At 72.4% G+C, this 57,671-nt stretch carries 44 protein-coding genes (2 of these 44 cut by a window edge); 28 read left to right on the top strand and 16 right to left on the bottom strand.

The genetic code is table 11. The annotated features are described in order from the left end of the window. The 3 genes from rsmG to FY030_RS16180 all read left to right on the top strand — a co-directional run. On the top strand, positions 1-345 hold the end of the coding sequence (rsmG, locus tag FY030_RS16190; protein WP_158062537.1) for a 16S rRNA (guanine(527)-N(7))-methyltransferase RsmG. It extends 432 nt beyond the left edge of the window; the window shows 345 of its 777 coding nt (coding positions 433-777); the start codon falls outside the window, past its left edge; its stop codon occupies positions 343-345. Positions 346-629: 284 nt separating this feature from the next. Continuing rightward, positions 630-1,460: a ParA family protein gene (locus FY030_RS16185; RefSeq protein ID WP_238348470.1), complete on the top strand. Its 831-nt coding sequence runs from the start codon at positions 630-632 to the stop codon at positions 1,458-1,460. A gap of 1 nt (position 1,461) precedes the next feature. After that, positions 1,462-2,598, top strand: a complete 1,137-nt coding sequence (locus FY030_RS16180; RefSeq protein WP_158062536.1) for a ParB/RepB/Spo0J family partition protein — start codon at positions 1,462-1,464, stop codon at positions 2,596-2,598. A 139-nt stretch (positions 2,599-2,737) separates the two neighbouring features. Here the strand turns inward: FY030_RS16180 and trxA are convergent, their stop codons facing one another. The 7 genes from trxA to FY030_RS16145 all read right to left on the bottom strand — a co-directional run bounded on the left by trxA (position 2,738) and on the right by FY030_RS16145 (position 12,821). Further along, the gene (gene trxA, locus FY030_RS16175; RefSeq protein WP_158062535.1) at positions 2,738-3,061 is read right to left on the bottom strand and encodes a thioredoxin; all 324 of its coding nucleotides are present in this window, start codon (positions 3,059-3,061) and stop codon (positions 2,738-2,740) included. 56 nt (positions 3,062-3,117) lie between these two features. Then, complete coding sequence (gene trxB / locus FY030_RS16170; RefSeq protein ID WP_158062534.1) at positions 3,118-4,149, bottom strand: thioredoxin-disulfide reductase; 1,032 nt, start codon at positions 4,147-4,149, stop codon at positions 3,118-3,120. Positions 4,150-4,265: 116 nt separating this feature from the next. Next, positions 4,266-5,207 (bottom strand): hypothetical protein, encoded by a 942-nt coding sequence (locus tag FY030_RS16165; protein ID WP_158062533.1) that lies wholly within the window; start codon positions 5,205-5,207, stop codon positions 4,266-4,268. Between the two features lie 144 nt (positions 5,208-5,351). Then, positions 5,352-5,903, bottom strand: a complete 552-nt coding sequence (sigM, locus tag FY030_RS16160) for an RNA polymerase sigma factor SigM (protein WP_202879727.1) — start codon at positions 5,901-5,903, stop codon at positions 5,352-5,354. 13 nt (positions 5,904-5,916) lie between these two features. Next, complete coding sequence (locus FY030_RS16155; RefSeq protein ID WP_158062532.1) at positions 5,917-9,699, bottom strand: murein biosynthesis integral membrane protein MurJ; 3,783 nt, start codon at positions 9,697-9,699, stop codon at positions 5,917-5,919. After that, a complete protein-coding gene (locus FY030_RS16150; protein ID WP_158062531.1) occupies positions 9,696-12,329 on the bottom strand; it encodes a DUF6049 family protein in 2,634 nt (877 codons plus the stop codon). The genes FY030_RS16155 and FY030_RS16150 overlap by 4 nt, the downstream gene beginning before the upstream one ends. 6 nt (positions 12,330-12,335) lie before the next feature. Next, positions 12,336-12,821, bottom strand: a complete 486-nt coding sequence (locus FY030_RS16145; RefSeq protein ID WP_158062530.1) for an NUDIX hydrolase — start codon at positions 12,819-12,821, stop codon at positions 12,336-12,338. Positions 12,822-12,925: 104 nt separating this feature from the next. On the opposite strand from FY030_RS16145, the gene FY030_RS16140 reads away from it, so the two are divergent. The 3 genes from FY030_RS16140 to FY030_RS16130 are packed head-to-tail and all read left to right on the top strand — an operon-like array spanning position 12,926 to position 17,611. Further along, positions 12,926-14,542: a tRNA nucleotidyltransferase/poly(A) polymerase-related protein gene (locus FY030_RS16140; RefSeq protein ID WP_158062529.1), complete on the top strand. Its 1,617-nt coding sequence runs from the start codon at positions 12,926-12,928 to the stop codon at positions 14,540-14,542. A 58-nt stretch (positions 14,543-14,600) separates the two neighbouring features. After that, complete coding sequence (locus FY030_RS16135; RefSeq protein ID WP_158062528.1) at positions 14,601-15,107, top strand: hypothetical protein; 507 nt, start codon at positions 14,601-14,603, stop codon at positions 15,105-15,107. Beyond that, complete coding sequence (locus tag FY030_RS16130; protein WP_192498655.1) at positions 15,104-17,611, top strand: acyltransferase family protein; 2,508 nt, start codon at positions 15,104-15,106, stop codon at positions 17,609-17,611. The genes FY030_RS16135 and FY030_RS16130 overlap by 4 nt, the downstream gene beginning before the upstream one ends. Here the strand turns inward: FY030_RS16130 and FY030_RS16125 are convergent. Together FY030_RS16125 and FY030_RS16120 are read right to left on the bottom strand one after the other, a co-directional pair. Then, the gene (locus FY030_RS16125; RefSeq protein WP_158062526.1) at positions 17,494-18,921 is read right to left on the bottom strand and encodes a glycosyltransferase 87 family protein; all 1,428 of its coding nucleotides are present in this window, start codon (positions 18,919-18,921) and stop codon (positions 17,494-17,496) included. The two genes, FY030_RS16130 and FY030_RS16125, sit on opposite strands and share 118 nt — an antisense overlap. A 24-nt stretch (positions 18,922-18,945) precedes the next feature. Then, the gene (locus FY030_RS16120) at positions 18,946-21,285 is read right to left on the bottom strand and encodes a transglycosylase domain-containing protein (RefSeq protein WP_158062525.1); all 2,340 of its coding nucleotides are present in this window, start codon (positions 21,283-21,285) and stop codon (positions 18,946-18,948) included. A 125-nt stretch (positions 21,286-21,410) separates the two neighbouring features. On the opposite strand from FY030_RS16120, the gene FY030_RS16115 reads away from it, so the two are divergent. From FY030_RS16115 to FY030_RS16105, 3 genes are all read left to right on the top strand, one after another. After that, positions 21,411-22,478, top strand: coding sequence for an inositol-3-phosphate synthase (locus FY030_RS16115; protein WP_158062524.1), 1,068 nt, complete (start codon positions 21,411-21,413; stop codon positions 22,476-22,478). A 142-nt stretch (positions 22,479-22,620) separates the two neighbouring features. Next, positions 22,621-22,845 (top strand): hypothetical protein, encoded by a 225-nt coding sequence (locus FY030_RS16110; protein ID WP_158062523.1) that lies wholly within the window; start codon positions 22,621-22,623, stop codon positions 22,843-22,845. Then, the gene (locus FY030_RS16105) at positions 22,839-24,674 is read left to right on the top strand and encodes a glycosyltransferase (RefSeq protein ID WP_158062522.1); all 1,836 of its coding nucleotides are present in this window, start codon (positions 22,839-22,841) and stop codon (positions 24,672-24,674) included. The genes FY030_RS16110 and FY030_RS16105 overlap by 7 nt, the downstream gene beginning before the upstream one ends. Positions 24,675-24,738: 64 nt before the next feature. Here the strand turns inward: FY030_RS16105 and FY030_RS16100 are convergent, their stop codons facing one another. Beyond that, the gene (locus tag FY030_RS16100; RefSeq protein ID WP_158062521.1) at positions 24,739-25,938 is read right to left on the bottom strand and encodes a glycosyltransferase family protein; all 1,200 of its coding nucleotides are present in this window, start codon (positions 25,936-25,938) and stop codon (positions 24,739-24,741) included. A gap of 41 nt (positions 25,939-25,979) precedes the next feature. On the opposite strand from FY030_RS16100, the gene FY030_RS16095 reads away from it, so the two are divergent. The 4 genes from FY030_RS16095 to FY030_RS16080 are packed head-to-tail and all read left to right on the top strand — an operon-like array spanning position 25,980 to position 33,654. Then, positions 25,980-28,442 carry a glycosyltransferase family 4 protein gene (locus FY030_RS16095; RefSeq protein ID WP_158062520.1) on the top strand — a complete coding sequence of 821 codons (2,463 nt, stop codon included), beginning with the start codon at positions 25,980-25,982 and terminating at the stop codon, positions 28,440-28,442. A gap of 10 nt (positions 28,443-28,452) precedes the next feature. Then, positions 28,453-28,803 carry a hypothetical protein gene (locus FY030_RS16090; RefSeq protein WP_158062519.1) on the top strand — a complete coding sequence of 117 codons (351 nt, stop codon included), beginning with the start codon at positions 28,453-28,455 and terminating at the stop codon, positions 28,801-28,803. Next, entirely contained in the window at positions 28,790-31,879 is a 3,090-nt protein-coding gene (locus FY030_RS16085; protein WP_158062518.1) for a glycosyltransferase family 2 protein, read from the top strand. Before FY030_RS16090 ends, FY030_RS16085 begins: the two co-directional genes overlap by 14 nt. After that, positions 31,876-33,654, top strand: a complete 1,779-nt coding sequence (locus FY030_RS16080; RefSeq protein WP_158062517.1) for a hypothetical protein — start codon at positions 31,876-31,878, stop codon at positions 33,652-33,654. The genes FY030_RS16085 and FY030_RS16080 overlap by 4 nt, the downstream gene beginning before the upstream one ends. Here FY030_RS16080 and FY030_RS16075 read toward each other — a convergent pair. The 3 genes from FY030_RS16075 to FY030_RS16065 are packed head-to-tail and all read right to left on the bottom strand — an operon-like array spanning position 33,620 to position 38,222. Continuing rightward, positions 33,620-36,457 carry a hypothetical protein gene (locus FY030_RS16075; RefSeq protein WP_158062516.1) on the bottom strand — a complete coding sequence of 946 codons (2,838 nt, stop codon included), beginning with the start codon at positions 36,455-36,457 and terminating at the stop codon, positions 33,620-33,622. The two genes, FY030_RS16080 and FY030_RS16075, sit on opposite strands and share 35 nt — an antisense overlap. Next, complete coding sequence (locus FY030_RS16070) at positions 36,454-37,089, bottom strand: hypothetical protein (RefSeq protein ID WP_158062515.1); 636 nt, start codon at positions 37,087-37,089, stop codon at positions 36,454-36,456. Before FY030_RS16070 ends, FY030_RS16075 begins: the two co-directional genes overlap by 4 nt. After that, the gene (locus tag FY030_RS16065) at positions 37,086-38,222 is read right to left on the bottom strand and encodes a glycosyltransferase family 28 protein (protein ID WP_238348469.1); all 1,137 of its coding nucleotides are present in this window, start codon (positions 38,220-38,222) and stop codon (positions 37,086-37,088) included. The genes FY030_RS16070 and FY030_RS16065 overlap by 4 nt, the downstream gene beginning before the upstream one ends. Positions 38,223-38,277: 55 nt before the next feature. Between FY030_RS16065 and FY030_RS16060 the strand changes: the two genes are divergently transcribed. The 5 genes from FY030_RS16060 to FY030_RS16040 all read left to right on the top strand — a co-directional run bounded on the left by FY030_RS16060 (position 38,278) and on the right by FY030_RS16040 (position 43,878). Further along, positions 38,278-39,537: a nucleotide sugar dehydrogenase gene (locus tag FY030_RS16060; protein ID WP_158062514.1), complete on the top strand. Its 1,260-nt coding sequence runs from the start codon at positions 38,278-38,280 to the stop codon at positions 39,535-39,537. Further along, entirely contained in the window at positions 39,534-40,445 is a 912-nt protein-coding gene (locus FY030_RS16055; protein ID WP_238348468.1) for an ABC transporter permease, read from the top strand. The genes FY030_RS16060 and FY030_RS16055 overlap by 4 nt, the downstream gene beginning before the upstream one ends. Next, positions 40,432-41,385, top strand: coding sequence for an ABC transporter ATP-binding protein (locus FY030_RS16050; protein ID WP_158062513.1), 954 nt, complete (start codon positions 40,432-40,434; stop codon positions 41,383-41,385). Before FY030_RS16055 ends, FY030_RS16050 begins: the two co-directional genes overlap by 14 nt. 11 nt (positions 41,386-41,396) lie before the next feature. Beyond that, positions 41,397-42,512, top strand: a complete 1,116-nt coding sequence (locus FY030_RS16045; RefSeq protein ID WP_158062512.1) for a glycosyltransferase family protein — start codon at positions 41,397-41,399, stop codon at positions 42,510-42,512. Positions 42,513-42,609: 97 nt separating this feature from the next. Then, entirely contained in the window at positions 42,610-43,878 is a 1,269-nt protein-coding gene (locus FY030_RS16040) for a glycosyltransferase family protein (protein ID WP_158062511.1), read from the top strand. A 19-nt stretch (positions 43,879-43,897) separates the two neighbouring features. Here the strand turns inward: FY030_RS16040 and FY030_RS16035 are convergent, their stop codons facing one another. Both FY030_RS16035 and FY030_RS16030 read right to left on the bottom strand, forming a co-directional pair. Continuing rightward, a complete protein-coding gene (locus tag FY030_RS16035) occupies positions 43,898-46,249 on the bottom strand; it encodes a glycosyltransferase (protein WP_158062510.1) in 2,352 nt (783 codons plus the stop codon). A 62-nt stretch (positions 46,250-46,311) separates the two neighbouring features. Beyond that, the gene (locus FY030_RS16030; RefSeq protein ID WP_158062509.1) at positions 46,312-47,481 is read right to left on the bottom strand and encodes a nucleotide sugar dehydrogenase; all 1,170 of its coding nucleotides are present in this window, start codon (positions 47,479-47,481) and stop codon (positions 46,312-46,314) included. A gap of 343 nt (positions 47,482-47,824) precedes the next feature. Here FY030_RS16030 and rpsF point away from each other — a divergent pair, with 343 nt between their 5' ends. The 10 genes from rpsF (at position 47,825) to mnhG (ending at position 56,578) form a co-directional block, all read left to right on the top strand. Further along, positions 47,825-48,112: a 30S ribosomal protein S6 gene (gene rpsF / locus FY030_RS16025; protein ID WP_158062508.1), complete on the top strand. Its 288-nt coding sequence runs from the start codon at positions 47,825-47,827 to the stop codon at positions 48,110-48,112. A gap of 58 nt (positions 48,113-48,170) precedes the next feature. Continuing rightward, positions 48,171-48,824 carry a single-stranded DNA-binding protein gene (locus FY030_RS16020; protein WP_158062507.1) on the top strand — a complete coding sequence of 218 codons (654 nt, stop codon included), beginning with the start codon at positions 48,171-48,173 and terminating at the stop codon, positions 48,822-48,824. Positions 48,825-48,941: 117 nt separating this feature from the next. Continuing rightward, positions 48,942-49,178 carry a 30S ribosomal protein S18 gene (gene rpsR, locus FY030_RS16015; RefSeq protein ID WP_131106287.1) on the top strand — a complete coding sequence of 79 codons (237 nt, stop codon included), beginning with the start codon at positions 48,942-48,944 and terminating at the stop codon, positions 49,176-49,178. Positions 49,179-49,206: 28 nt separating this feature from the next. After that, on the top strand, positions 49,207-49,653 hold the full coding sequence (gene rplI / locus FY030_RS16010) for a 50S ribosomal protein L9 (protein ID WP_158062506.1): 447 nt from the start codon (positions 49,207-49,209) through the stop codon (positions 49,651-49,653). A 192-nt stretch (positions 49,654-49,845) separates the two neighbouring features. Beyond that, entirely contained in the window at positions 49,846-52,854 is a 3,009-nt protein-coding gene (locus FY030_RS16005) for a Na+/H+ antiporter subunit A (RefSeq protein WP_158062505.1), read from the top strand. Then, complete coding sequence (locus FY030_RS16490) at positions 52,851-53,561, top strand: Na(+)/H(+) antiporter subunit C (protein ID WP_192498654.1); 711 nt, start codon at positions 52,851-52,853, stop codon at positions 53,559-53,561. Before FY030_RS16005 ends, FY030_RS16490 begins: the two co-directional genes overlap by 4 nt. Then, complete coding sequence (locus tag FY030_RS15995) at positions 53,558-55,111, top strand: Na+/H+ antiporter subunit D (protein ID WP_158062504.1); 1,554 nt, start codon at positions 53,558-53,560, stop codon at positions 55,109-55,111. Before FY030_RS16490 ends, FY030_RS15995 begins: the two co-directional genes overlap by 4 nt. Continuing rightward, positions 55,111-55,797, top strand: coding sequence for a Na+/H+ antiporter subunit E (locus tag FY030_RS15990; protein WP_158062503.1), 687 nt, complete (start codon positions 55,111-55,113; stop codon positions 55,795-55,797). The genes FY030_RS15995 and FY030_RS15990 overlap by 1 nt, the downstream gene beginning before the upstream one ends. Next, positions 55,794-56,228 (top strand): MrpF/PhaF family protein, encoded by a 435-nt coding sequence (locus tag FY030_RS15985; RefSeq protein WP_158062502.1) that lies wholly within the window; start codon positions 55,794-55,796, stop codon positions 56,226-56,228. The genes FY030_RS15990 and FY030_RS15985 overlap by 4 nt, the downstream gene beginning before the upstream one ends. Further along, the gene (gene mnhG, locus FY030_RS15980) at positions 56,225-56,578 is read left to right on the top strand and encodes a monovalent cation/H(+) antiporter subunit G (protein ID WP_158062501.1); all 354 of its coding nucleotides are present in this window, start codon (positions 56,225-56,227) and stop codon (positions 56,576-56,578) included. The genes FY030_RS15985 and mnhG overlap by 4 nt, the downstream gene beginning before the upstream one ends. 57 nt (positions 56,579-56,635) lie before the next feature. Here mnhG and FY030_RS15975 read toward each other — a convergent pair whose 3' ends face one another. After that, positions 56,636-57,671, bottom strand: the 3' portion of a protein-coding gene (locus FY030_RS15975) for an MATE family efflux transporter (RefSeq protein ID WP_158062500.1). Its footprint extends 308 nt past the window's final position; 1,036 of the gene's 1,344 nt are visible here — the last part of the coding sequence; its start codon lies beyond the right edge, outside the window — the gene reads right to left on this strand; its stop codon occupies positions 56,636-56,638.

Here is a 57,671-nt window from a genome sequence, read left to right as displayed (position 1 = left end):
ATGAGCCTGCTGGCGCCGGTGGCGACCGCGCGGGCTGTGGCCTCCCTGGACAAGCTGGTGGCCTGGTCGTTCCCGCTGCTCGCGCCCGGTGGTCGACTGCTGGCGCTGAAGGGAGAAGCCGCCGAGGTCGAGCTCGAGCAGGCGCATGACCTGCTCCATCGCATGGGGGTCGAGCAGAGCGCGGTGCACCACCTGGGAGTCGGCCGGGTCAGCGAGCCCGTCCGTGTGGTGGAGATCGTTCGTCCCGCCCAGTGGCAGGCGTCCACACCCGGCACGAGGCGGCGTGTCGACCGGCCTCGTGGGTCAACGAAGCGCGGCCGGCCAGGGTCTCGTTCCTCGCACTGAACGGCCTCGGAGTAGCCCTTCTGAGGCATCGACGAGCATGGGTTCCTCTCTCGGCCGGTCGGCTTGGTTCGGGGCCTCTGATCAGCGAAGATGGAGCCCTCATGTCGACGTCATCTCCGCTGGGCTGGCCTGCCGTCCCCGCACCGTCCCTCCCTTCTTCTTTCCTCAGCGCCGGCGTTCTGGGATGGCCAGGCGATGATGGGCCCGGCGGCGCGACGCCGGGCCCCTCTGTTCCACGTGAAACGGGCGCTCCAGCCGAGGGAGTTTCACGTGAAACGCCTGAAGTGACAGCGGCGGGCGTCTCCGCCGCGTCCGCGGGAGGTCGACCCTGGCACGGCACCAGGATCATCACGGTCTCCAACCAGAAGGGCGGGGTCGGCAAGACGACCACCGCTGTCAATGTCGCCGCCGCTATGGCCCTGGACGGACTGCGCGTGCTGGTCATCGACATGGACCCGCAGGGCAACGCGAGCACGGCACTGAGCATCCCGCACACCAGCGGTACCGCTGGCATCTACGACGTGATCATCGACGGTATACCACTGTCTGAGGTGGTGCAGCCCTGTCCACACGTGCCAGGTCTGCTGTGCGCCCCGGCCACCATCGATCTGGCTGGAGCCGAGATCGAACTGGTGCCCCTGGTGGCCCGGGAGAATCGCCTGCGCCGCGCGCTTGAGGTCTATCTCTCAGAGCAGGACCAGCCGCTGGACCTCGTGATCATCGACTGCCCGCCCAGCCTCGGCCTGCTCACCGTCAACGCCTTCGTCGCCGCGCGGGAGGTGCTCATCCCTATCCAGTGTGAGTACTACGCGCTTGAGGGTTTGAGCCAGTTGATGAAGAACGTTGAGCTCATTCAGCAGCATCTCAACGCCGGCCTCCGCATCTCGACCATTCTGCTGACCATGTACGACGGCCGGACCCGACTTGCGGCGGACGTGGCTGACCAGGTGCGGGAGTACTTCGGTGAACGCGTCCTGCGGACCGTGGTGCCCCGCTCGGTCCGGGTCAGCGAGGCCCCCAGCCACGGCGAGACCGTCATGACCCACGACCCAGGCAGTGCGGGTGCACTGTCCTACGCAGAGGCGGCTGCCGAGATGCGCCGCCAGGAGGTGTGAGATGAACGAGCGTCGCCGCGGACTGGGTAAAGGACTGGGCGCCCTCATCCCCTCGGCTCCTACCGACCAGGACCGTCCCCGTGATGTCTTCTTCCCTCGGGGTGAGGATCGGGGTGCTGCCGCACTGACCGAGGGCGCACTGGAGGCATCGTCCGGTTTCACGGGAAACGGTGACGGCGCGAGGGAGACTTCGTCCGGTTTCACGGGAAACAGCGATGACTCAACGGCGCGGTTTGGGAGTGTCGGACGAGCGGCCCCGCCTGAACCGGCCGCCCCTGACCTGCCCGGTGGAGACGGCAGCCTGGACGGCTTGGCGCCGGTGCCCGGTGCGACGTTCGCGGAAGTGCTGGTCGAGGACATTCGTCCCAACCCCCGCCAGCCGCGCGAGGTCTTCGATGAGGACGAACTGGCCGAGCTCGTGCGCAGCATCGAAGAGCTCGGGGTGCTGCAGCCCGTCGTGCTGCGGCGCGTGAGCGAGGATGAGGTCGCCGGCGGTGAGTCCCCCTTCGAACTGGTGATGGGTGAGCGTCGGCTGCGGGCTTCGAAGGCGGCCGGCAGGCAGACCATCCCCGCCATCGTCCGGGCGACCGAGGACGAGCACATGTTGCGGGACGCGCTGCTGGAGAACCTGCACCGCGCCCAGCTGAACCCCCTGGAGGAGGCGGCGGCCTACCAGCAGCTGCTGGAGGACTTCGGCTGCACGCACGAGGAGCTGGCCACGCGGATCGGACGTTCTCGCCCACAGATCAGCAACACCATCCGGCTCCTCAAGCTCCCCCCGATGGTGGCCCGGCGGGTGGCTTCCGGGGTGCTCAGCGCCGGACATGCCCGCGCCCTCCTGGGGCTTCCGGACGGAGCGGCCATGGAGCGGCTTGCGCAGCGGATCGTTGCCGAGGGGTTATCGGTGCGCTCCGTGGAGGAGATCGTGCTCGTCGGTGACCAGGACCCGGGACAGGCCCGGCGCCCGGCCCGGCGCGCCGCCGCCTCCCCGGAGCTGCAGGAGGTGGCCGAGCGGCTGTCGGACCGGTTCGAGACCCGCGTCCAGGTAGCGATGGGACGGCGCAAGGGCCGCATCACCGTGGAGTTCGCTGGGCAGGAGGACCTGGCGAGGATCCTGGGGATGCTCGACCAGGAGTGAGGCCCCGGTCCCACCGGCTGGTGGAGGCCGAGGGCCCCTCGGGCGCGTTGTCCACAGAAAGACGAAGAACCGTCCACAGGGTTGTGGATAACCTTGTGGACGGTTCTGGTCGGGGCTGAGCCCCGGGGGGATCGACGCCTCAGGAGGTGAACTGCTCCAGCTCCTGGGCCAGCTTCTTCTTCGGAAGGGCGCCGACGAGCGTCTTGACGACCTCACCGCCCTGGTAGACGTTCATCGTCGGGATGCCGGTGATGCCGTAGGCCTGGGTGGTCTCCGGGTTCTCGTCGGTGTTGAGCTTGACCACCTTGAGCTTGTCGCCCCACTCCTCGGAGAGCTCTTCGAGCACGGGGGCGATCATCTTGCACGGGCCGCACCAGGGGGCCCAGAAGTCGACGAGCACGGGGCCGTCGTGCTGCAGGACGTCCTCGGTGAAGGTGGTGTCGGAGGTGGGGGTGGTAGCCATGGGTTTCCTACTCTCGCACTAGATCTGGTTCGCTGGATTGGTATAGGTATGCGGTGTCAGGCGTCCGCGCCGACGGGCTCAGGCGTCTGCGCTGCCGCAGGGTCGGGTTGGCCGGCGTCGTCCTGGGCGGCGAGGTATCGCTCGGCGTCCAGCGCGGCTGAGCACCCACTGCCGGCGGCGGTGATCGCCTGGCGGTAGATGTGGTCCACGAGATCGCCGCAGGCGAAGACCCCCGGCACGTCGGTCGCTGTGGTCCGCCCCTGGACGAGCACGTAGCCCTCGTCGTCCAGTGCGACCTGCCCGCGGACCAGTTCGTTGCGGGGGTCGTGGCCGATCGCGACGAAGACGCCGGTGGTGGGGACCTGCCGCTCCTCGCCGGTGCGGGTGTCGGTCAGGGTCACCGAGGTCAGCTTGGGCTCACCGTGCAGCGCCGTGACGGCGGAGTTCCAGGCGAAGGAGATCTTGGGGTCGTTCAGGGCCCGCTCGGCCATGATCTTGCTCGCGCGCAGCTCCTCGCGTCGGTGCACGATGGTGACGCTGCGGGCGAAGCGGGTCAAGAAGGTTGCCTCCTCCATGGCGGAGTCACCGCCCCCGACGACGAGGATGTCCTGCTCGCGGAAGAAGGCCCCGTCGCAGGTGGCGCACCAGGACAGACCATGCCCAGAGAGCTCCTTCTCCCGCGGCAGGCCGAGCTCGCGGTAGGCAGAGCCCATGGCCAGGATGACGCTGCGGGCGCGGTGGACGTCCCCGGAACCGTCGGTGACCGTCTTCACCGGGCCGGACAGGTCCATCTCAACGACATCGTCGCGGATCATCTCCCCGCCGAACCGCTCGGCCTGCTCGCGCATGTTCATCATCAGCTCCGGGCCCATGATGCCGTCGGGGAAGCCGGGGAAGTTCTCCACATCGGTGGTGTTCATCAGGGCCCCACCTGCGGTCACCGACCCCTCGAAGACGAGGGGGCGCAGGTTGGCGCGGGCGGTGTAGACGGCGGCGGTGTACCCGGCCGGGCCGGATCCGATGATGACGACATCTCGGACCTCACCCTCGGTCGACGGAGCGGAGGGCTGGGGCACGATGATGCTCATGGACACCTTTCTGACCGGCCCGCGGGGCGGGCGCAGGGAGGATCGCGGGCGTAGTCTCCTCAACAGATCCTAGAACGGGGATGTTCCCCGCCCGCAACGGCCGGGCAGGGCAGGCCTCAGCCGTGGCGCTGACCCTCCAGGACGGGCAGCGTGTCCGGGTTGCGGGTGCAGTCCTGCGGCATGATCCAGGACCGGGCCGAGCCGTCGTCGCGCACGCCGAGGAGGACCACCACGGGGTCGCCCTCCCGCTGACCGTCCGGGAGCACGATCTGGGCCGGGGCGGCGACGTAGCGGTCGAAGGAGTGGGTGGCAGCCAGCCCTCGCCAGCACGATGTCGCCTCCCCCTCGCTCAGCAGATCGGACGTGCGCGGGGTGGTGGTCGAGCTTGCCTCGTGCTCGTCCACGGCGTGGAGCAGCGTCTCGGTCAGGGTGTCGTGCTCGACCAGGCCCAGGTCGGTGAGTAGGACGAGCGTGCCGTCCAGGGGGACGAGCGGCTGCGCGGGGGCGGCCGGGCTCGCACCGCCGTCGGTCTCGCCGTCGGCGATCGGGGCCTCCGCTGCCTCGTCACCGACGGAGGACATGGACCGCGGCTCCGCGTCGGCGTCGCTCTCGTCGGCGCCGGCTGTGTCGTTCCCGCCGCCGCCGGCTGCGTCCTCCCCGGCGCTGTCGTCGTGCATCTCGCTGGTGTCGGTGTCGGCCTGCCCCCGCGTCGGATAGTAGGCAGCGGTGCCGCTGTCGCCGCCGTCGGCACCGCCCACCAGCTGTGGGACGACGGTGGCGGTCACCACCAGGCCGGCGGCCGCGGCCCCCAGCCAGGCCAGGGTGCGGCCAGGGCGCCGACGGCCCCGCTCGGCAGTCAGGTCGACGACGCGGTCCGCGTGGCGCCCCAGACGGCGGGACGCCTCATGATCTCGGGCAGCATGCTCCACCTCCAGCCTGGCCTCGATGCGGTGGACGAGGTCCTCCGGCATGGGTCCGGGGTCGGGCAGGCCTGCGAGCAGGTCACGGATCCCGGTGGGATCGACCTCGTCGCGGTCGCGGTCAGCAGCTCCAGACACGACAGATCGTCCTCCTCCCAGAACTCGGTGACGCTGTCAGATGGCGGCCAGGGTGGCGCCTACAGGGGTACGACGACCGGCCGCCCGGGCCGGTTCCCTCAGCGACCCGGCCACCGGACGTGGCGTGGCTCACGCTGGCAGTCGTCATGGCTCATCCTCCCGGTGACGCAGCAGGCGGGCCATCGCCTCCCGGCCGCGTGAGCAGCGGGACTTCACCGTGCCCTCCGCGACCTCGAGCACCTGCGCCGCCTCGGCGACACTCATGCCGTGCATGTCGACCAGAACCAGCGCGAGCCGCTGCCCCTCCGGCAACTGGTCGAGCGCCTGCCGCACGTCCAGCCGCACCTCCACCGCGTGGTGGCCGTCGCGGGGCTCGACCGGGTCGTGGTCGTCCAGATTGGCGGTCGGCCGCTGCCTACGCAACCGGTCCAGGCAGGCGTTGACCGTGATCCGGTGCAGCCAGGTCGTGACCTGGGAGTCCCCGCGGAAGGACCCGGCTCGGCGAAAGGCGTTAAGGAAGGCGTCCTGCACCGCGTCCGCAGCCACCTCCGGGTCGCGCGCGGTGCGCAGGGCCACCGCCCACATGCGGTCCCGGTGGCGACGGAAGAGCTCACCGAAGGCGTCGCGGTCGCCGTCCTGGTGCCGACGCAGCAGGGTGAGGTCGTCGACCTCGGCCAGCTCAGTGCCCGTGCTCACACCGTCACCGAGGTCAGCGGACCACGATCTCGCGCACGCCGACGACCTCGCCCGCCTCGGTCGCCGCAGCGGTGTCGAACCACAGGATGAGATACCGACCGGTCGCCGGGCCCTCCGGCGCCACCGTCCAGGTGCCTTCCAGATCGGTGCCCGAGCCCAGCTCGATGGCACCCTCGCGGGTCGGCTCCTCGGCGAGCCACAGGCTGGCGCCCACGCCGGCCTCGTCCAGCTCGACCTCGACCTCGGTGACCGTCGCGCCTTCGCCCAGGTCCAGGATCAGGCCCACACCGCTCTTCAGGGAGCCCCAGTTGGGGGAGAGGTAGGTGTGCGAGCGCCACGCCGTCTCGGGGTCGCCGTCGACGGCCAACGGGGTGAGGTCGTTGCGCTCGTCGTTGTCGCCCTCGGGGTCGAAGGAGGTGATGCCCAAGATGCTGACCGCCCCGTCGGGCGCAGCTGCAGGCGCATCCTCGGTCGGCTCCGGCTCGGGCGGTGCCGTCTGCCCGCCGGTGTCCTCGGTCGCCGTGGCGGCGTCGGTGTCGCCACCACCCTGGGTCTCCTCGGATGCGGTCACGGTAGTGCCGCCGCCGGAGGCCTCGTCCTCACCGCCCAGGCCGCGGATGAGGAACCAGCCCATGAGGAAGGCAGCTGCCAGGATGGCCAGGATCACGCCGATGACCGCCGCGGTCTGCAGACCCGTGCCCCGTGCCTCATCCAGGCCACCGGAGTCGTCATCCCCGTCGTCGGTGCCCGCGCCCCCCGAGCTGCCACCCGCCCGGGTGGGACCACCCGAGGCCATGGAGGCCCCGGCGGCGGCGGCGCCGACGGGCACCGTCTGCGGGCGGGCCGTCCGCTCACGTTCGTCGTGCTGCTGCGCCGCGCGCTCACCAGAGGCGAACAGACCGTCCATCTCCGCGCTGTCGTCAGCTGCGCCGGTCGCGCGCGAGGTGCGGTAGTAGGTCCGCGGGACCACGGTCGTCTCGTCGCCTGCGTCGGAGTCCTCGGCCCGGGTCGGGTGAGCGGCGGTCGCCGCCGCCGAGGCTCCCGCCGCCCCGGCCAGCGCGTCGGTGGCACCGGGCGCGCCCCGTTCCCCGGCGTCCGCCGGTGCGGTCAGCTCCCCGGGGCGGGGCCCCCGGACCATCTCGGAGGACCAGGGGGAGAGCTGGCGTGCCAGCTCTCCCGGGGTGTGCGGAGCCGAGCTGAGGTCGGTGCCCGCCCCGTGCACCATCCGGCACAGCGCGTCCAGGTCGCCGGGTACCCCGGCCACCAGCTCCGACGGCGCGGGGAGCGAGTCATCGGCGAGGCGACGGGCGCTGCGGACACCGGGCAGGTCCTCGCCCGGCCACCGACCCGTGAGGCCGGTGTAGAGCAGGGAGACCAGGTCAGCCGTGTCGATGATGCTCGCCTCGTCGGCGGTGACGTCGTCGGTCCCTTCCAGGGCCGAAGCGACCCCCACCCCCGAGACCTTCACCGTGCCGTCCGTGGTGCGCAGGACCGAGTGCGGGTTGAGGTAGAGGTGGTGCAGGCCGCGGCGCCGCGCGGACTCCAGCCCGGCGGAAGCCTCGCCGACCAGACGGCGCACCTCCTCCGCGGGGAGCGGCTGCTCGGCGATCAGTGAGGCCAGGGACTCGGCTTCGGTCAGGCCCTCCTCGATCACCCAGCAGATGCCGTCCTCGTCACCGACGTCCAGGACCCGGACCAGGCGAGGGTCATCGACAGAGGCCACCCGTCGGGCGCCGTCGAGCACCGCCTCGGCGATGGCTGCATCTTCCCCGGAAGAGGGCAGCGCGGTGACGGCGACAAGCCGGTCGAGGGTGACATCGCGGGCCGACCAGTACTGCAGCCCACCTCCCTCACGCTCGGCGAGCAGCTCCTCGAGGGCGTAGCGGTCGCCCAGCCGGGCGCCTACCTCGAGCCGATCCATGGTGCTGTCCTCTCCGCCGTGCGACACCCCGTCGAGGGCGTCCTGCCCACCTAGTGTGCCCTCTCCCACGTCCGCGGACGATGAGGCCGCGCTGGTGGCGGTGGGTGCGAACTGGCCCATCGGCCCCGCAGGGTGCACCCCGGTGGTCGTCGGCTCGTCCTGCGCGGGGTCCCCCGGCACCGGTCCTCCCGCCTCGGCGACCATGACCTCCAGCTCGGTGGAGCTGGGGGCGAACCGGGTCAGGCCGGGCACCCGCCGCAGCAGCGGCGCGGCCACGGTGCGGATCTCCCCCACCCCCAGCACCAGGGCGAGCACGCCATACCCAGCCAGGTAGACGACACCGGCGACGGCCAGGGCCACCACAGCACCGAGGGTCCCCGGCCGGTCCAGCACCGCCACTACCCCCCACGTCGGCAGCAGCGCGATGACGGAGGCGAGCAGCGCCCGCCCCAGCGTGGCGCCGGCCGGAGCGAGCTGGAGGTCCGGCAGACGGCGGCGCACCGCATAGAGCCCGATCCCGGCCGCGATGATCTGCCCCACGCCCTGCCCGGCCGCGGCCATCACCGCTGCCCGGGTCTCTGGCTGGGTCAGCGCGACCGCCGTGGCCAGCAGCAGGGTCGTGGTCAGGGCCACCTGGAAGAAGAACGGCGTGCGGGCGTCCTCGAAGGAGTAGAAGACGCGGCTGCACAGCAGGTACACCCCGTAGGCGATGAGCCCGATGGTGAAGGCCTGGACGACGCGCGCGATCGCCAGGTGGGCTTCGCCGCTGGCGAGGGGGTAGATCACCCGAACCAGCAGGGGAGCAAGCAGCATCATCCCCACGGCGATCGGCACCATCGCCGTCAGCAGCATCCGCAGGCCCGTCTCGGTGCGGGTGGCCATGCCCCGCAGGTCGCCGGCCGCGGCTGCCTTGGACAGCACCGGGTAGAGCGCGGTCAGCAACGACAGCGCGAGCAGGCTGTGCGGCAGCATGAAGATCGAGAAGGCGTAGAAGTACGCGCTACGACCGGCCGCACCCGGGGTGTCGACCACCGCCCAGTTGAGCAGGTTGTTGACCGCGAGCATCCCACCCTGGGACAGCCCGACCTCCGCGAAGGCCCAGAACGCCATGACCCCGGCGGTGCCCAGCCCGACGCCGCGGAAGCCCCACCGCGGGCGCCACCGGAAACCGGTGGCGCGCACGGCGGGGAAGAGCACTAGCCCCTGCACGACGATCCCCAGGGTGGCCGAGCCGCCGAGGAGGGCCACCATGGGCAAGGTCCAGGTGTCCAGCGGGACCTGGTCGGCGCCAGGGTAGCGCCGGATGAAGAGCAGGATGCCCAGGATCTGCACCACGTTGGCCAGGGCCGGGCTCCACATGTAGGCGGCGAACCGGTGGTGCGCCGCGAGCACCTGCCCCAGGACGGTGTGCAGGCCGTAGAAGAGCATCTGGGGGATGCAGAAGTAGGCGAACAGGATCGCCAGGTTCAGCTGGGGCGAGCCCCAGGGCCAGGCGAGGGCGTTGAGCTTGGTGACCAGGGGGGTGGCCAGCCAGAAGACGAGCGTCCCCACGACGAGGAGGGTCACGGCGAGGGTGAGCAGACGGTCGGAGTACTCCCGGCCTTCCCGGCCGCGCGTCATGGCCCGGGTGAGCTGGGGCAGCAGGAGCACGTTGAGCACGCCCGCTGCCAGCAGCAGGAAGATCGCGTTGGGGATGGTGTTGGCGGTCTCCCAGATGTTCGCGCCAGGGGTGAGCGGGTCGAGCGCCCGGGCCAGCAGGGCCATCCGGGCCAGGCCTAGGACGCGTGAGACGAGGGTGCCGCCGGCCATGACCGCGCTGGAACGGGCTAGGGCCCGGCTGGAGCCGTGCTCCTCGCTGGCGGTGCTCGCGCTCACTGCGGGCGCTCCTCGGAGCCGGGGGCGGGGGACGAGCCAGGGTATGCCGTCCTGCGGGAGGATGAGGTGAGGGCCCGGCGCAGGCCCAGCACGAGCACCAGCCCGGCCAGGCCGCCCAGCACCCAGTAGATCCACACGCCGGTCGGCTGCACGCGGACGTTGACCTCGGCGTCCTCACCGAGCGGGGTGCCGTCCGGGGCGGTGATCCGCACGTGCAGGACGGTCTCGCCGCGGGTGATGGAGCGGGCCTGGAAGGGGACGCTGGCCCGGCTGCCGGGCCCCACGTCGACCGGGTCCGGCTGCCCGGTGACCTGCAACCGGCCATTGCTGGGCCGCAGCCGGAGCTGGACGTTCTCGACCGCCACCGGCAGGTCGTTGACGACGGTGAGGTGGATGACGCCCTGGTCGGCGAGGAAGTTCACGCTGCTCGGCAGCAGGTAGACCGCGTCGCGGGTGCTGGCCACCTCGTGCCGCAGGGTGCGCCAGGTCGACACCCACACGTCCTCGTCCTGGCGCCACCGCGTCGACCACTGGGCGTCGAGCACAGGCTCCCAGGAGCGGAGGGCGTCGGTGTCACGCAGGATCTGGGACAGGCCGTCCAGATCCTCCTGCAGCCGGACCAGGTCGCGGGCCCGCGAGGTGAGGACCGGGCTGGCGGAGGGGACCACCAGGTCGGACAGGGGCCCCAGGACCTCCTCCTCTGGCGCGATGCCGCTCAACCCGACCGGGTCGGCGTCCTCGGCCCGGTCCAGCACCTCCTGGGCGCTGACCGGTGACAGCCACTGCGCTCGCGCCCAGCCCTCGCTCAGCTGGTCGAGCACCTCGGCAGGGACCTCCGCGCCGCGGGGCGGGGCGATGACGAGGGTGCGAGGGCTAGCCGGGGCCTCCAGCCAGGTGCCCAGCGTGTGGGCCAGGAGCCGTTGTGCCGCCGCGCCCGCACCGTGCTCCTCGGCGTCGCTGCCGCTGGCCGCCACCAGGCCGCTGGTCCAGGAGTCTGCGCCGATGGCGACGACGTCCGGGGAGTCACCCAGGGGGACCGCTCCGAGGCGGGGTGGCGCGGTCGAGTCGGCGGTGAACGACTCTCTTGGCACCAGCACGGCTCGAAGGCCCCCTTCTCGGGTGCGTGCGTAGAGGTCCGAGATCGCCGCGACGTCGCTTGCGGTGGGAGCGGCGAGCGCGGGCCAGGCGACGTTCTGCCGACCCTGCCGCAGCAGCTGCACCACGGCGGGCGGTGCCTGCTCAGGCAGCCGGGTCAGCAGGTCGTCGGCCACGGCGGTCGGCACCGCGTCGGTCTCGGTCACCAGGAGCCCCAGGTCGGGGTCGTCGGTGGGCAGCCACCACAGCAGCTGTGGATCCACCTCGGCGAGCATCAGGCGTAACTGGGCCAGGGCCTCCTCGAGGGTCTCCGGCTCGGGCTCTGGGTCCGGCTCTGGGTTCGGCCCTGGCTCGCTGGTGGGCCCGGTCTCCGGCGGAGGGGCAGGTGCCGGTCCGGTGTCGGTCCCGTCCTCGGGGGAGGCGGTGCTGTCCTCGCCGTCGTTGTCGTCGTCGCCGTCGCTGTCGTTGTCGCCGTCTGGCCGTCCGGGGACCGACGGCGCGCTGGGCCCGGTGCCCGTGGGCTGCGCCGTCACCGGCTCCGCAGTCTCCCGGTCCATGTCCTCGGGCGGGGTCGGTGTTCCGGTCTGCCCGGATTCGTCGGTCTCGTCGGTCTTGTCATCGGGACCGGTCGGCTCGGGCGGTTCGCTCACCGCCGGCGGGGCGGTCGGCTCAGCGTCCTCCTCCGGCCCGGGCACCACGAGGGCCTCGGCGGGTTGGTGCGCCACGAGTGCGGCGGGGTCGACCCACCAGGTCACCTCCGGCACGGTTAGGTGCTCCAGCCACTGGCGCACCGATGAGTCCTGTCCCACCGCCGCTAGCCAGGCGGCGGTGTGCTCGGTGTCGTCCGGGCTGGACAGCTCCGCGTCGGGGGGCAAGGTGAGCGGCACCAGCCAGGTGGTCTCCAGCGGCACGTCCACCGAGGGCTGCCCCGTGGTGGTGAGGACCGTGCGCAGCACCGCTGGCGCGGGGCCGTCGGGCACGGGGACCCGGTCGGTCTCTTCCTCGGCCGAGGCGACCAGCTCCACGCCGAGCATGGCCGGGGTGGCCGGCAGGAACTGCAGCGAGGAGCCGGGCACGGTCACCTCGAACTCGTCCTGGCCGCCGGGCGGGATGACGGCTCCCAGGGCGTCGTCCCCCAGCACCCAGGACGCCGACCGGGGGTCGGTCCCCTCGACCCAGCCGGCGACATCGGCCCGCGAGGTCAGCGGGCCCATAGCGGCAGCCACGGTGATCAGGTTGAGCCGGCTCACGTCCGGGCCCTCGTTGACCAGGCGCCCCCGCAGCGTCACCGGCTGGCCCGGCCGGGCCACGACCGGGTCCACCTCGTCCAGCAGGATGCGGAGCCCTGCGTCCCCGTCCCCGTTCCCGTCCCTGTCGCTGTCGCTGTCGCTGTCCGGCGAGGTACCCACCGATGCACCCACTGGCTCGGCCCCTACCCCCGAGGTGACCAGCACGGCCAGCAGCGGTGCCGTCAGCAGGACGGGCAGACGCGGGGGACGTGCCGCCCACGCTCGTCGGCGGGTCGTCGGGGTCACGGCCGGTCAGGCGGTCCGGGTCAGGCGTTGCCACGCCTCGCGGGCGATGCGGCGCTCGTTAGGGAAGGTGAGCTTGCGATGCACCTCGTCCAGGGGCACCCAGATCGCGTCGACCGCCTCTTGGTCGGGGTCGTTCGCGATCGTGAGCCGTCCCCCGGTGGCCTCGAGCAGGTAGTGGTGCACCATCTTGTGGATCCGGTGCGAGGGGGTGGTGAACCAGTACTCGATAATGCCCAGGCTGACCAGCACCCGCCCCTCGATGCCGGTCTCCTCGGCCACCTCCCGCTCGGCCGTCTCGACCAGCGTCTCACCCGGCTCGACGTGCCCCTTGGGCAGGCACCACTCCAGCCGGCCCGACCGGTTGTGCCGGGCGATGATGGCGATCCTGGCGCGCCCTTCGTGCACGTCGATGACCACGCCCCCGGCCGACGTCTCATTGACCGACGGCAGCCGTCGCGCCGCAGGCTGCGAACGCGGCGATGTCATGGTCATCACCCCACCATAACCAGTGCGGCCGCAGGAGGACAGGCATCCACGCGGGCGTCGCGAGGACGGCGAACGGGGTGTCCACCAGCGCCGACTACCCTTGACCTGCTATGCCCGCACCCACCGACCAGACCGACGCCGCGTTGCTCCTGCGCGCCCTGCGCCACCTGACCCCGACGCTGCCGCTGCTCACCGAGATCGGTGAGCGCTTCGCCACAGCCGGGCACGAGGTCGCCCTCGTCGGGGGCCCGGTGCGGGACGCCTTCCTGGGCCGCGCCTCACCCGACCTCGACTTCGCCACCTCCGCCTCACCCGACCAGATCGAGCAGGTGCTGCAGGGCTGGGCACAGACCACGTGGGACGTGGGCCGCGACTTCGGCACCATCGGCGCCCGCCGGGGCAGGCACCACCTGGAGTTCACCACCTACCGGGCCGACGCCTACGACGCCTCCTCACGCAAGCCGGTGGTCGCCTTCGGCGACAACCTGGAGGAGGACCTGGTCCGGCGCGACTTCACCGTCAACGCGATGGCCCTGCGCCTGCCCGAGCTGACCTTCGTCGACCCGCACGGGGGACTGACCAGCCTGGCCGGACGGGTGCTGCGCACGCCGCATACCCCCCAAATCTCCTTCGGCGACGACCCGCTGCGGATGATGCGGGCGGCGAGGTTCGCCGCCCAGCTCGGCATGGTGCCCGCACCCGAGGTGCTGGAAGCCATGCGGGGTATGGCGCCCCGCCTGGCGATCGTGTCCGCCGAGCGGGTGCGCGATGAGCTGGTCAAGCTCATCCTCGCCCCCGACCCCCGTGCCGGCCTGGAGGTCATGGTCTTGACCGGTCTGGCCGACGAGGTGTTGCCCGAGCTGCCCGCGCTGCGCCTGGAGGTGGACGAGCACCACCGGCACAAGGATGTCTACGAGCACAGCCTCACCGTCCTGGAGCAGGCCATCGCCCTGGAGGACCCGCCGGTGGACGCTCAGGTCGCCACCGACCCCACCGCGGACCCCGACACAGACCCCGACAAAGACCTCGACAAAGACCTCGACGCAGACCTCGACGCAGACCTTGACGCAGACCTTGACGCGGGCCCGGACGCGGAGCGCGAGGCCGAGCCGGACCCCGACGTGGTCCCCGGCCCCGACCTGGTCCTGCGCCTGGCCGCGCTGCTGCACGACATCGGCAAGCCGCCCACCCGTCGCTTCGAGCCGGGGGGCGGGGTCAGCTTCCACCACCACGAGATCGTCGGGGCCAAGATGACCCGCGCCCGGTTGCGGGCGTTGCGCTTCGACAAGGAGACGGTCCGGTCGGTCTCGCGCCTGGTCGAGCTGCACCTGCGCTTCCACGGCTACGGCGGTGGGGAATGGACCGACAGCGCGGTGCGTCGATACATCACCGACGCCGGCCCGCTCCTGGGCCGGCTGCACAAGCTCACCCGCTCCGACTGCACCACCCGCAACCGCCGCAAGGCGGCCCGCCTCGCGGCCAGCTACGACGACCTGGAGCGCCGGATCGAGCGGCTGCGGCAGGAGGAGGAGCTCAGCGCGGTCCGGCCCGACCTGGACGGGCACCAGATCGGTGAGATCCTGGGCATCCGGCCGGGTCCCGTGCTCGGCCGTGCCTACAAGCACCTGCTGGCCGTGCGACTCGACCAGGGTCCTCTCGGGTGGGAGGCCGCCCGCGACGAGCTGCTGCGGTGGTGGGCCGAGCAGCCGGAGTCGGGGGATGGGTAGGCGCCGTCGGCCACGGCACTCCGAGGCGCCTCGGCATTGGATGCACCGGGTCGCGGGGTTGCCCTGGATCACCCTCGTGCTGCTCGCCGCGCTGGTGGTCGGTGGTGCGGAGGTGCTGCGCGAAGACCGGTTCGCCGCTGAGGCCACGCTCTTGGCCCCCACCGGGCTCGACGCCGACCGAGCGAGCGTGGCGCTGTCCGATCCGGGAATGGTGGGTGCGGTGGAGGACGAGATCGAGCTGGGGCCGCACGTGCGGGGGAACCTGGGTCTGGAGGTGGGCCAGGACGATGAGCGGCTGGACGTCGCGGTGCGGGCCACCGCCACCGACCCGCGTCTGGCGGCGCTCGCCGCCGACACCGCAGTCGCCCTCATCCTGCGCGATCACCCAGACGTCGACTACTCCGTGCTGAGCACAGCCACCGTCCCGACCGAGCCGCTCCGGCCGCGCACGCTGTGGTGGGCCTGGCTGGGGGTGGTGGCGCTCGCCGGTGCGCTGTGGGTGGAGGGCGCGCACCGCGTCTGGCTGCGGGACCACCCTGCCACCGTGCCCGAGGGGGCCCGGTGAGCAGCAACCTCAGACCCCCTGAGCCCCCACCCAGCGGGGACCCTGCCGTCGCTACCGGGGACCCGGTCGCCCTCCCCGGTGAGCCTGCGGAGCCGGCTCCCGTTGACCAGCCGTTGACCCGTCGGCGGCACCTCGCCCTGCAAGCGGCGCGGCACGCGCTGCGGATCCCGCCCGTGCCCCGTCACTTCCGCGCCGACATCGAAGGGCTGCGGGCCGTCGCGGTGCTGGGAGTGCTGCTCTGGCATGCCGGGGTGGCCTGGTTCCCCGGGGGGTTCACCGGCGTGGACGTCTTCTTCGTGGTCAGCGGTTTCCTGATGAGCTCCTTGCTCCTGGAGGAGGCGCGAGAGCGGGGACGGATCGACATCGGCCGGTTCTACGCGCGGCGCGCCCGCCGACTGCTGCCGGCGGCGCTGACCGCGCTCGTCGGCACCGCGGTGCTCACCCTGCTTCTCCTCCCGCGCAGCCGGTGGGCCGAGATCGGGGGGGACCTGCTCGCCTCGGCCACCTTCCTCGTCAACTGGCGCATGGCCTCGCGCTCGGTGGACTACCTCGACCTGGAACGGGCACCCAGCCCGCTGCAGCACTACTGGTCGCTCGCCGTCGAGGAGCAGTTCTACCTCATCTGGCCGATCCTGCTCTTGCTCATCCTGCTGGTGGCCAAGGGGCGGGCCCGGGTGTTCACCCGGCTGTCCTGGACCACCACGCTGGCCCTGTTCGCAGGGTCGCTGTGGCTCTCCTGGTGGTGGACCCAGCAGGACCCCTCGGCCTACTTCGTCACCCCCACCCGGATCTTCGAGCTGATGCTCGGTGCGCTGGTCGCGCTCGGCGCGCTGGCCTGGCCGAGGATCCCCCGGGCGCTCGCCGCGGCCGTCGGCTGGGGCGGTCTGGGCATGGTCGCGGCCTCGCTCCTCCTCATCGACGCCGACACCCCCTTCCCGGGCACCTGGGCGCTGCTGCCGACCGTCGGCACCGCCATGGTGCTGATCGCCGGTCCGGCGGCCGGGCCGTGGGGGCCGGTGGCGGTGCTGCGACACGTGCTGCTGCAGTGGGTAGGCCGGTTGTCCTACAGCCTCTACCTGTGGCATTGGCCGTTCGTCGCCATCGCCGCCGACCTGGCGGGGGTGGGCCGGGGCGGACCGGACGTGCTGCCCGTCCAGTGGGGCCTGCTCGCGGTGCTGGTCTCCGTGGTGCCGGCCTGGCTGTCGTTCCGCTATATCGAGGACCCGGTCCGACGGCACGGCCGGACGCTCGCCGGGCAGCTGCCAGCGGCCGCGGTCACCTGGCGGACCCTGCGGCTCGGGCTCAACTGCATCCTCACCGGTGCCCTCCTCGGTGTGGTGGTGCTCGCCTCAGCCCCCTCTTCCGCGACGAGGGCGGATGCGCAGTGGCGCACCCCGGCCGTCGTGGACGAGCTGCGCGAGCCGGTCGGGGCCGGGACTCTCACGCCGGAGGACGACCTGCTCGTCGGCGACGACCCGTCGGACGATGACGCACCCGGCGCGGGACCCGACGCCGCCCCGACCCCGGACGGGTCGGGGGCGACGGCCGGACCCGGTGACGGCCCGGCCAGGACCGCCGCACCCGGCCGGGACCCGCAAGAGGTCGCCGCGCAAGGCGCGGCCGTCTCGGCCACGCTCGGCGAGCCGCTACCGCAGGTGGAGATCCCCCGCACCGTGGGTGACCTGGCCGTCCCCCTGGAGCAGGTGCCGGACGACCGTCCCGTGCTGCGTCCAGAGGGCTGCTTCGTCAGCCTCACCGACACCGACGTCGGTGTCTGTGAGGCAGGGGACCCCGACGGTGAGGTCACCATCGCGCTGGCCGGGGACAGTCACGCGGGGATGTGGGTGACGGCGCTCGACGAGATTGGCCGCGACCGGGGCTGGCGGGTGCTGGTCCTAACCAAGTCCTCCTGCCCGCCCGCGCAGGGTCTAGTCGTGCGGCGCAGCGGCCAGGCGGGCGACTACACCCAGTGCAGCCAGTGGCAGGAGGGGCTCACCGAGACCCTCGAGGAGCAGCAGCCCGACCTCGTCCTGCTCTCCTCCGCCTCCTACGGCCGGACGGGTGCAGAGGCCGTGGCCGACGGGCTGGCGGCCCGGGTGCAGCAAGTGGCGCAGACAGGCGCGCTACCCGCGCTCATCCGCGACGTCCCCCGTGCCCCGTTCGACGTGCCGGCATGCCTGGCGGAGCACCAGGACGACGTCCCCCAGTGCGCCTTCGCCCGGGCTGATGGGCTGGCCAGGGCCGGGACCGGTCACGACCTCCTCGCGGAGCGGGTGCCCGAGCTGCCGATCCTCGACTTCACCGATGCCACCTGTCCCGGACGTACGTGCAGCCCGATCGTCGGCGGCGTGGTGGTGTGGCGGGACAGCAACCACTTGTCCGCGACCTACATCCGCTCCTTGCGCGACGTCGTCGAGGCCGAGGTGGCACCGTTGGTCGCCCTCGCCGTGCTCGGCGAGTCCGCATCCACCTCACTCGAGCGCGGGAGCGAGCTCGGCGGCTGATCCGCGGGGGTCCGCCATCGGACCGGCGCGGTGGCCCAGATCCGCCACAGGAGCCAAGCCCAGGCTGCTGCGCGCAGCAGCACCACGAGCGCGTACGCCTCGGGCGGCAGCCCCCGGCCGGGGTCGCTGCCGAAGGCGATGTGCAGCCAGGTCGCCAGGAAGTGCAGCGCCTCGGCCAGCGCCCAGACCAGGTGCTCCCACCAGGGCCGGGCGGACAGCGCCAGCAACGGCAGCAGCCACAGACCGGACTGCACCGACAGCGACGGGGCGGTGAGCACGACCACCAGCAACATGACGGCGCTCAGCTGGACCACGCCCACGGGTGCCCGCCCGGGGCGCCGGGTCAGCCACGCGCCGAGCACCAGGGCGGCCACCCACCCCGTGACTGCGATCGCGACCGTGGCCGGTGCGATGAGGCGGGCGCCCAGGAGCTGGGGCACCATCTGCAGGGCGCCGTAGCCGGCGCCCTGGCCCCACCACTGCCGTAGACCGGTCAACGCCTGCGGCTCGACGGTCAGCAGGGGCACGAGGACGAGCAGCGCCCCCAGCGCCGCACCGACCAGGACCTGCATGACCCGCAGCCGTTGCCGGTGCCGCCAGGCCAGGAGCACCATCGCGGCGAGCACCAGCAGGGGGAAGGGCCGCACCAGGAGCGCCAGCCCGAGCAGCGCACCGGCCAGCCAGCTGCGCTCCCTGTGCCAGGCCCAGAGCGCCAGCAGCGTGAGCGTGATGCCGAGCAGGTCGGTCGAGACGAGGACCAGCAGGGCCAGCACCGGGCTGAGCGCCAGGTGGGCCGCCTGCCAGGGCCGGCGCGGCTGAAGGGCCACCGCGGCCAGGACCCCCGCGGCCAGCAGCGGCACGCAGAGCGCCGCCCACAGCACCAGGGTCCACTGCTGCGCCGTCACCCCGGTGCCGGTGGCGGGGGAGGCCAGGGAGATCAGCCACATCACCAGCCCGGGCAGGGGCGGCTGGTTGGAGGGCGACTCGCCCGCCCACGGCAGCAGCCCCTCGGCCAAGGGCGAGCTGACGTGCACCACCGGCAGGTCGGAGTAGCAGCCCCGCCAGAACTGGTCGGGCGTGCTCCAGCCCTTGAGCAGGCAGTGCCCCTTGGTCCACACCGCCAGCGCCAGGTTCAGCGTGCCGAGCAGGACCACCGCGGCCGCGACCCCGGCCAGCCCTCGCGCCCCCACCACGGCATACCGCCCGGCCGGGCCGCCGAGCACGCCGGTCGCGCTGCGCACCACCGGGTCGGACCAGGAGGGCACGCGCCAAGGCACGTCGCGGCGCGTGCGGTCCCGGGAGAGCGGCATGGTGGATCAGGCTACGGCGGGTTGCTACCCGGTGGGCGAGGGCACCGGTGCAGGCCCGGCGCCATCGCCACCGCCGTCGGTTCCGCCGCCGTCCTCGTCGCCCGGTGGGTCGATGGGGGCGGGGCTCGTCGGCCCGGGCTGCGTGGGCTGCGGGGATGTCGGCTCGGGCTGCGTGGGCTGCGTGGGCTGCGGGGATGTCGGCTCGGGCTGCGTGGGCTCAGGGGACGTCGGCTCGGGAGTCGTGGGCTCGGGGCTGGTCGGCTCCTCGGTCTCCGTCGGTGTCTCGGTCGGCTCCTCAGTCTCGGTCGGCTCCTCAGTCTCCGTCGGGGTCTCCGTCTCGGTGGGCGCCTCGGTCTCCGTCGGCGCCGGAGCCCCGGTGGTCGGCTCCACCTCGACTGTCGGCTCGGCGGTGACCACAGTGTCGTCGGTGGGACCACCGGTGCCCACCCGCGGGGAGAACTCCAGGACCTCCTCGCCCTCCATGGCCAGGCGCATGAACTCGCCCCAGACCTCTGCCGGGAAGGTGCCGCCGGTGATCTGCTCGACCCCGGCGACGTCCTGCATGGGGACGGTGCCGTCGCCCTTGTACATCACCACGCCCGCCGCCAGCTGCGGCACGAAGCCGTCGAACCAGGCGGAGACGTTGCGTTCGCTGGTGCCCGTCTTCCCGGCGCTCGGCCGGCCCAGATCGCCGGCTGCCATGCCCGATCCCTGGGTCATCACCGCCGTCATCGCGTCGGTCACGTCCACCGCCACGTCCCGCTCGACGCCCCTGGCGAGCTCGGGGTCGGCCTCGTAGGTCTGCTCGCCGTCCACCGTGGAGACCGCCGCGATGAGGTATGGCGTGGCCCGCTCGCCCTCCGCGGCCAGGGTGGCGTACACGTTGGTCATCTCCAGCAGGGTGGGGGAGGCCGTGCCGAGGACGTTGGTCAGGTCGTCGGACAGGCCCGGGGTGTCGTCCGGCAGCCCGAGCTCGACTGCGGCCTCCGCCGTCAGCTCGGGCCCGATCTCCTGGTTGAGCTGGACGTAGACGGTGTTGACCGAGTCAGCCAGGGCCGCCCGCAGGTCCAGCAGGCCGTAGGAGAGGTTCTGGAAGTTCGCGACCTCGACCTCGTCGCCGTGCCAGTCGAAGGTCATCGGGCTGGGACCCGGGTAGGGCTGCAGGGTGTCCACCCCCTCGGCGACGGCGGCGGCCAGGGTGATCGGCTTGAACAGCGAGCCGGCCTGGACCCGGGCGTCGGTCACCGCGTTGAGCTGGGTCTCCTGGTAGTCCTCGCCGCCATACATGGCGGTGATCGCGCCGTCCCCCGGGCGGACCGAGGTCAGCGCCGTGGTGATGTCGTCGGTGCCCGCACCGGTCGGTCGGAACGCCTCCACGGCCTCCTGCGCGGCCTCCTGGTGCTGCTGGACGATAGTGGTGGTGATCCGCAGACCGCCGCCGTCGAGGAGGGTGTCCTCCAGGCCGACCCGGCTCCGCAGCTCCTCGCGGGCGGCCTGGGAGATGTAGCCGTCCACGCCCTGGACGGCGGTCGCGGGCGGGGTGTCCTCGATGTCCGGGAAGGACAGGCCGGAGCGCTCCGAAGCGTCCAGCCAGCCCTCCTCGACCATCCCGTCCAGCACGTAGGCGACACGGGTCTCTGCTCGCTCCTGGTTGCCGTCGGCGAAGTCGGGGTCGTAGAGGGACGGCGCGTTGGTGGCCGCGGCCAGGAAGGCGCCCTCCTCCACGGTCAGCTCGGAGATGTCCTTGCGGAAGTAGGCCTGGCTGGCGGTCTGGATGCCGTAGGCGCCGCGACCGTAGTAGATCGTGTTGAGGTAGTTCTCCAGGATCTGGTCCTTGGCCAGCTCGTTGTCGATCTTCAGCGCGATGAACAACTCCTCGACCTTGCGGGACAGGGTCTGGTCGGGGGAGAGGTAGTAGTTCTTGACGTACTGCTGGGTGATCGTCGATCCGCCCTGCAGGCCGTCCCCGGTCAAGGTGCGCCACGCTCCTCGGGCGGTGCCCGTGATCGAGACGCCCTCGTTCTCGTAGAAGGTGCGGTCCTCCGCCGCCAGCACGGCATACCGGACGTGCTCGGGCACCTCGGACAGGGGCACCGACTCCCGGTCGAAGCCGCCGGTGAACCGGGCCAGCTCAGTCTCGCCGTCGGCGTAGTACAGGATCGAGCTCTGGGCCTCGGCGAAGTCGTTGGGCTCGGGGATGTCGGTGCGACTGTAGGCCCAGGCGAACAGCCCGATGGCCAGCAGCAGGCCCAGCAGCGCCAGCGCGCCCAGCCACAGCAGGGTCCGGCGCACCCAGCCCCGCCGCTGACGGGGGGCAGACCGCCCCGAGCGGCGGGCCGGGGGAGCGGTGCGCGAAGAGCTCATCGTCCTATTGTGCCCGGCCGCCTGGACGTCCCCTCGGAATCAGCCGGGGCAGCGGGGTGTTTGACTTAGGCAGAGGGCGGCCCGATACCGGCCGCCTCACGCACGTCTACGAGGAGAACAACACGATGGGTTCGGTCCGGGTCGCGATCGTCGGAGTCGGCAACTGCGCCAGCTCTCTGGTGCAAGGTGTCGAGTACTACAAGGACGCCGACCCCGCGGCCACCGTCCCAGGGCTCATGCACGTCCAGTTCGGCCCTTACCACGTGAGTGACCTGGAGTTCGTCACGGCTTTCGACGTGGACGCCAAGAAGGTCGGCATGGACCTGGCGGAGGCCATCAACGCCAGCGAGAACAACACCATCCGCATCGCGGACGTGCCGCCGACCGGGGTCAGCGTGCAGCGTGGCCCCACCCTGGACGGGCTGGGCAAGTACTACTCGCTGACCATCGAGGAGTCCGACGCGGAGCCGGTCGACGTCGTCCAGACACTCAAAGACGCTGACGTGGACGTGCTCGTCTCCTACCTGCCGGTCGGCAGCGAGGAAGCGGACAGGTTCTACGCCCAGTGCGCCATCGACGCCGGCGTCGCCTTCGTCAACGCGCTGCCGGTCTTCATCGCCTCCGACCCCGAGTGGGCGGCCAAGTTCGAGGCCGCGGGGGTGCCCATCGTCGGTGATGACATCAAGAGCCAGGTCGGGGCCACCATCACCCACCGGGTGCTGGCGCGGCTGTTCGAGGAGCGCGGTGTGACCCTGGACCGCACCTACCAGCTCAACGTCGGCGGCAACATGGACTTCAAGAACATGCTTGAGCGCGAGCGGCTGGAGTCCAAGAAGCTGTCCAAGACGCAGGCCGTGACCTCCAACGTGAACAAGCGCTTCGAGGACCGGGACGTGCACATCGGCCCCTCCGACTACGTCCAGTGGCTGGACGACCGCAAGTGGGCCTACGTCCGCCTCGAGGGGCGCAGCTTCGGGGACGTGCCGCTGAGCCTTGAGTACAAGCTGGAGGTCTGGGACTCCCCGAACTCCGCCGGCATCATCATCGACGCTGTCCGCGCGGCCAAGATCGCCCTGGACCGTGGCCAGGGCGGCCCGGTCGAGAGTGCCTCGGCCTACCTGATGAAGAGCCCGCCGGTGCAGATGCCCGATGACCTGGGCCGTGCCGCGGTCGAGGAGTTCATCGCCGGCTGATCCCCGGCCCGGCAGGTGGGTCCACCCGGCCGCGTATCGTCCCTACCGTGACCTCCGCCGACACCTCATCCGCCACCACCGGCCCGGACACGAGCCCGAACACCGGCCCGGCCGCGAGCCCCGCCGCCCGCACCGTCGGGGGATGGTCGTCTCCCGGGAGGCCCGGCAGCGGATCGTGGTCGTGGCGGGCTCGGCGGACGACTTCGAGCCGGTCGTCAAGCACCTGCGCGGTCTGTCCCTGGCCGGGCACCAGGTCGTGCTCCTGTGGTGGCGGGGGGAGCCGGGCCCCCGGCTGGACCGGTTCAAAGCCAGGGTGCACATCCGGCCCCCGCCACCGGGGTCCGGGGCCGGCTGCGCCGGGTGGTGACCAGCCGGCAGCGGGCAGTCCAGGCACCGCTATCCACTGCGCTGCAGCAGGACCGGCGCGCCCTGCGGACGCTCGAGGGTGCGGACGCGCTGGTTCTGGCCGGGTCGGTCGCGGAGGCAGCGGCTGGGGAGCTGGTCACGCCCACCCTCCCGGTGGTCCCGAAGCAGGAGCTGGCTGGCTGGGAGGCTGTGGCCGGCGTCTGGCGCCGACTGGAGAACGAGGTGGCCGCCTCGGCGGGCGGGATCACCGCGCGCTATGTCCGCAGCTTGCTGCGGCACGTCGAGCTGCTCGGCGGCCGGGTCCCCCCGGCCAGTCAGCCCCTCCTGGTGCCGGTCGCCGAGGCGATGCACCGGGCCGGGGCGTATGAGCTGGCCCGTGCGGTGGCCGGGCTGCTCGACCCGGACGAGGCGGGGTTGGACCCCGTGGACCGGGCCCATCGGCGCGGGTGGCGCGCGCTCACCGAGCTCTCGGCGACCGCCACGGCGCCGGACCTGCTGGCCGAGGTCGCCGCCGAGGTGGTGCGCGCGGCCGACCTCACCCTGGGCCGGGACGACGTCGAGCGCACCGTAGACCTGGCCACCCTGGCCCTCGCCCTGCTCTTCCACCGTGAGCTGCACGCCGACAGCCTGTCCTCGCCCCTGGTGGACGACCCCGATGGCTTCCTGGCGCACTGGCGCGATTCCCGGGTCGGGACGCTGCTGGCCGCACCCACGCCCCGTCGCCCTGCCCGGGCGCCCCGGGACCGTGCCCTGCCGGGCGCACCGCCGCGGGTCGTGGTGGTCCCCGGCAGCTACCCCCAGTTCTCCGTCCCGGTCGTCGAGGCGCTGAGTCAACGGGCCGAGGTGCGCCGGGTGGAGCTGGCGGCCCGCTCGGACCTGCGGGGCCTAGGCGCCTGGCGGGCCCCGGTGGACGTCCGGCTGCGGCAAGCCCTGGGCGACCGGTCGCTGCCCGACTACGAGGTGCTGGAGGAGATGGAGGGCGCCTCGGCCGTCTTCGTGGACTGGGCCGACCGCGGTGCGTTGGCGACCGTGATGGCGGTGCCCGAGGGCGTGCCGCTCACCCTGCGGGTCCACAGCATGGACGCGTTGTCCCCCTGGCTGCACCTCATCGACTGGAGCAGGGTCGATCACCTGGTCCTGGTCAGCGAGCCGATCCGGCAGTTGGTGACGCGGCTCCTCGGGGACCGGCTCGCCGGCACCCGGGTCCACGTCGTCCCCAACGTCCTGGACCCCTCCCGGCTGCCGACCGAAAAGACCGAGGGTCACCTGCGCCGCCTGCTCATGGTCGGCTGGGGCCAGCAGGTCAAGGACCCATTGTGGGCCCTCGACGTGCTCGGTGCGTTGCGCGAGCAGGATCCGAGCTGGCGGCTGTCGCTGCTCGGGGCCGACTTCCCGACCGACGCGGTGCGCTCCCAGCGGGAGTATGCCCGGCGCTTCCGCGCCCGGCTGGCGCAGGACGACGTCCGGGGGGCCGTCGACATCGAGGGATACACCCGCGATGTCGCCCCCTACCTGGCCGCCTCCGGCTTCGTGCTGAGCACCAGCCGACGGGAAAGCTTCGGGCTGGGGATGGTCGAGGCGGCGGCCGCCGGGGCGGTGCCGGTGGTGCGCGACTGGCCCATCTTCGCCCCGCTCGACGCGGCCCGCAGCCTGTTCCCGCACCACTGGGTGGTGGGGACCGTCGAGGAGGCTGTCGAGCGGATCCAGAGCCTGGGTCAGGAGCCGGAGTGGTCACAGGCCTCGGTCGAGGCGCGGCAGGTCGTGGAGGAGCGGTTCAGCAGCGGTGATGCCAGAGCCACCTTCCAGCAACTCGTCCTCGGCTCCGGCTGACCTCCTGCCCCGCCCACTTCTGCCCCGCCCACTCCGGGCCAGCCGCCGAGGGCGAGCGGGTAGGTCAGCTGTTCGCGATCTGGGCCAGCACCTGCACCGCGGCGGAGGGGTAGCCGACGAGCGACCGGTAGGTCAGGTCCTGGCCGTCCAGGATCGAGCCTCTCTCCACGATGCCCCAGACGGGGGTCCCCGAGCCCTTGTAGTCGCTCCACTTGGAGGGCAGGAAGGGGTTGGCCGGCAGCATCCCGCTGGTCAGGGCGTCGTTGACGAGCAGGACGTCCATCCGGCGGCAGAGCGCGAGGAAGTCGAGGAAGGAGACGAACGGCCCGGCCCTGACGACGTCCTGCAGGCCGCGCCGGGCCACCTGCGAGACCAGCTCTTCGGCCCTGCCCGCGAAGACGTGCAGGCGCAGCCGGTCGCGCTGCTCCTGCGGCAGGACCTCCAGCGCGTCCAGCACGGTGCCCATGCCCCGGGTGGCGTAGAAGTTGCCGAAGTAGGCGATGTGGCGCCGGCCGGGGTCCAGCTCGTAAGCCGGATCGCCCATCTGGTAGAACGTCGGCTCCAGGGTGGGGTGCGGGCTGACGGTCGAGACCCGCAGGATGCGCTCGCGCAACGCGGGGTCCGGCACGGCGTCGACCATGAGGTCGCGTTGGTGGGCGTTGGTGAACAGGACCTCGTCGGCCAGGGCGAAGGCCACCACCTCGGCCCACTCGTAGACGTTCCTGTTCGTCGGAGGCTCGAACCCGGCCCGGCGCACCCCCGCCTCCAGCACCTGCAGCAGCGCGTCGTCGGTGGCCGGCGCGTGCCGGACCTCGCCCCGGACGTCGTGCGAGAGCGGGTCGGAGAACTCCGCCGTCCACCGCACCCCGGGGCGCAGCAGGGCGAAGCGGGCGGCCAGGATGTGGCTGGCCGAGAAGTGCGCACGGGAGTAGACCCGCTCGTACCCCGGCCCCTCCCGGTCCCACTCCAGCGCCTGCTGCAGGCCCAGCTCGCACCAGCGCACGATCGACTTCCACGCGGAGAAGTAGGTTGCCGAGTCGATCGCGTTGCGGCGCACCACCAGGTGGTCCGCGATGCTGGCCAGGCCCTCGTCGACGGCCCGCTCCGGCGCCATCTGGTTCTGGATGACATCGACCGGCCGGCCCATGGCGCGGACCCGCTTGGCGGCGACGATGGCGGCGGTGTCGACGTAGGGCGGGAAGCAATAGGACAGCACCAGGTCGGTGGCAGGCGTCGAGGGGGCGGGGTGGGGCTCGGCTGGCATCGGCCACACTCTACGCGCGGGGGGTCTGCGAGGATCGAGGTATGCACTCGCGCAGGTTCGTCCTCGTCGGCACCCGGGTGGAGCGCACCGAGGTCCAGGCCCTCGCGCGGGCCGCGGCCGAGGCCGGGCTGGACGTGCGGGCCGCCGCCCAGCGCCCCCCGGACAGCCCCGGTGCCGCCGTGCCCTGGCACCGGGTGCCGGCCCAGCAGGGCCAGGCTGGGTGGGGAGGAGCCGTGGCCTCCTGGGTCACCAGGGCGGCCCGGGGTCCCGCAGCCCCGTTCGCCGAGCAGCTGGCCGCCGACCCGTGGCTCACCGCCCAGGTCGCCGGCACCGAGCGCGAGGTCCTCCTCGTCGCGCTCGACGACCCAGCCGCCCAGGCACTGGCCCGGTGGCGTTCGGAGACCGGAGCCACCGACGGTGCCGGCCGCCCGGTGCCCGTGCTGACCTGGGACCAGGGCGCCGAGACCCTCGCCGAGGAGATCGCGACCGCCACCCGAGCCGGGAGTGCGGACCTGACGACCCCGGGGGCGCCCGAGGGCCGGCTCGGCCGACCCGCAGACCCTTCCCGTCCCCTGGGCGCAAAACACCGCCTCACCGTGGTCGCCGGCGGTGACGGCGCGCCGCGACAAGAGGTCAGGGCGGCCCTGACCGGGAGTCGGGTCGCGGTCACCCTGGTCGACCTCGACCAGGTGCCGCAGCCCGACCTCACCGACGCCGACGCCGTGGTCCTCGACGGCCTCGGGCCGGCCGTGCTGCTCCTGGGGCACTGGCCGGGCCTGCGGATCGTGCACCTGCAGCGGGCCACCGACCGCCGCAGCCCCTGGCGGCATCTGGTGCCCCCGGGGCGCATCGACCACGTCCTCACCCCGCCGGTCGGCGACGCCCTGACCCGAGGCGATGCCGGCGCTGCTCACCAGGTCCTCGCCGCGGCCCTCGACGAGGACACGGTGCGCCTCCTCCGGACCACGGCGGACGCCGGCGACGACGCGGCCCTGGCCCTCGCGGCGCAGCTGACGGAGGACCTTGCGCCGGGCACCTCCCCCGCCGTGCTGCGCGAGCTGCACTTCCTGGCCCGCGCCACCGGGTCGCTGACCCTGGAGCGGACACTGCTGCACCGGCAGCTCGAGCTGCCCAGCCAGCCGGTGCCGACCCTGCGCGAGGCGCTGGATCGCGTCACCGAGCGGCTTCGGGAGACCGAGCCGGGGTGGCTGCCCGCACTGCCGCCCGCCTCCGTCGAGCCCCTCGCGTCCGGCCGCGTCCTGCACCTGCTCAAGGTGACGCTGCCGCAGCGCCAAGCCGGCTACAGCGTCCGCGCCCACCAGACTCTGAAGGCCCTGGCCGAGGCCGGTGTGGACGTCGTCGCGGTGGCTGCACCCCAGGCCGAGACAGGCACGGTTGACCCGGACGACGGTCCGCAGGACCCGATGCCCCCGGTGGAGGAGACCGTCCTTGACGGCGTCCGCTATCTGCAGCCGGCACCGGTCCCGGGTGGTCCACCGACGGCCTTCCTGAAGCAGCAGGCGCGCGCCGTCCTGGACGTGGTGCGGCAGGAGCGTCCAGCGCTCTTGCACGTGCACTCCGGGGGGCGCGGCTACGACCTCGGTGTCGTCGGGGCCGCCGTGGCGCAGGCGACCGGCCTGCCGTGGGTGTACGAGGTGCGGGGGCTGTTCGAGTCGCTGTGGACCGGCCAGGCCGCCCGGGCCGAGCGGGGGGAGACCTTCGCCCGGCGGATGGCCAAGGAGGCCGAGCTGGTGAACGCCGCTGACGCCGCGGTCACCCTCGCCGGGACGATGCGCGACGACCTGGTCGCGCGCGGCGTGGACCCGGAGCAGGTGACCCTCGTCCCCAACGCCGTCGACCCCGGACAGCTGGTACCGGCGGGCCCGAAGGATCTGCTCGCGAGCCGGTGGGGCACCCGTGGGGCGTTCACCTTCGGCTACATCACCAACCTGGACCACCAGCGCGAGCAGGTCGAGGACCTCATCAGGGCGGCGGTCATCCTGCGCGACACGGGGCTCACCGTCCGTGTCCTGGTCGTGGGGGACGGCCCCCGGCGAGCCCATCTGGAGGAGACCACCCGCCAGTGGGGCGCCGGCGACGTCGTGACCTTCACCGGGCGGGTGCCGCACGCGCAGGTCGCCCAGGCCTACGCCCTCCTGGACGTGCTGGTTGTGCCCCGCAGCGACGAGCGGGCCGCGCGGCTGGTCACCCCGCTCAAGCCTTACGAGGCGATGGCGATGGGGGTGCCGATCGTGGTCTCCGCCCAGCCGGCCCTGCTGGAGGTCATCGGCGACGGCGAGCGCGGCTGGTCCTACCCTGCCGGGGACGCCCCAGCCCTGGCCCGGCTCCTGCAGCGGCTGGCCGCGGACCCGGCCCGCCGCGCAGCGGTCGCGGCCCGCGCCCGCGACTGGGTGGTGCAGGAGCGCACCTGGGCCGGCAACGCGCACCGGTATGCGGCGCTCTACGGCTCGGTCCTGCAGGGTCGGACCGACGCCACCGGGTAGCGTGCAGCCCATGCGTCGCCACCAGCTCCTCGTCGTCGGTGCCGCCGCCGGTGGCGGGCTGAGCCTGCTCGCGGTGCTGGGGGCCGCACTGGGATGGTGGTGGCTCGTCGTGCTGGCCGCGATGCTGCTGGCCACCGCGGTCCTGCTCGCGGCCCTGGACACCGATCGGCGGGTGCGCGAGCTGCGGTCCTTCGTCAAGGCTCAGGTCGCCACGATCGACACGACCGGCGGTCGGGCCACCCCGTCCCAGGAGGACGTGGTCGGCACGGTCCGGGCGCTCCAGGCGCAGTACACCGGCCGGCTCGACCGGCTCCAGGACACCCTCGAGGCCACGATCCGCCAGCGTGATGAGCGCGGCTGACCCCGCCGAGCCCGCCCCTGCCCCGACGGTCCACCCGGTCGCGACCCGGGCCGGGGTCACCCGCGACACCGCACGTAACCAGATCCTGCTGGACCACCCCGATGCCCTCGCTGCCACCGCGCTGCGCACCCGCTCACGGCACGCCCGCGAGGTGCTGGTGGAAGCGGCGTGGCCAGGACGGACCGCACAGGACGTCGACGACTGGGCCTCCCGGACCACCGCCGGGGCCGGCACCCCGGCCATACCCGAGGGGGCCGACGCCTACCACCTGGGCCAGTACGCACGGGTGCTCGCCCTGCAGACCCTCGACCCCGGGGATCCCGCCCGGGCCCGGGTCCTCCTGGAGGCGCTGGCAGCCTGCGGGCAGCGCGACCACCTTCACCCGCAGGCGGTCCAGGTCCTGCTGCACCTGCGCTGCCTCGACCGCGACGCCGCAGGCTGCGCCGACCTGCTCGACCACCGGCACGTCCCGGCCGACGTGGCGGACGCGGTCCGCGCCGACCTGGCCAACCCCTTCCTCATCCCAGTCGACTCCGCCGATCCCACCAACCCCCTCGAGGCGGCCGACCCCCCTGGTCCCCGGGCGCCGGAGGGCGACGCCTTGGCGCGCTGGCTCGGACTGCTGGACACCGCACTGCACTCCGAGCAGCTCGCGCCCCTGCGGCTGGTCGCGACGGAGGCCACGCGGGTGGCCGGAGCCACCCCGTTCGACCGGCTCGGCACCAACCCGCTGCCGCGCGCCGACGTCGACGGGGACCCCCTGGTGACCGTGGTGGTCAGCGCCTACCGACCCGGCCCGCCGCTGCTCACCGCCGTGCGGTCTCTGCTCGCGCAGACCTGGCAGCGCCTGGAGGTCCTCGTCATCGACGACGCCTCCGGCCCCGACGCACAGCCGTGGTTACGCGCCGCGGCGGAGCTCGACCCCCGGGTGCGGGTCATCGCCAAGGCGGTCAACGGCGGCACCTACCGCGCCCGCAACACCGGCCTGCGCCAGGCCCGTGGGACCTTCCTGACCACCCTGGACTCCGACGACTGGCTGCACCCGCAAGCGGTGGCCACGCTGGTGCGGACGCTGGAGGCGGAGCCCTCGCTGGTCGCCGCCCGCGGCCTCGGCGCCCGCGTCACCGAGGACCTGGCGCTGGTCAAGCTCGGCTACCGGCACCGGGCCGTGGCCGCGCCCACCCTCCTGGTCCGGCTCGACCCGGCCCTGTCCCGGGTGGGTTTCTTCGACCCGGCCCGCAAGTCCGCCGACACCGAGTACGCCCGTCGGCTGCAGGCCGCCTTCGGCGAGCACAGCGTACGGACCGTGGACGAGTGCCTCCTGCTGCTCCGGTCCGACGAGGACAGCCTGTCGGCCGGTGAGTTCAGCCGGATGTGGCGGCACGGGGCCCGGCACGCCTACAAGTGCCTCTACACCCCGTGGCACGAGGAGATCCGCGCCGGCGCGGCGGCCTACCTCGACCCGGGCGTGGACCGGCCCGTCCCCGAGCCTCGCCGGTGGGTGAGCGGGGCCCCCCGCGACCCGGACCTGCCACCACCGCGGCACCTGGGCCTGGTGCTCGGCGGCGACTGGCGCCGCTACGGCGGACCCCAGCGGTCGATGCTGGAGGAGATTCGGGCCGCCCGGGCCGCCGGGCTGCGGGTCGGCATCCTGCACCTGGAGGCGCTGCGCTTCGCGACCACCCGCGACCTGCCCCTGTGCGCCCCGGTCACCGAGCTGCTCCGGCGCCGCGAGGTGGAGTGGGTGCAGGTCGACGACGACGTGGACGTCGAGGTGCTCCTGGTGCGCTACCCCCTCGTGCTGCAGCACCCGCCGACCGTGCCCCGGCCCCGGCCGCTGCGTCCCCGGCACCTGCTCGTCGTGGCCAACCAGGCCCCGTTGGAGCCGGACGGCTGCGACCAGCGCTACGTCGTCACCGACGTCACGGAGCGGGCCCGCGAGCTCTTCGGCACCGACCCCGTGTGGGTGCCCCAGGGCCCGGTCATCCGGGACGTGCTGCTGGCTCAGGACCGCAGCGTGCGGCTGACGCCGTGGGACAACCCAGGGCTCATCGACGTGGCGGAGTGGCGCGTGGGCCGGGAACGCGCACCGGGCGCAGGGGGTGAGCCGGTCGTCGTCGGCCGGCTCTCCCGGGACCACCCGCTCAAGCACCCGGCGACGCACGCCGACCTGCTGGCGGCCTACGACCTCGGTGAGGGGTATGCCGTGCGCCTCATGGGCTCGCGCGCGACGTGGAAGCGGCTGGCGGTGGAGGCAGGGCTGGCGGAGGACACGCCGGTCCCGCAGAACTGGGAACTGCTGCGGGTGGGCGCGGTGGAGCCCAGGGAGTTCCTCGCCGGGCTGGACTTCTTTCTCTACCAGGACCACCCCGAGCGGCACGAGGCGTTCGGGCGGGTGCTGCTGGAGGCGGCGGCGGCCGGCCTGGTGGTCGTGGCCCACCCCAAGCACCGCGTCGTCTTCGGCGACCTGCTGGACTACGCCGAGCCGCGGCAGGCCAGGGACCTGATCGAGTCCTACGTGGCTCATCCGGAGCGGTATGCGGCGCGGGTCGAGCGGGTGCTCGAGCTGGTCCGGCAGCGCTACTCCCACGCCTCCTTCGTGCAGCGGCTGGCGACCCTCGCCGGCGTCCGGGAGGCCTGGGCTGGCTCCCGCGAGTCCCGAGCCGACCGCGGCCGCCAGTGGACCGGTGCCGCCGTGGTCCAGGTGCGGCCGACGGGGGACCGGGCAGAGCCGATCGAGGTGGCGGTGCGGGAGGGGACCGGACTGCGGGTGCGCTCGGTCCCGTTGCGCTCCGCCGCCGACGCGGGCCGCGCCGACCAGCTGGTGCTGGTGGAGGCGCAGGACCTGTCCAGGGCCTCGCGCGACCGCCTGCGGGTCGCGCTGGCCGTGCCGGACGAGGCATCGCTGGACGACGAGGTCTCCGCCGCGGTGGCAGGCAGCGACGACATCCCGCTCGCGCTGCTGGTGCGGGACGGCCGGGTGCACGTCCTGGGCGAGGTGACCGGCGGCCCCGCCACACCCGTCCCCGGGTGGACGCTCGCGCAGGGTGCCCGGGAGCTGCAGGTGCGCCGATGAGCGGGCGCGGCCCCCGCGCAGCCAAGGACAGTCTGGGACCGGCCACGCACGGCGGGCTCGCAGTCCTGCTGGCGACCCTGGCGTTGTCGGTCTTCGCGCTGTGGCGGGCGCGGCTGGGCTCCGACCTCGGCGACGGCACCCACGTGGTCGCGCTGGCGATGCGGATGGCGCAGGGCGACCAGCCGCTGACCGACGAGATGAACCTGCAGGCCCTCGGCTCGGTGCCGGCGGTGCCGTTCACCTGGCTCTGGCTGCACTTCGTCGGGATCGAGGCGGTGGTGCTGGCCTCCCGGGTGTTCTACGTCGCGCTCGCGCTCGCGGTCGGGACGGTGGGCTACCGGGCCCTGCGGACGCGGTTGCCCCGGACCGCCGCCTTCACGGCGGTCGTGCTGATGCTGCTGCCGACGCCGTACAACCTCCTGGTGACCAGCTACAACACCCTGCCGGTGCTCATGCTCGGCCTGGCCGGCTGCGCCGGCTTCGCCGCGCTCAGCACCCGGTCGGCCCGGTGGGCCGCCTGCGCCGGTGTCGCGCTGGCCGTGACTGTGCTCGGCCACCCGGCCAGCCTGCCGGCCGCGGCCATGCTCGGGCTCACCGTGCTGATCCTGGCCCGGCGCGGCCCGGTCGTGACCGGGGTGCTGGTCGGCGGGGGCGCCGCTTCCGCCCTGATGGTGCTGGTGCTCGCGCTCGGCCCCGGCCTCGGGGCGGTGCTGGAGACGGTCCGTTACACGACTGACTACCAGGCTTCCCGCCCTGGCCCGTTCACTCGGCTGGCCGGCTCCACGCAGCGCTACCTCACGGGTGTGCTCGCCTGGCGTCATCTGCCCGCCCTGGTGCTCGCCCTGCTGGCGCTGCTGCCTCGCCTGCCGTGGCGGTGGCGGGCCACTGCGGCGCTGGGGATCCCGGTCGTGCTGGCCGGCACCGCGTGGGTGGTCGCGCCGGAGGAGCCCCACGGCGGTGAACCGTTCGGGCTCTACAGCGCCACCTTTGCGCTGCTGCTGCTGACCTTCCTGGCGGCGCCGGTGCTCGCCTGGGCCCACCGGGTGGGGGACCGTGACCTGCGCCTCCTGCTGGTCCTGACCGCGCCGACCGCGGTGCTGGGCGTCGTCTTCTTCGCGATGACCACGTCGGCGTCGATCCGCTGGGGGGCGCCGCTGCCACCCGTGTTGCCGCTGGTGGGTGCCGTCGGGGTCGGCCTGGTGCTGTGGGCCGGCCGGCACGGCACCCGGACATTGGCGCTCCTGGCGGCGCTGGCCCTCGTCGGGTCGCTGCTGGCGGTGCACCCGCTGCGCAGCTTCCGCGACGGCCCGCCTGGCACCCTGCTCGGGCCGGTCACGGCCGGTCCGATGGCCGGTTTGCACGCCAGCGAGTTTCACGTGCAACGTGACGAAGCCCTGCGTGCCCTGGTCGAGGCTTGGGTGGAGCCGGGTGACGGGGTGTTCTTCTACAGCATCCCCGGGGCCTACACCTACAGCGCCGCCCCGATGCAGACCAACCTGATCTGGATCAGCGCATTCGGGCAGGCTAACGAGGAGACGGTGCGCTGGTGGCGAGAGACCGGCCGCCTGCCCGACGTCGCTGTCGTGGCCAAGGCGCCGGAGCGGGCCGCCGGCAGCTGGGACGCGCTGGTCGCTACCGACCCCCTGCTGAGGTTCCTGCAGGAGCACTACGAGCTCGTGGCCGACCTCCCCAGGGACGGTGGGGATGCCTACGTGTTCCGGGCCGCGGGGCGGCCAACCCTCACCGGGGCAGGAGGCTCAACAGACGGTCGCTGAACGGCAGGGCCACGGGGCGGACGCCCTGCGTCAGGTCGATCACCCGTGGGTTGCAGCACACGGCCGACGGGCCGGCCGGGGCGCCGAGCGCGCGGGGCGGCACGGGTCGGCTGCCCAGCCAGAGCACAGCGTCGTCCGGCAAGGCCTGGTCCAGGGCGTCGCTGAGCGGCAGCTGCACCCGCCCGTCCTGAGGCCAGGACGCAGCCAGGGCGGCCTCGGCGACCCCCCGGGCACTGCGGCCCGGCCCGCCGTGCGCGCCGTCGAGGTCCTCCCGCAGCCCCAGGACTCGGTGCGGCACCCCCGCGGTTGCGGCCAGCGTCGAGGCGGTGAAGACGGGGTCCGCGGCCTCGTCCGGGGCCAGGCGGTCCCACCAGGAGATGGCCTGCACATCGGCCGTGTCCTGCGCGAGCAGCTCCAGCAGCTGGCGGCTGCCCTCCTCCCCGGTGAGTCCCAGCCAGACCGGCCCACGACGGCGGAGCAGTTCGGTGTGCCGGGCCAGTCGTGACCCGCGGGTCCAGCCCTGGTCGGCGGCATGTCGCGCCGCACCGGGCAGGTCGACCAGCACCGCCAAGGAGACGGGGTGCAGCGGGACGACACCGAGCGGCCCGGCGGCCGCGAGCAGGTGGTCCGCCCCCAGGCAGGTGGAGGGGCCCGGTGCCAGCCCGTCGTGCGAGACCAGGCCGACCCCGCCCTCCAGCAGGTGCAGGCCGAGGCTGACCAAGGGATCAGGGATCACCACCGTGCGGGCCGGGGTGGACAGCAGCACCAGCCACCCGCCGGCCAGCGTCGCCGCCCGCGCCTCCACGGCGGCCAGCGCCGCCGCCGGGGTGCCCGGGTGGGTGCGCAGCTGCTGGGCCAGAGCCCCCGCCACCTCGCGGGCTCCCGTGAGACCAGCTTCGACGTCGACGGGGTCGCCGAGCACGACCACGCCGCCACCCTCGAAGGGCACCTGTGCGTGCGGCAGGGCCGGGTGCGCCTCCAGCGTCATCGTCCCCCCGGGCAGCTCTCTCCTGGCCCAGCCGGGCCGGGCGGCGGGCGCGGCGGCGGGCAGCACGGCATACCCACGGGGCCAGGTGAGCCTGTCCAGACCGGTGAGCTGCGCCCGGTCCCGGTCGACGCGCTCCAGGCGCCCGCCGACCCGCTGGCCGAGCCGGCCGGCGACACCCGGCAGCCGGGTGCTGACCCGCCGGGTCAGGGCCCCCAGCCGCGTGGTGGCCGTGGCCTCGGGCGCCCGGCCCGCACTCCGGCGCTCCGGCAGCCGCCCGGCCGGCTCGTCGGCGAGTATCCGCTCGAAGAGCACCTTGGCCTCCCGCTGCGGGTAGGGCAGGGAGAGCATCGTCTCCAGCAGGACCCGGTCGTTGAAGGGCAGCAGGATCCGGTGCCCGAAGTCGCCGTCGGTGAACTTCTGCCAGCCCCACCGACCGATCCGCTGCTCCCAGTAGAAGAGGTCGTGGTGGTCGTAGCCGAGCAGCCGGTCCGCGGTCATCGCGGCGTGGTCCTGGTAGCCGTCGTACATCTGCCCGGCCAGGTCCTCCAGCCCTTCGGTCGCGCCCATCATCATCCGCGCCAGCCGCACGGGGGAGAGCGGCTCGCCGGTCCGGGCCTGGATGAAGGTGGTCCCGGTCTCGCCGCCGTTGGACTGCAGCTGGACGATGCTGCCGTCGCGCGGCAGGTCGGCCCACATGGCGTGGGCGGCACCCCGGCTGGGCGACAACGGGGCATAGGTGCGGCGGTGCAGGACGTCGAAGGTGCCCCCCGGAGGCGGCTGGCGCCAGCGCAGCACTCGGTGCGCAAGCCCCAGCTGGGCGGCCACCGCGCTCGCACCGGTCACGTCGGCCATCGCTGCCCGGCCGGCCCGGGCGTCGCGGGGGTTGACGTAGGTGAAGGCCAGCCCGTCGCGGGCCCGCAGCACGTCCGCGGCCACCGTGGCGGTGACCCGGCTGTCCCAGCCGGCGGTCAGGCTGAGGGCGGGCCGGCCCAGCCCGGCGAGCAGCTGGGCGTGCGCCCCGAGCCGCTCTCGGAAGACCCGGTAGACCGCCCGGACGTCCGTGGTCTCCTCCCGCTCCCGCCACGGCCAGAACCGCTCGTGCCGCACAGTGGGTGCTTGGTCCGGGCGCGTGCCCAGCCGCACCTGCAGCAGGCAGTTGGGCACCAGCGGTGCCAGCCCGAGGTATGCCGTGCGCAGCCCGGGCAGGTAGGTCACCGCCCCGCCGCGCCGGCGGCGCAGCTCCTCCAGCAGGGCCAGGGCCGCCTCGTCCACGGCGAGGCCGAGGGTCCGCGCCACCAGCGCAGGGGTACTGGCCAACGCGAACCGTCCGTCGGAGACGGCATAGAAGACGGGCTGGGTGGCGTGGGTGTCCGGGACCACGAGCAGCTCGCCCCTGCCGTCCTGCTCCACACCGCCCCTGAGCTCGTCCCCGGTGCCGGCCGCCGGCGCAGCACCCGCCCGGGGCGCGGCCAGCAGGGTCCACCGGCCGCCGAGGGTGGCCGCCTCCCTGACCAGCGCGTCCTGGCCGCCCAGGTCCCACGTCCCCGCCAGCCGGCTGGCGATCCGGTCGCCGTCGGTGATCCCGGCCACGACGTCGACCGGGTGCCCGAGCAACACCACCACCCCGTGCCCGCCGCGGCCGTGGGCGAGCACCGTCCGGGGATGCAGGTGCAGAACGACGCCGGGGAGCAGGCCAGGCTCGGCCCGCCAGCCCTGCGTGTCCCCGGCGGGGGTGGTCCCGCCGCTGACGAGGAGGTAGCCGTGCGGGTGGGCGCCGTCCAGCACGGCGGCCTCGTCGACGGGGGCGGTGGTCATGACGAGGCAGGCGGCTCGGTCCCGACGTCCCCCAGTTGCCCCAGCCGTTCCCCGAGCACCCGCAGGAGGGCCTCGTCGACCTGGTCCAGGCGCACCCGACCGCCGTCGGCCGGCACCTCGGCGCGGACCAGGTGCCAGAGCTGGTAATGGTCGATCACCGACCCCAGCCGGCGCGCCAGGTAGTCCGGCCACGGCACCTCGCCGAAGCTGTCGGTGGCCCACTCCCGCTCGGGCACCACGTGCTCCACCACATACCCGTGCCGGCGGGCGGCGGCAAAGACCGGCCGGTCCAGGACGAGTACCGGCCGGAAGGAGCCGGTGGCGCGTTGCAGGTCGGCGACGTCGGCGAGAAGCTGCTCGGCCCGGGCGTCCTCCAGGCCGGTGGCCAGGACTCCGACGACCGGGAGACGACCGACGTCCGGGCCAGTCACCTGCCGGTCGGGCAGGAGTGCGACGTCGACGTTGCCCGCCCCGTGCCGGGGCGCGAAGATGCGCCAGGCCAGGTCGGTGAGCGTCGCGTTGCGGCGCACCCGGGGCAGCACCTCCTCGAGCGCGAAGCGGTAGCCGGGGGTGCGCCGGGCCCACCGGGCCACCTGCTGCTGACGGCGGCGCACGCCGGGCGGAAGGCTCATCGGCGCCCCACCCCCAGTCGGCTCGCTGCGTTGCCCCCAGCCCCGGCCAGCCCGGCCACCCGGACGATCTCGGCGGCCGCGGCCCCCGCGCCGTTGCCCGGGTCCTCGGCCAGCGCCCGGGCCGCCATCCCAGGGCCCTCGTGCAGAAGCTGCTCGACCAGGGCGGGTGCCCGGCCACCGGTGAGGGTGTCCGCGCTCAGCGCCCAGCCCCGGGCGGCGGCGTGCCCGGCCCGCCCGGCCTGGTCGTCCAGGTTGGTGTGCCGGTTGGGCACGAACAGCGCGGGGACACCCAGTCGGAGCGCCTCGTGGAAGGAGTTGTAGCCGGCCGCGGCGACGACGTGGTCGAAGGCGGCGAAGTGCTCCGAGAGCGGGAAGTGCCGGACCAGGTGCACGTCGGCCCCCGCGTAGGCCCGTTCGGCGATCGACGGGGCGGTGACGCAGACCCCTACCCCTCGGGCCTGCAGCGCGCTCGCTGCCGCCCCGACCTCGTCGTCGGTGTCGTTGATGTTGCCCGCGCCGAGGGCCACCAGGGCCAGCGGGTCGTCGGCAGGCAGTCCGAGCGCCGCCCGCGCGTCCGCGCGGCTGCTGCGGCCCTCGCGGTCCACCAGGGTCACCGGCGACACGCGCACCGCCCCGGCTGTGGTCGCGGTGGCGCCCCGGTCCGCGGCCGCGGCGAGGTCGCCCGGCTCGACCACGGCGTCGAACCATGAGGCCTTCTCCAGCTGGTCCACGTTGCGGCCCGGCCTCCACATCCCCCGGCGGCTCCACACCGCCCGGGTGCGCGGGTGCGCCGCGAGCGCCAGGTCGAGGCCGGAGTAGGGGTGGGTGCCGTCGAAGACGAGGACGTCGGGGTCGAGCCGCTGCAGGGCCTCGGTCACCCGCTCGGCGAACAGCCGCCGCCAGGACGCCGGCCGCAGCCCGGTCGCGCCCTGGCTGGGCAGGTACTCCCACGGGATCCCCTCCTGACCCACGACCGGCACCGCCTGCGACAGGGACAGCACGTGGGTCCGGGTGCCCCCCGGCAGCCGTCGGGCGTAGGCGAGCAGCCTGGTCAGGTGCCCCATGCCCGCGCCGTTGCTGGAGAGCAGCAGGACAGACGGCATACCGGCGATCATGTCACAGCGCGATATCATGACGGGCGCGTATCGCGCGCAGACCCACACCCGCATCCTGAAGGAGCCTTTCACCGTGTCTGTCGACGCTGTCATCATCGGGTTGGGGTATGTGGGGTTGCCGTTGGCGCAGGAGGCGACGCGGGCGGGGTTGCGGGTGGTGGGGTTTGACATCAACGCTGGTGTGGTGGGGGAGTTGAACGCGGGGCGTTCGCATGTGGATGACCTCTCGGATGCGGATGTTGCGGAGATGGTGGCGGGGGGGTTTGAGGCCACGACTGATGAGGCGCGGATCGGTGAGGCGGGGGCGGTGGTGATCTGTGTGCCGACGCCGTTGTCGGATGAGGGTGGGCCGGACCTGAGGGCGATCAACGCGGCGGTGGCGGCGGTGGCGCGTAACTTGGTGTCGGGGATGTTGGTGGTGTTGGAGTCCACGACGTATCCGGGGACCACGGATGAGGTGGTGCGGCCGGCGTTGGAGGCTGGTGGGTTGGTGGCTGGGACCGACTTCTTCTTGGCGTTCTCCCCGGAGCGGATCGACCCGGGGAATGCGGAGTTCGGGGCGAAGAACACGCCGAAGGTGGTTGGTGGGCATACCCCGGCGTGTACGGACGCGGCGGCGCAGTTCTACGGTCGGTTCGTGGACACGGTGGTGCGGACGAGGGGGACGCGGGAGGCGGAGACGGCCAAGCTGCTGGAGAACACGTACCGGCACATCAACATTGCGTTGGTGAATGAGATGGCGCGGTTCTGTCATGAGCTGGGGATCGACCTGTGGGATGTCATCGGTGCCGCGGCGTCCAAGCCGTTCGGGTTCCAGGCGTTCTATCCGGGGCCGGGGGTGGGTGGGCACTGCATCCCGATCGACCCGAACTACCTGTCGCACAATGTGCGGGCCCGGTTGGGTTACCCGTTCCGGTTCGTGGAGCTGGCGCAGGAGATCAACTCCTCGATGCCGGGGTATGTCGTGACCCGGGTGCAGGACCTGTTGAACACTGAGGGCAAGCCGGTGAAGGGTTCGAGCGTGTTGCTGTTGGGGGTGACGTACAAGCCGAACATTGCCGACCAGCGGGAGAGTCCGGCGGTGCCGTTGGCGAGGAACCTGATGGCTAAGGGTGCGCTCGTGCGCTACCACGACCCGCACGTCACGGACTGGTCCGCGGTGCCGGAGGCGATGCGGGTGGATGACCCGGCTGCGGGCGCGGGCCAGGCGGACCTGACGATCCTGGTGCAGAACCATCGGGAGTATGACGTGAACGCCCTCGCCGGCGCCGCCCAGGTGTTCTTCGACACCCGCGGCCAGGCCACCGAGGCAGAGAAGGTCAGCCGACTGTGACCGTCGTGGGGCCCGACCCCCGAGACGTCCCACCGGTGCTGAGCCGGGAGGACGCCGCTGCCCTCGCGGCCCTGCACGGTCTGCAGCCGGTGGGTCAGCGGCCGCGATTCTGGCGCTACGTCGCCGACGTCTGGCGGCACCGCCACCTGATGTGGGCGATGGCCAAGGGCGAGTTCACCAGCGAGCACCGGGACAACTACCTGGGCTTCGTCTGGGCCGTCATCAACCCCCTGCTCCTGGGCCTGGCCTACTTCCTCATCTTCGGCCTGCTGCTGGGCACCGCCCGCGGGATCGACAACTTCATCACCTTCCTCACCGCGGGGCTGTTCACGTACGCCCTGTTCTCGCTGGCGCTGACCTCGGGGTCGAAGTCGCTGATGAGCAAGATGAGCCTGATCCGCTCGATGCAGTTCCCCCGCGTGCTGCCGCCCCTGGTGGCGGTGCTCTCCGCCTTCGTCAGCCAGCTCCCAGCCTTCGGCGTGCTGCTCCTCATCGCGCTGTGGGACCAGGACTGGCAGGTCACCTGGAGCTGGCTGCTCTATCCGGTGGCGCTGTTCATCGTCCTGGTCATGGGGCTGGGCATCGCCATGCTGACCGCCCGCCTCGTGCACGCCATCCGCGACCTGGCCAACCTCATGCCGCTAGTGGTGCGGCTGCTGCGCTACGTCTCCGGCGTCTTCTTCTCCATCGAGCTGCAGATCGAGCGCCTCCAGGCTCCCGAGCTCGTCGCACTGGCCCTGCAGTACCAGCCGGCCGCGGTCAGCCTCACCTTGGTGCGGGAGACGATCTGGAACCCGGCCGCGCCCGACCTGCTCACCTGGGCCATCGGCGGCGGGTGGGCCCTGCTCTTCTTCGTCGTCGGGTTCGTGTTCTTCTGGCGGGGGGAGGGCAGCTATGGACGGGCTTGAGGCTGCCCCCGCCCCGCCGCAGCTGCCCCCGGGAAGCATCGTCGACCAGACGCGACCGCCCTCGGTCATCGCCTCGCACGTCGACATCACCTACCGCGTCTTCGGCACCGGCTCAGGACCCGAGGTCGATCCCCAGGACGACGCCGGCATCTTCCGTCGGCTCGCAACCCGCAGCCGGTCCGGCGTCGGGGTGCGCGAGGTGCATGCGGTGCGGGACGTCTCCTTCGTCGCCTACCGGGGTGAGTCCATCGGGCTGATCGGGCGCAACGGCTCCGGCAAGTCCACGCTGCTGCGCTCGATCGCCGGGCTGGTCCCGCCGACGGGCGGCCAGATCTGGATCGACGGCCGCGCCGCGCTGCTGGGCGTCGGGGCTGTCCTGCTGCCCAAGATGACCGGCCGCCAGAACATCCACATCGGCTGCCTTGCCCAGGGTTTCACGCCGGCGCAGGTCGAGGAGGTCATTGACGAGATCGTCGAGTTCGCCGACATCGGCCCCTTCATCGACCTGCCGATGAACACCTACTCCACAGGGATGGCGGCGCGACTGCGGTTCGCCATCTCCACCGCCGCGGTCCCGGAGATCCTCGTCATCGACGAGGCCCTGGCCACCGGTGACTCCGCCTTCAAGGACAAGGCCCAGGAGCGGATCGAGACGTTCCAGGCCCAGGCCGGCACGGTCTTCATGGTCAGCCACAGCCGCTCCTCAATCGAGAAGATGTGCGACCGGGTGCTGTGGATCGACGAGGGGCGGGTGCTGGCCGACGGTGAGCCGGAACCGGTCTTCGGGCTCTACAACCGCAAGTACGGCAAGCACCGGCAGGTGTGGCGCCAGCGGTTCGAGGAGGCCAAGGAGATCGAGCTCAACGAGGGGCCGGAGGCCGCCACCGAGTTTCTCGACCGGTGGGACCGCCGCGCCCGCCGGGGCCCACAACGCTCGTGAGCGCAAACGCCATGTCTGGCAGGGGCCGCTCGGCCCTGGTCCTCACCGTCGTCCACCATCCCGACGACAGCCGGATCCGGCACCGCCAGATTGCCGCGCTGCTGGATGCCGGGTGGCGCGTCACCTACGCCGCCCCCTGGCGCGGTTACGGCCTCGAGCGGCCCACGGACGTCGCGGGGATGAAGGCCGTCGACGTGCCCCGCGCCAGTGGCCGGCGGCGCTCCGCCGCGCTGCGAGGGGCGCGTCGGGTGCTCCGCTCCCTCGCGCCTGCCCATGACGTGGTGCTCCTGCACGACCCCGAGCTCCTGCTGGCCACGCCCGGCCTGGACCTGCCTGCCGTGGTCTGGGACGTGCACGAGGACACCGCCGCCGCCGTCGAGGTACGTCCCTGGATCCCCGGCCCGCTCAGGAGACCGGCCGCGGTGGCGGTGCGGGGCCTCGAGCGGATCGCCGAGCGCAGAGTGCAACTGCTGCTCGCCGACCACCACTACGCCCAGCGGTTCCGGCGCACCCACCCTGTCGTCCCCAACGTGGTCTCCGTGCCGACCAGCCCCCACGCGGCCGCCCAGCCGCAGGACGGCATCATGCGGGTCATCTACCTGGGAAGTATCACCCTTGAGCGGGGGGCCGCCGAGATGGTCGAGGTGGCCCGCCGCCTGCCCCCGGGGGCGCGGGTCGAGGTCATCGGCCCCGCCCACGGCGCCGCGGAGCAGCTCCTGCGCCGGGCCACGGACGACGGGGTGCTGGACTGGCTGGGGTTCCTGCCGGCCGACCGCGCCGTCCGCCGGCTGGACGGGGCGCTCGCGGGCCTGTGCCTGCTGCACGACGAGGCCAACTTCCGGCCGAGCATGGCCACCAAGGTGGTCGAGTACCTCGGCCGCGGAATCCCAGCGGTGGTGACCCCGCTACCGCTCCAGCAGGACCTGGTGCAGCGCAGCGGGGCGGGGGTCGTGGTGCCCTTCCGCGCGACCACCGAGGTCGTGGACGTGCTCGCCGGGTGGGTTGCGGACCCTGACCAGGCCCGGGTGCTCGGACGCCGCGGGCACGGTTATGTTGCCGAGCACCATGACTGGGAGCGGCTCAAGGGCGACTTCGTCGCCGCGCTGGAGGAGATCGCCGATCGGTGAGGGGCCCCTGGCATCGCGTGAACGTCCTGCTCGTCCCCCACGCCCTGAGTGGCCACCCTGGCGGGTATCGCCGACACCGCTCGGTAAGATCGACAAAATGATGACAACCCCGGCCCGACGCCTCGTCATCGCCTACTGTTTCGTCCCCTACGTCGACACCTCCGGCACTGTCGCCGCCAAGCGCGTCTGCCTTCAGGGGGAGCCGGTCGACGTCATCCAGAACGAGATGGGCGGGCTGCGGGCGGTCGACCCGGGCCTGGACCTGGTAGCTGACGGCCAGGTCCGACGCCGGGCGGTGCTGGACACCCCCACCTACTTCTCGGCCTGGCGCTCGATCGTGGCCTGGTGCGACGAGGGTATGCAGCAGGTCGACCGGTGGAGCGCCGAGTCCGCCGAGGCCGGCGACCTGCTCCAGAGTGGGATCCCCTGGTCCTCGATGTTCTCCCGCTCCCACTTCGTGGCGTCCCACTTCCTGGCCGCGCTGGTCAAGGCCCGCCACCCCGAGATCGTCTGGGAGGCGGAGTTCTCCGACCCCTGCTCCGCCGACGCGACGGGGGCCGAGCGGCACGCGCCCATGCGAGACTCGGAGCTCTGGGACCGGCTGCGGGTCCTGCTGACGGAGGCGGGCTGGGAGCCACCGGAGAGCGACAACGTCTTCGAGTGGGCGGAGGTGCTGGTCTACGCCTTCGCCGACCGAATCATGTTTACCAACTCCCAGCAGGCCGAGTACATGGCCGGCCGGTGCCACGACTCCCGGCTGGCGGACCGGTTGCGGAAGCACACGGTCGCGACCCACCACCCGATGCTGCCGGAGAAGTTCTACGCGATGGACCGGGCCCCGGTCGAGCTGGAGGAGGGGGTGCTGCACATCGCCTACTTCGGCAACTTCTACGGCAAGCAGAGCCCGATCGCGGCCGTGGAGGCCATGGGCCTGTTGGCGCCGGAGCAGCGGGCGCGGCTACGTCTGCACATTTTCACCCAGCCGACCAACACCCTGCGCGAGATCGTGACCGAGATGGGCCTGCAGGACACGGTCAAGGTGGAGGAGTTCTTGCCCTTCCTCCAGTTCCTGGAGATCGCCCGGCGGATGGACGTCCTGCTCGTGGTTGACTACCCCCTGCCCCGGGGGGCTGAGCGCAACCCCTTCCTGCTGTCCAAGTGGGGGGACTACCGGGGCAGCGGCACCCCGGTCTGGGGGATCCTGGAGGAAAGCAGCGTGCTGTCCGCCACCGACGACCCCGCCCTGCAGTTCCGCACCCCCGTGGGTCACGCCACCGCCGCCGCCCAGCTGCTCTCCCAGCTGGCCCGCGGCGTGCGGGTCCCCGACCGGGAGGCCGCCCGGCCGGTGACGGCGCGCAGCGCCTGACGTGGCCGGAGGAGGCCGCCTACCGCTCTGACTCTTCCACGGCCTGTGGCTCGGGCTGGTTGGTCGCCTGCGGCTGGGGGTGGTTGGTCGCCTGCGGCTGGGGCTGGTTGGTCGCCTGCGGCTCGATGATGACCTCCAGCAGCCGGTCCCGGGTGCCGGCGTCGGAGAACTGCTCAGCCATATCCTGGCGGACCTCCGCCACCGCGCGGCGACGCTGCTCGTCGTCGGCCAGGGACTGGATCAGCTGCGCCGCCTCCTGCGGCGTGGTCACGACGCAGCGGCGCGGGAAGAGCCGACCGGCTCCATCGAGCGCGGCGAAGGTAGGCCAGTCGCGCACCACCGGGAAGGCGCCAGCCGCCGTGCCCTCCAGCGTGCCCACCGGGCAGCCCTCGCGCCGACTGGTGTTGAGGATGAACCCGACGTGGCGCAGGTGGTCGGCCAGCTGCCTGGTAAAGCCGGTGTAGTCGATCTGGTCCACGATGTTGTCCTGGAGCGCCCGTCTCCGGAAGGTGGCCGCATACTCTTGGGCCGCGGCCGCGTGGTGCTGGCCGAAGTCGGTGCCGATCAGCCGTAGCCGCCACCGCTTGTCGTCCCGGACCAGGATCTCCAGGACGTCGAGGGCGAACGTGGGGTCCTTGACGACCTGCCCCCAGCCCACCACGCCCAAGGTGCGGGAGGCATCGGGCAGCAGCGGGTCAGGGAACTTCTCCGGCGGCACGATGTTGGTGACGACGTGCGTGCGCACGTGGCCCACCCGCTCACCCAGGACCCCGAGGAAAAGGTCGCGGATATGGTCGGCGACGAAGACGACGTCGTCCACCCGGGACCAGTCAACCAGCTGGGCCGGTGCCGAGAGGGCGTCGACGCTGTGCACCCGCACCACCATGCGCGTACCGTCGGGCACGACGGTCGAGGCCCAGGCCGCGCCTTTGTCGGCCCAGTCGGCCACGACGACGTCCGCGCTGCGGACCGCCTCGAGCTCCTCGCGGGTCACCTGCAGGCCCACCGTCGGCACCCTGCCCAGGGCGTGCTCGATCCGGTACTGCAACAGCGGAGCGTCGATCATCATGCCGCGGAACGGCACCCCGGTGAGGCGGACAGTGGTCAGCTCGACCCCCTCGTGCGTGTCCAGCGCCTCGAGCAGCGGGACGGCATGGTGGGCGTAGACCCCGGGCAGCATGCAGACGCGCAACCGGCCCTCGGACCCGTTGTCGGTGCGGACCGCGGGGGCCTCGGCCAGGTGGCTGGGGGTGTTCAGCTCCGCGTCCTCGTGCGTCAGGCCGGCGGCGTCCTCGCCCTCACCCTCGGTGTCGAACAGCGACTCCGGCCCGAGGGGACGGGCGTCGGCCAGGGCCAACAGCTGGCCGATCCGGCTCTTTCGCAGGGGGGCGAGGAACACGTCGGGCTCCTCGACCAGCGGGGTGCGCATGGTGGCGGTGTGCAGCTGCTGGTGGAAGGCCAGACCGAGCGCGATCGCGCCCAGCTCGGAGGCCTCCTTGACGTCGTCGATGCCCAGGGCAACGTCGGCCTGGTCCAGCACGGATCCGACGAGCTCGACGACCGGTGCTCCGGGATCCTCGTCGCGCACCAGCGCGACGTGGGCCCGCAGGGCAGCGACCGCTGCATCCTCGCGGCCGTCGGGGCCAAACATGCCCCGGAGCAGGTCGGTGATCGCGAGCAAGGAGTCGACCCGGTCGAAACGGCCGCGGCGCAGGGCCCACCGGCTGAGCCGGCGTAGCTCGGGGCGCACGTCGCGGGCGAGGTCCCGACGCAGCGGCGCGGCCTCGGCCAGCTCGGTGAGTTTCTCCGCGGGCGCGAGCACCCGGCTGAGGGTGATCCGCTGTGCCGGGAGCCGGCCGTCCAGCTCGACGGCCCCGACCGAGAGCTCGCGCCAGGCCGCCTCCTCGGCCAGCACCCGGGCCGCCTGGGCGGGCAGCCAGACCTGCGCAGCGGGGGCCAGGGCGGTGACCCGTTCCAGCAGGTGCTGGGCTGCGGGCTGGTCGAGGAAGACGATGTCGTCGGCGACGGGGGCGATCTCGGCGAGCCAGCGGTCGCGCTCGGCGGCGAGCGACAGTTTGCGGGCCAACGGCAGGGGGGCGGTGAGGGCCGCAGTGAGGGCCGCGGTGAGAGGTCGGATGGGGCCGGTCCGGTAGGTGCCTAGCCGGTGTCGGCCGCGCGGAAGGCCGACCGGCAAGCGTCCCCCCCGGTAGCCCAACCGCACCACGTGCCCCGCCGAGGCCAGCCCCCGGATCTCCTCCGCGTGGGCTGTGACGGTCTGGGCGCTGGAGGCCAGCAGCAGCCAGGTTCGCGGAGCGTCGGTGCGGATGCGGCGGGGTGACTTCTTTTTCGTGCGACGGCGGGTGATCTTCACGCTGTCCTTTGTCGTCGGTGACCGGACCGGGCCGGTGCCGGTCTCGCGGGTCAGGATCCGGGTCAGTCTCGCTGGTAGATGTCTCGACTGTAGACCTTGTCGCCCGCCAGCTCCTGGAGGTGGTCGTCGCGGCGGTTGGCGATGATGATGTCGCTGGCGGTGACGAACTCCTGAAGGTCCTGGTAGACGCGGCAACCCTGGAAGGAGTCCTCGTCCAGGGCGGGCTCATAGACGGCGACCTCAATGCCCTGGGCCTGCAGGCGGGACATCACGCCCTGGATGGAGGAGGCGCGGAAGTTGTCGGAGCCGGCCTTCATGATGAGGCGGTAGATACCAACCTGGCGGGGGTGTCGGGAGACGATGTCGGTAGTGATGAAGTCCATACGGGTGGTGTTGGCGTCCACGATCGCGGTGATGAGCGTCTGGGGGACGTCGCCGTAGTTGGCCAGCAACTGGCGGGTGTCCTTGGGCAGGCAGTAGCCGCCGTAGCCGAAGGAGGGGTTGTTGTAGTGCGAGCCGATGCGGGGGTCCAGGCCGACGCCCTCGATGATCTGGCGGGTGTCGAGGCCTCGGGTGACGGCGTAGGTGTCCAGCTCGTTGAAGTAGGCCACCCGCATGGCCAGGTAGGTGTTGGCGAACAGCTTGATCGCCTCGGCCTCGGTGGACCCGGTGAGCAGCACCGGGACGTCTTTGTCCAGCGCGCCTTCCAGGAGCAGGTCGGCGAACTGCCTCCCGCGCTCACCGGTGTCACCGACGATGATCCGCGAGGGGTGCAGGTTGTCGTGCAGAGCCCGACCCTCCCGGAGGAACTCTGGGGAGAAGATGACCGTGGCCCCCGGGTGTTGCTCGCGCAACCGTTCCGTGTAGCCCACGGGGATGGTGGACTTGATCACGACTGCGGCCCGGGGGTTGATGTCCAGGACGTCGGCGAGCACCGCTTCCACGCTGGAGGTGTCGAAGAAGTTGGTCTCGGTGTCGTAGTCGGTCGGGGTGGCGATCACGACCCAGTCGGCGCCGGTGTAGGCCTGGGCCGGGTCGGTGGTCGCGCGCAGGTCAAGGTTGTTGGTCGCCAGGTAGTCCGTGAGCTCGGTGTCCACGATGGGGGACTGGCGCTGGTTGATCAGCTCGACCTTGGCCGGGTTGATATCCAGGGCTACGACCTCGTGGTTCTGGGCCAGCACCACGGCATTGGACAGACCGACATAACCGGTGCCGGCAATCGCGATCTTCATAGGACTCCTTCGGGTTGGACCGGACCAGTATGGCGGGGCTCCGGTGAGATCCCGGTGAGAGCAGCCGGGCCGCCGGCCCGGCGGACCGCCGGCGCAGTGCCCGCGGAGGCGCTCGCGAGGGGTGACATTACCCGTGTCGAGGGCAGGGGATTAGGCCGCTGCCCGGCGTGGTCGGTATCGTATGCTCGTTGACCGCTCCTCCCTGCAGGTTGCTCCGTTGTGGATAACCCCGCCCCGACCTCCCGGTCGGTGGCAGGCTGGGGGTAGCGGTGACGAAACGTATGAAGCCCTCCTGTCACGGAGAGACCGTGACCGCTACAGACCGAAGGAGGTGGGTTCACGCATGCGTCAGTACGAACTGATGATCATCCTCGACCCCGAGACCGAGGAGCGCACCCTTCAGCCCACGCTGGAGAAGATGCTCGCCGTCGTGGGGAAGGAAGGTGGCTCCGTCGACGAGATCGACATCCTGGGCCGCCGTCGCCTGGCCTATGAGATCAGGAAGCAGGCCGAGGGGATCTATGCCGTCATCCAGATGACCGCCGACCCCGCGACCGCCCAGGAGCTGGACCGTCAGCTGGGCCTCAACGAGTCCGTCATGCGGACCAAGGTGCTGCGTCGCGACGTCTGATCTGCTCGCTCCCCATCTGACCAACCCCGCCCACGACGACGATCGAGGATGACCTGACATGGCCGGAGAGACCCCCATCACCGTCATCGGCAACCTGACCGCCGACCCCGAGCTGCGCTTCACCCCCAGCGGTGCGGCGGTGGCCAACTTCACCGTGGCCTCGACCCCCCGCACCTTCGACAAGCAGGCCAACGAGTGGAAGGACGGCGAGACGCTGTTCATGCGCTGCTCGGTGTGGCGGGAGGCGGCCGAGCACGCCGCCGAGTCGCTGCACCGCGGTGACCGCGTGATCGCCAACGGTCGGCTGGTTTCCCGCTCCTGGCAGACGCCGGAGGGTGAGAACCGGACCGTGATGGAGATGCAGGTCGACGAGGTCGGCCCGTCTCTGCGCTACGCCACCGCGCAGGTCACCAAGGCCCAGCGCGGCCAGGGTGGCGGCGGTGGCGGCTGGCAGGGCGGTCAGTCCGGCCAGGGCGGCCAGGGTGGTTGGAACCCGGGCCAGGGCCAGGGCCAGTCCGGCCAGGGCGGTTGGAACCAGGGTCAGGGTCAGGCCGGTCAGTCTGGTCAGCCGGCACAGGGTGGCCAGCAGGCCGCTGGCACCTCGGCCCCGGACAGCGACCCGTGGGCCACCGGTGGCGCCAGCAACACCAGTGGCGGTGGCCAGTCCGGCGGCTGGGGCGGCGCGCCGTCCTACGACGAGCCGCCTTTCTAGCCCGCCCACGACACAACAGCGGTGACCGGCCCGACGAGGGCACGGCACCGCATACCCATTCAAGACACACCATCCCGAGCACGGCTCGGGCTCTTCGTAGAAAGGGAGAGCACCACGATGGCCAAGCCCGTCATGCGTAAGCCGAAGAAGAAGGCCAACCCGCTCAAGACCGCCAAGATCGAGGCGATCGACTACAAGGACACCGCGCTGCTGCGCAAGTTCATCTCCGACCGCGGCAAGATCCGCGCGCGTCGCGTCACCGGCGTCTCCGTCCAGGAGCAGCGCCGTATCGCCAACGCGGTGAAGAACGCCCGCGAGATGGCGTTGCTGCCCTACAGCAGCTCCGCCCGCTGAGCCGCGCAGACACGATCGGAGAAGCACAATGAAGATCATCCTGACCCAGCCGGTGACCGGCCTCGGCGAGGCCGGTGACGTCGTCGATGTCAAGGACGGCTATGCCCGCAACTTCCTGCTGCCCCGCCAGGTCGCCACGCCGTGGACCAAGGGCGGCCAGAAGCAGGTCGACTCGATCAAGGCCGGCCGCGAGAAGCGCGCGCTGCGCACTGCCGAGGAGGCCGCAACCGCCAAGGCCACGCTCGAGAGCACGACGGTCACCGTGACCGCCCGTGCCGGCCAGGGCGGCCGCCTGTTCGGCGCCGTCACCCCCAGCGAGATCGCCGAGGCCATCGCGGCCTCCGGCGGCCCGCAGGTGGACAAGCGCCGCATCGAGGTCCGCAGCCCCATCCGCGCCGTGGGTGAGCACCCGGTGCACGTGCGTCTGCACGACGAGGTCGCGGTCGACGTGACCATCAACGTGGTCGCCTCCTGACCACGCTCTGACCCTCAGGCCCCGGTTCCGTTTCTCTTGGGACCGGGGCTTTTGGCATCATGGGCGCGGGTATGCCGGTCGTCCCGCTGTCGCGGCCTTCTCGTCCCCTCCCGCCCGGCAGGTCCGCCTGTCGCGCCACCGACAAACCACGCGTACCCTGGTCCGGGACGCGTCAACTACTGAGGAGGATCTGTGCTCATCACCTTCCTCCTCATCCACCTCCTGGCCGCCTGCCTCGCGCCCTCGCTGGTGCGACGCCTCGGGGCCAAGGCCTTCCACGTGCTGGCCCTGGCTCCCGCCGCCACAGCGGTCTGGGCTGCCGGCCAGCTGCCCGCAGGGGCGGGGGACGCCCACGTCGAGCACCTCGACTGGGTCGCCGCCCTCGGGATGGACCTGGCCTTCCGGATGGACACCCTCGCCTGGGTGATGACCCTGATCGTGTCCGCAATCGGCGCGCTCATCCTGGTCTACTGCGCCCACTACTTCGACGACGACGACGGCAACCTGGGGCTGCTGGCCGGGGCTCTGGTCGCCTTCGCGGGGGCGATGCTCGGCCTGGTCACCACCGATGACCTGCTGGTGCTCTACATCTTCTGGGAGATCACCACCGTCCTGTCCTACCTGCTGGTCGGCTATCTGACCACCAGCGCGGCCAGCACCCGGGCCGCCAAGCAGGCGCTCATCGTCACCACCTTCGGCGGGCTGGCGATGCTGATCGGGATCGTCATGCTCGGCGAGGGCGCCGGCACCTACCGGATCAGCGAGCTGGTGGCCGAGCCTCACACCGGGACGACCGTGGCCTGGGGGATCGCCCTGCTGCTGGTCGGCGCGATCACCAAGTCCGCCCTGTTTCCCTTCCACTTCTGGCTGCCCGGCGCGATGGCCGCCCCGACACCGGTCAGCGCCTACCTGCACGCCGCCGCGATGGTCAAGGCCGGTGTCTACCTGGTCGCCCGGTTCGCGCCGGGGTATGCCGACCTGCTCACCTGGCAGGTCGTGGTGCTGGTCCTGGGTGGATTCACCATGCTCCTGGGTGGCTTCCGCGCGACCCGGCAGACCGACCTGAAGCTGCTCCTGGCCTACGGGACGGTCAGTCAGCTGGGCTTCCTGCTCCTGCTCGTCGGCTACGGCAGCGAGGGAGCCACCCTGGCCGGGCTGACCATGCTGGTCGCCCACGCGCTGTTCAAGGCCGCGCTCTTCCTCACCACCGGCGCGATCGACCACGCCGCCGGCACCCGCGACATCCGCCGCCTCACGGGGGTGCGCCGCCGCGCCCCGCTGCTGGCGGTCGCCGGCACCCTGGGCGCCATGTCGATGGCCGGCATCCCGGTGCTGCTCGGCTTCGTCGGCAAGGAGGCCGCGCTCACGGCCGTGCTCTACCCGGTGGACGGCTGGTGGTCGCTGCAGGGCTTCGCCGCGGTCTCCGTCGTGCTCGGATCGGTGCTGACCATGGCCTACTCCGCCCGCTTCGTCTGGGGCGCCTTCACCGACGCCTCTCGGCCGCCGCAGCTGCCGCGCGTCGAGCAGCCCCGGGCGGGGGAGAGCCGGACGGGCCAGGGCAGCGACGCAGGCGCCACCCTCGCTGCCCCGGCCGGCCCGACCGCCGCGGACGCGGAGACCAGCTGGCACCCGCCCACCGCGATCCTGATCGGGGTCCCGCTCCTGCTGGCCCTGGCCAGCGTCGTGCTGGGGGTCACCTCGACCGCCCTGGAAGCGGCGCTGGCACCGCATACCTCCTCGGTGACCGCCGTCGCCGATGGCTATGCGGTGCACCTGGGCCTGTGGCACGGTCTCGGCCTGCCGCTCTACGCCTCGATCCTGGTGTGGGTGCTGGGCACGCTGTGGTGGGGCGCGCAGGCCCGCCGGCCCGTGGAGGTGCCGGTGCCGCTGTGGCCCTTCGACGCGGGCCGGACCTATCACCACCTGATGCGCGGTCTGGACCGGACCGCTCTGGAGATCACCGGCTTCTTCCAGCGGGGCTCGCTGCCCGCGCTGCTCGGCATCATCATCAGCGTCCTCATCGCGCTGCCGGCCTACCAGATGGTGACCGGGGACATCGCCTGGCCCGAGCGGGTCCGGATCGCCGACAGTGCCGCACAGGTCGCCGTGATCGTGCTGATCATCCTGGCCGCGGTCCTAGCCACCCGCGCCCGGCGGCGCCTGCGGGCGGTCTTCCTGGTCGGTGTCACCGGCTACGGCACAGCGATGCTCTACCTGCTGCACGGCGCCCCCGACATCGCGCTGACCCAGATCCTGGTCGAGACGGTCTCGCTGGTTGTCCTCGTCCTGGTCCTGCGCCGCCTGTCCGGGCGCTTCCCCGACGACCCGAGCCGGATGACCAGGCGGGTGCGCGCCCTGCTCGGGACCGCCGCCGGTGTGGTGATCGGCCTCAGTGCCTTGATCGCCACCTCCTCGCGCATCCACGAGCCCGCCGGCATGGGCCTGCCCGAGCGCGCGGTCGACTACGGCGCCGGTTACAACATCGTCAACGTCATCCTGGTGGACGTGCGCGCCTGGGACACCATGGGCGAGCTGTCGGTCGTGCTGGCCTGCGCGACCGGTGTGGCCAGCCTGGTCTTCCTGCGCGAGGACATCATGGACCGGGTGCGGGCTGGTCTGCGCACCGCGCGGGGCAGCCGCGCCCGGTTGCGCACCCCCCGCGGGGTCACTTCTCGGGTCAGCGGCCCCAGCCGGTGGCTGACGGCGGGCGACCAGCTGGACCCGCAGCGCCGCTCGACGATCTTTGAGGTTGTCACCCGCCTGGTCTTCCACACTGTGCTGCTGTGGTCGGTCTACCTGCTGCTCTCGGGCCACAACCAGCCCGGCGGCGGCTTCGCGGCGGGGCTGGTGGGCGGCCTGGCGCTGTGCCTGCGCTACCTGGCCGGGCGCGGCTACGAGCTGCGCGCCGCGCTGCCGGTCATGCCTGCGGCCCTGCTCGGCACCGGCCTGTTCATCGCGGCCGGGTCGGCCCTGGTCCCGATGGCCTTCGGCAGCCCGGCCCTGCGCACCTGGGACACCTACCTGCAGATCCCCCTGCTGGGTGAGGTGCACCTGGTGACCGCGCTGTTCTTCGACGTCGGCGTCTACCTGGTCGTCCTGGGCCTGATGCTCGACATCCTGCGCAGCCTGGGGTCGGGGATCGACAACCAGATCCGCGTGGAGAGCGAGCAGGAGCAGGCCGAGGGGGTGGCGTCCCGGTGACCCCCAACCTCTCGCTCATCGTCGTAGCCAGCGTGCTCATCGGCACCGGGGTCTACCTGTTCCTGGCCCGCTCTCTGGTGCGTGCGCTCATGGGTTTCCTGCTCATGGGCAACGGCATCAACCTGCTCTACATCATCGGCTCGGGACCCGCTGGCGCGCCCCCCATCGTGGGGGTCTCCGAGGACACGGCCATGGCTGACCCGGTCCCCCAGGCATTGGTGCTCACCGCGATCGTCATCACCCTGGCGATGACCGCCTTCGTCCTGGCTCTCGCGCACCGCAGCTGGCAGCTGGGCCGCGAGGACTTGGTCGTCGACGACCTCGAGTCCGCGCGCATCCACGCGATGGCCGAGGCCGTCGAGATCGATGGCCCCAGTGCCCGCGAGCGGGCCGACGAGATCGCCGCCGAGACCCAGCGCACCGAGCGCAAGATGCACGAGACGACCCGCCAGGGCATCCCGGGCGACCCGGCCACCCCCACCACCGAGCGCTACGACCACGCGATGGGCGGACCGGGCCAGGGCACGGTCGACCCGGAGGACGTCGCCGAGGAGCGGCTCGCTGACGGCGGGGCCACGGTCGACGCGTCGGGGCGGACCGCCGGTGAGTCCACCGACGGGGCCGAGCGCGGCCTGGACCTTAGCCCCGGCCGGGACGACTCCTCAGGCGACGCGCAGGGCAGCGACCCTGAGGGGGGCAAGCGATGATCACGGAGTACGCCTGGCTGGTCCCGATGGTGGTGCTGCTGCCGCTGGTCGGCGCCGGTCTGACCTTGGCGGCGGCCCGCAATACCTGGGTGCAGCGCGTGGTGAGCATGTGCGTGCTGATCGGCATGCTGGGCTGCGCCGGCGTGCTGCTCTGGGCGGCGGACACCCTCGGCCCGCAGGTGATGTACGTCGGCGGGTGGACCCCGTTCGAGGGGATCACGCTGGTCGTGGACCGGCTCTCCGCCCTCATGGTGATCGTCTCGACCACGGTGACCCTGGCGGTCCTGGCCTACTCCATCGGGCAGGGGGCCAGTAGCTTCGACGACGAGAGTGACGGACACTCCCCCCTTCCGGTCTTCCACCCCTCGCTGCTGGTGCTCGCCGCCGGCGTCACCACCACCTTCGTCGCCGGAGACCTGTTCCACATCTACGTCGGCTTCGAGATGCTGCTCGCCGCCAGCTTCGTGCTGCTCACCCTCGGCGGCACCCTGGAGCGGGTGCGGGCGGGGATCACCTACGTCCAGGTCTCCCTGCTGTCCTCGATGATCTTCCTGGCGGCCATCGGCCTGGTCTACGGCGCGACCGGCACGGTCAACCTGGCCCTGCTCTCCCAGCGGCTGGGAGAGATCTCCCCGGGCACGGCGGCGCTGCTGCACGTGATGCTGCTGGTGGGTTTCGCGGTCAAGGCCGCGGTCTTCCCGATGTCCGGGTGGCTGCCCGACTCCTACCCGACGGCCCCCGCACCGGTCACGGCGGTGTTCGCCGGGCTGCTGACCAAGGTCGGCATCTACGCCATCATCCGCACCCAGACGCTGCTCTTCCCGCAGTCGCGGTTCGAGGACCTGCTGCTGTGGGCGGCACTGCTGACCATGGTGGTCGGCATCCTCGGCGCGATCGCCCAGGACGACATCAAGCGGATGCTCTCCTTCACCCTGGTCAGCCACATCGGCTACATGCTCTTCGGCATCGCGCTGGGCAGCACGCATGGGTTGGGCTCGGCGATCTTCTACGTGGCCCACCACATCCTCATCCAGACCACGCTCTTCCTCGTGGTCGGGCTGGTGGAACGGGTGGGTGGTTCCTCTGACAGCACCCGGCTCGGCGACCTCGCGCGCATCTCGCCGGTCGTTGGCGTCCTCTTCTTCATCCCGGCGATGAACCTGGCCGGCATCCCGCCCTTCACCGGCTTCCTGGGCAAGGTCGGGCTCATCCAGGCCGGTGTCAGCGACGGGTCGTGGCTGGCCTATACCGTCGTCGTCGCCTCGGTGGCCACCTCCCTGCTCACGCTCTATGCCGTGGCCAAGATGTGGGGTCGCTCCTTCTGGTCGGAGAACGCGACCGGGCTGACCGGCGCGGGCCCGGTGCGCGGGGGCCACCACTCGGCCCTTGGCCTCGGGGTGCTGGTACCCACGACCGCGCTGGTCGGGGTCGGCGTCGCCCTGACCGTGGTGGCCGGCCCGCTCTTCGGGGTGGCCACCCGCGCTGCCGTGGACCTCGTGCAGCGCACCCCTTACCTGGAGGCCGTGCTCGGATCGGGGGTGTCGCTGTGATGATCAGAGGTCTGCTTTCCCCCCGCCGGTGGCGAATGTCCCCGTGGGCGCTGCTGTGGCTGACCGTGGTCTGGGTCATGCTCTGGGGCGAGGTCACCCCGGTGGCCGTCGTCGGCGGAGCGATCGTCGCGGTCATCGTGCTGTTGCTCTTCCCGCTGCCGCACGTGCTGGTGCGGCTGCGCCCTCGTCCCTGGGGGCTGATCGTGCTGATCAGCCGGTTCAGCTACGACCTGGCCGTCGCCTCCTTCCAGGTCGCCTGGCTGACGGTCCGCCCGGGCCCGACCGTCGGCGGGGTGGTGATGGATATGGAGCTGGTGGGCGACGACGAGCTGCTGCAGGTGCTCACCGGGGAGATGGTCACCCTCGTCCCGGGCTCGGTCGTCATCGAGCTGGACCCGGCTACCCGGGTGCTGACCATCCACGCCCTGGACGTGCGCACCCGGCAGGAAGCAGAAGCGGTGCGGCGGCGGATCCGCGCCCAGGAGGCGCGGGTGCTGCGCGCCCTACACCCGGACCCGGAGGCCCTGCTGGACCCGCGCCGACGCCGGGAGGCCCAGCGGACGGCGACCAGGCACGGGCCCGTGTCCGAGACGGCCGACCAGGTCAGGGAGCAGACCGGGCAGCGGGTCGAGGAGATGCGGCCCGACGAGGGTCCGCAGGCTCCGGAGGAGGAGACGCCGCGATGAACATCGACACCATCGAGACCTGGCTCACCTGGGCGATCGGCGGGTTGCTTTTCGTCTCCGCCCTGCTCAGCCTGATCCGGATCACCCTGGGCCCCAGCGTGCTGGACCGCGTCGTGGCCACCGACGTGCTGGTCTCCATCGTGGTCTGCGCGCTAGGCGCCTACGCGGCTCTCACCGACGCCTGGACCACCCTGCCCCTGCTGATCTCCTTGTCGCTGGTCGGCTTCATGGGCTCGGTCGCCGTGGCCCGGTTCGTGGCCCGGGACCGCGACATCCCGTTCGTCGCGCCCGCACCGGACCGGCTCGAGGAGGGCGGCTCGCCCGCTCCCCGGCACAGTTTGGCCCGTCGCGGCCCGCGCCGCTCCCACGCTGCCCGGGCCCATCGGGCCGCCCCCGACCACAGACCCGGACGCGGCGGAGGCCACCCGTGAACTTCTACGACGTGCTGGACGTCCTGGGGCTCATCTGTCTGCTCCTGGGGGCAATGCTCTGCGTCGCGGCCGCCATTGGTCTGCTGCGCTTCCCCGACCTCCTGACCCGCATGCACGCCGGCACCAAGCCGCAGATCCTCGGGGTCATCCTGGTCATGCTCGGCGTCGGTCTGCGGACCCGCTCGGGCCTGGACGTCGGCATGCTGGTGCTGATCACGCTGTTCCAGATGCTCACCATCCCCGCCGCTGCCCACATGGTCGGCCGCGCCGGCTTCCGCACCGGTCAGATCGCCCCCACCGACATCCACCTGGGCCGGCGAGAGCACGACCAGAGCCCCGACCACCACTAGCCTGCCACCGCAGCGAGGGCGCCCGGCACGCCATACCGAGCACGGCAGGGCACGGGGTCAGCGCTCGGCGCCGACCACCATCCAGCGATCGCCCTGACCGCGACCCCACAGCAGCAGGGCCCGGACGAGCATGAAGCCGTTGAAGGCCACCCAGAGCCAGACCAGGCCGGTGACGCCGGTGACGCCGGACGCCCAGACCGCCAGCACCATGGGGACGTAGGCGAGGGTGGCGAGCGTCTGAGCCCAGGCCAGCCACCGGGTGTCCCCGGCACCGATCAGGACGCCGTCCAGGATGAAGGCCACCCCGGCGATCGGCTGACCGATGGCCACCACGATGAGCGCAGCGGCCAGCGCGGTCCGTACGTCGGGGTCCTGGCTGAAGCCCAGGGGGATGACGCGGTGCAGGATGAGGATGAGCGCGGCCAGGATCACGCCGAACCAGATGGACCACCGCACCATCAGCTGGGTCGTCTCCCGGGTGCCGCGCACGTCCCCGGCGCCGAGCGTCTTGCCGGTGAGGGCCTGGGCGGCGATCGCCAGCGCGTCGAGCGCGAAGGCCAGTGTCGCCCAGACCGTCATCGCCACCTGGTGGGCGGCCAGCGGGCCGTCCCCGAGGCCGGCCGCGAGCCAGGTGGTGAGCAGCAGGGCGGCGCGCAGGGCGATCGTGCGCACCAGCAGCGGTATGCCGCCCAGCGCCGCCTTGAGCACCCCAGCCCCGCTGGGCGCCAGGTCCGAGCCCAGGCGGCGTGCTCCCCGGATGACCACGAGCAGCAGGTAGACCGCCATGCCGGTCTGCGCGATCACCGAGCCGATCGCCGCACCGGCGATCCCCCAGCCGACGACGTGCACCAGCACCAGGGACAGCACCGCGTTGGCGCTAAAGCCGGTCACGGCGGCGATGAGCGGGGTCCGTGTGTCCTGCAGCCCGCGCAGCACGCCGGTCGCGGCGAGCACGATGAGCATGCACGGTATGCCGAGCGCCGACCACCGCAGGTAGGTCACTGCCTCGCTGGTCACCCCTGGGCTGGCTCCGAAGAGCTCGAGGAGGGGCTGGGCCCAGACCGCCGTGGCCAGCGCAGCCAGGGCGCCGAGC

The organism is Ornithinimicrobium pratense (genome assembly GCF_008843165.1).
Taxonomy (GTDB): domain Bacteria; phylum Actinomycetota; class Actinomycetes; order Actinomycetales; family Dermatophilaceae; genus Ornithinicoccus; species Ornithinicoccus pratensis.
Note: the sequence above shows the minus strand (reverse complement) of the source record. Positions and strands in the feature narration are given on the sequence as shown.

Excerpts from the sequence above, each read along its gene's own strand:
- FY030_RS16180 (WP_158062536.1), top strand. The coding sequence starts at position 1,462 with ATGAACGAGCGTCGCCGCGGACTGGGTAAAGGACTGGGCGCCCTCATC.
- trxA (WP_158062535.1), bottom strand. The coding sequence starts at position 3,061 with ATGGCTACCACCCCCACCTCCGACACCACCTTCACCGAGGACGTCCTG.
- trxB (WP_158062534.1), bottom strand. The coding sequence starts at position 4,149 with ATGAGCATCATCGTGCCCCAGCCCTCCGCTCCGTCGACCGAGGGTGAG.
- FY030_RS16145 (WP_158062530.1), bottom strand. The coding sequence starts at position 12,821 with ATGACCATGACATCGCCGCGTTCGCAGCCTGCGGCGCGACGGCTGCCG.
- FY030_RS16140 (WP_158062529.1), top strand. The coding sequence starts at position 12,926 with ATGCCCGCACCCACCGACCAGACCGACGCCGCGTTGCTCCTGCGCGCC.
- FY030_RS16125 (WP_158062526.1), bottom strand. The coding sequence starts at position 18,921 with ATGCCGCTCTCCCGGGACCGCACGCGCCGCGACGTGCCTTGGCGCGTG.
- FY030_RS16120 (WP_158062525.1), bottom strand. The coding sequence starts at position 21,285 with ATGAGCTCTTCGCGCACCGCTCCCCCGGCCCGCCGCTCGGGGCGGTCT.
- FY030_RS16115 (WP_158062524.1), top strand. The coding sequence starts at position 21,411 with ATGGGTTCGGTCCGGGTCGCGATCGTCGGAGTCGGCAACTGCGCCAGC.
- FY030_RS16110 (WP_158062523.1), top strand. The coding sequence starts at position 22,621 with ATGGTCGTCTCCCGGGAGGCCCGGCAGCGGATCGTGGTCGTGGCGGGC.
- FY030_RS16100 (WP_158062521.1), bottom strand. The coding sequence starts at position 25,938 with ATGCCAGCCGAGCCCCACCCCGCCCCCTCGACGCCTGCCACCGACCTG.
- FY030_RS16095 (WP_158062520.1), top strand. The coding sequence starts at position 25,980 with ATGCACTCGCGCAGGTTCGTCCTCGTCGGCACCCGGGTGGAGCGCACC.
- FY030_RS16090 (WP_158062519.1), top strand. The coding sequence starts at position 28,453 with ATGCGTCGCCACCAGCTCCTCGTCGTCGGTGCCGCCGCCGGTGGCGGG.
- FY030_RS16085 (WP_158062518.1), top strand. The coding sequence starts at position 28,790 with ATGAGCGCGGCTGACCCCGCCGAGCCCGCCCCTGCCCCGACGGTCCAC.
- FY030_RS16080 (WP_158062517.1), top strand. The coding sequence starts at position 31,876 with ATGAGCGGGCGCGGCCCCCGCGCAGCCAAGGACAGTCTGGGACCGGCC.
- FY030_RS16075 (WP_158062516.1), bottom strand. The coding sequence starts at position 36,457 with ATGACCACCGCCCCCGTCGACGAGGCCGCCGTGCTGGACGGCGCCCAC.
- FY030_RS16070 (WP_158062515.1), bottom strand. The coding sequence starts at position 37,089 with ATGAGCCTTCCGCCCGGCGTGCGCCGCCGTCAGCAGCAGGTGGCCCGG.
- FY030_RS16065 (WP_238348469.1), bottom strand. The coding sequence starts at position 38,222 with ATGATATCGCGCTGTGACATGATCGCCGGTATGCCGTCTGTCCTGCTG.
- FY030_RS16050 (WP_158062513.1), top strand. The coding sequence starts at position 40,432 with ATGGACGGGCTTGAGGCTGCCCCCGCCCCGCCGCAGCTGCCCCCGGGA.
- FY030_RS16045 (WP_158062512.1), top strand. The coding sequence starts at position 41,397 with ATGTCTGGCAGGGGCCGCTCGGCCCTGGTCCTCACCGTCGTCCACCAT.
- FY030_RS16040 (WP_158062511.1), top strand. The coding sequence starts at position 42,610 with ATGATGACAACCCCGGCCCGACGCCTCGTCATCGCCTACTGTTTCGTC.
- FY030_RS16030 (WP_158062509.1), bottom strand. The coding sequence starts at position 47,481 with ATGAAGATCGCGATTGCCGGCACCGGTTATGTCGGTCTGTCCAATGCC.
- rpsF (WP_158062508.1), top strand. The coding sequence starts at position 47,825 with ATGCGTCAGTACGAACTGATGATCATCCTCGACCCCGAGACCGAGGAG.
- FY030_RS16020 (WP_158062507.1), top strand. The coding sequence starts at position 48,171 with ATGGCCGGAGAGACCCCCATCACCGTCATCGGCAACCTGACCGCCGAC.
- rpsR (WP_131106287.1), top strand. The coding sequence starts at position 48,942 with ATGGCCAAGCCCGTCATGCGTAAGCCGAAGAAGAAGGCCAACCCGCTC.
- rplI (WP_158062506.1), top strand. The coding sequence starts at position 49,207 with ATGAAGATCATCCTGACCCAGCCGGTGACCGGCCTCGGCGAGGCCGGT.
- FY030_RS15995 (WP_158062504.1), top strand. The coding sequence starts at position 53,558 with ATGATCACGGAGTACGCCTGGCTGGTCCCGATGGTGGTGCTGCTGCCG.
- FY030_RS15990 (WP_158062503.1), top strand. The coding sequence starts at position 55,111 with ATGATCAGAGGTCTGCTTTCCCCCCGCCGGTGGCGAATGTCCCCGTGG.
- FY030_RS15985 (WP_158062502.1), top strand. The coding sequence starts at position 55,794 with ATGAACATCGACACCATCGAGACCTGGCTCACCTGGGCGATCGGCGGG.